This window comes from Actinoalloteichus sp. AHMU CJ021, assembly GCF_002895405.1.
GTDB classification, from domain to species: domain Bacteria; phylum Actinomycetota; class Actinomycetes; order Mycobacteriales; family Pseudonocardiaceae; genus Actinoalloteichus_B; species Actinoalloteichus_B caeruleus.
Map to the genome: position 1 here is coordinate 3,625,023 of NZ_CP025990.1, position 56,203 is coordinate 3,681,225.

Consider the following 56,203-nt stretch of genomic DNA (forward strand, 5'->3'; position numbering starts at 1 on the left):
CGGCGCGTGGGCGCGGCACGTCCGACCGGTCCCCACCGGGCTCCGCGTCCGGCGGAGGGGCGGACCCCCAGCACGGCGAGGCAGCTCCTCCCCCGGACGGCGACGCGGCGAGGCCCGCCCGGAGCACCGGACGGACCTCGTCGACGTGCGTGTGGTGGGTGGGCTGACCGATCCGCGTTCCACGGGAACGGCCGGCCGCCGGATCAGCAGTACAGGTTCCCGCCCGGCGTGGTGCCGAGGATCTGCGTGAAGCGCTGGTAGGTGTCGACCCGGCTCTGCACCTGGCCGGGGTTGGCGCCGTCGCACTCCAGCGCCCCGTTGATGCTGCGGATGGTCTCGCCGAAACCGTGGCCGTTGACGATGGCGTGGTGCGGGGTCATCGTGCCGGGACCGCTCTGGGTGTTCCAGTACCAGAGCGCCGTCCGCCAGGCCACCGACGCGTCGTTCTGCACCAGCCAGGGGTTACCGAGCAGGTCGAGCCCCAGGGCGTCGCCGGCCGCCTTGTAGTTGAAGTTCCAGCTCAGCTGGATCGGACCCCGCCCGTAGTAGGCGGCCTGCCCGGCCGGGCAACCGTAGGGCTGACTCCAGTCGCAGTAGTGCGGGTAGTTCGCCTCGTTCTGCTCGACGATGTGCACGAGCCCACCGGTCTCGTGGCTGGCGTTGGCCAGGAACGCGGCGGCCTCCCGCCGCCGGGTCGTCTCGTCCCCGGTGTTCGTGAAGCCGGGGTAGGAGCTGAGCGCGGCGGTCAGCCCCTGGTACGTGTAGAAGGGGTTCCGGTTGGGGAACATCTGGTTGAACTGGGCCTCGCTCACCACGAAGCCCTGCGGCGCGGCCGGTTCGGCCGTCGCCGTGCTCGTCGTCATCGGTGCGGACACCAGCAGGGCACTCACCGCCGCCACGGTGGCGACTGCCTTCACCAGGCGTGTGATGGACACGTGATCGCTCCTTCGTCCAGCGCGAAGCGCACCGGGGAACTGGGAACGCGCACGAACGCGGGCAGGGGGCGGCCGCTTCGCTTGGGGGATCGGATGGGATCGCCCCTCACTGAACCGGGTTGGTCTGAACCAGTCAATGGAGCGAACGAGTGTCAACCGGACGTCTGAGCGGAGGCGCCCTCCTGGGCCGTCCGGCCCTCGACCGGATGAACCGCGAGTCCGGACCCGCCCCGGACAGGGGGCCACGAACGGCGCACCCGCGCTCGGCGAACCGGCATCGCTCCCCCGGGCCAGCGTGATCCGTCTCCGCGTCCGAGCCGCCGGCGAGCGGCTACCGGGAACGCGGTCCTCGCCTCCGCCGCCCGACATCCTCCCGGCGCCGGAGGGCACGGCCGTAGAGCCACATGGTGTGCCGGGTCCCGCCGGCGCGGGCGTGCGCGCGTCGCACCACGAAGGTGACCAGCCCGGCCCACTCCCCCGTCGTCGTGCGCTCCCAGGCGACCAGCTCCCCGGGCACCTCCGACGCCAGGTCCAGCCCCTCGGGCACGGGCGGACGACCGGAGGTCGGCTGGTTCAGGGCCGCGCCGAGGGACACCCAGACCGGCTGGGCGGGCCGCACGGCACGGTAGGTGTCCCGGGACCACCCGGGAACCGGCGAGCCATCACGTTCGAACACGCGTTCGATACTCTCCCGTGCCGCCGCCCCACCGCAAACCTGGGGAGGAACGTCACCCCGGCAGGAACGAGGCAGCCCGGGAACGGACGCGCCCAGCCCCACCACACTTCCCCGAGCCCCAGGTCACGACCGGACACGGCGCCCGGCCGCCAGCCCCACCCCCAGGGCACGAGGGGCCAAGCCGGGGAACCGAGCGCACCACCCCGGCGCGCGGACACGTCCGACCCGACCGATCCGGTCACCCAGCGCGGTATCCCAGCGGGACGAGCACACCCAACACCCACCCGTCCGGCGGTTCACGGGAAGAACAGGCACCTCCCTCCTGTCGTGGAATACGGGCGGCCCCTGCGCCAATCCCGCCGCGGCGTTCGGGGCCGCACCACGCACCCCCGGAAGAAGTATTCACCAGGAGCCTGTTCGGAGTATGACTCGAATCATGGCGGACGCGGTTGCGGACGACAATCCCGCCCTTATACCTTCCCGAAGCCACGATGGTGGGGAGATTCATGAGGCGGTGGGAACCAGCCGTTCCACCCACCGTCGCCGGAGTTTCCGCGACCTGGACGGAAGGATCCCCCTGAGCGTCACCGCAGGCCACAGCAACCAACCACAGCCCTGTCGCCTTTCGGGGACGTTTGTCGCGAGGGAAGCACCGCTGCCCGATGTTCCCGTGCCCCGACTCGAACAGGAACGGTTGAGATCAGGCACCCCACCTCCCACACCGGGATGCGATGACGGCGACGAACGCCGACAGTGGAACCAGGAAACACCGGAATTCCTCAGCCGGCACCCGCGACTACGCTGATTCGCGGAACGAGCTGCCACGGGCACTTCACCCCGAAGTCGAGGAATCACGCCCCCACCCCCGGAAAACCCGATCCCGTTGAGGATGGCGACCGTGCCGAACGCACCCTTGGTGAAGGCCCTCGGGCTACGACGACAACGCGGCAGGACCACGGTCCTCCACGACATCGACTTCTCGGTCGGTGCCGGGGTGACCTGCCTCCTCGGCCCGAACGGGGCGGGGAAGACCACGTTGCTCGAGACGATCGTGGGCGTGCTCAGCCCCCAGGGCGGCTCGCTCCTGGTATGCGGTCAGGACGTGAGCCGCCCCTCGGGCGTGGAGGCGATCCGGGCCAGCACGGGATACCTGCCCCAGCGGTTCACCGCGCTGCCCTCCTTCTCCACCCTGGAGTTCGTCAGCTACACCGCGTGGAGCAAGGGGCTCTCCGCCCGACGGGCGCGGGAGAACGCGGCGCGGGTGCTCGGCACCGTCGGTCTCGCGGCCAGCTCGGGCACCAGGACCAGGAAACTGTCCGGCGGCATGCTGCAACGGCTGGGCATCGCCTGCGCCCTGGTGAACGAGCCGGCGCTCCTCGTCCTGGACGAGCCGACGGTCGGTCTCGACCCCGCGCAGCGAGCCTCCTTCCGCGCCCTGGTCCGCGCGGTGGGCAAGGAGACCCCGACCGTGCTCAGCACTCATCTCACCGACGACGTCGCGGCGGTGGCCGACTCGGTCCTGCTCCTCTCCGAGGGTCACGTGCGCTTCCAGGGGACGCTGGAGGAGTTCCTCGCGCCCGAGGGAGCCGACGGCTCGCGCTCGGAAGCCGTCGAAGCCGCCTACCTGCGCCGCCTCGCGATCCCCGCTGGGGGGTCGGCACATGCCTGAGGGCACGGAGCACCCGCTGTCCACCGCTGGTTCGTCCCGCGCGCGGCGCACGGCGTTCGCGCACGCCGTCCTGTTGGAGTCCCGGCGGTCCCCGGCCTGGCTGCTGGTGCCCGCCGTGGTCGGGCTCGGGCTGTTCGCGGCGTTCGCCGAGCTGACACCGGGAGTGTCGTACTGGGGCAACGCGATGGCCGCCTCGCAGGCCTCCACCATCGCGAGCGGCCCGGTGGTCAGCGGCGTCGCCGCGCTCGTCGCGAGCCGCGACCACCGGATGGGGCTCGGTTGGCTGGACGAGGTGGCGGTCCGGGGCCCGGGGTTCCGCCACGGTGCGCGACTCCTCGCCACCCTGCTCTGGGCGTGGCTCGGCCAGGGGCTGGTCCTGGCCGCCGTGTCCACCCGCATCCTCGTCGGCAACACGTGGGGCGAGCTGGAACCACTCGCGCTCCTGATCTCCCCGCTGGGTCTGTCGGCCTACGCACTGTTCGGTTATCTCGTCGGTGTCCTCCTCCCCCACGTCCTGACCGTCCCCGTCGTCGCGCTGGCCGCCTTCTCCCTCCACGCGGTCGGCTTCGCCCTCTCCCCGACGGCGGAGGCGCTCCTCCCGGCTCGGCAGCAGCTGGTCAACGTGTGGACGGCGGTGCCGGCCACCCTCCACCTCCGGTTGGTGGTCTGGTTCCTGGGGCTCGTGCTCGCGTTGCTCGCCGTCCTCGTGCTGGTGTGCCGCCTACGCGACCGCCACCGGCGTCGGCGGCCGTGGCGGCTGGCGGTCCTCGGCGCGGCGGCCGTCGTGGCGTCGCTCACCGCCATCCCGGTCCTCGCCCTGGGCGGGCGGACCACCCTCCCGGCCGAACCGCCCTTCACCCCGGTGTGCACCTGGCACGGGGAGCTGGAACTGTGCCTGCACCCGGCCTTCGACCACGCCTCGGCCGATCTCGGCGCCCGGCTCGCGGTGTTCCACGAGATGGCCGGGGACTCGCCGTTGGCCTTCGACCGGGTGGAGCACCGACCACGGGGAATGGGAGAGGCGCCGGTAGGGGAGGGCGTCGCGGTCCACCTCGACGACACCGCCGAGGGCACCCTTGTCGCCGCCGTACAGGAACTCGCGTTCAACCTGTCCGGCCTGGACGAATGCTTCCGCCCCTTCGACGAACGCGTGGAGCAGGGCGTCGAGGACCCCGACGCGGCCGCCGGCTACAACACCCTGGTGTCGACGGCGATCGCCCAACCCGGGGTCCCGGTCGCGGACGCTGGTGGGGTGTACCGGGAGGCCGCCGATTTCCTCGCCGGGTTGTCGGTCCCGGAATGGCGGGAGTGGCTGTCCCGGCACGGCGCGGCCTACCAGGGGTGTGCCCTGACCGAGGAGGCGTTCTCGCGATGAACGGCACCGACGCCTCCCGCGCCCCCGACCGTCTCGCGGAGCCGAACCCCGGCCTCCCCCGCGCGCGCCACCCCCTGCTGTCGTTCCTGATGGCGCGGAACACGGCGTGGATCGTCGGGACCGTCCTGCTCGGAGCGCTGGCCAGCGCCACCATCGGCGCGATGACCTTCGCCGTGGGTGGTTCGGTGCCGGTTCCGCTGCCGTTCGCCGTGGTGATGCCCACCCTGCTCGCCTGCGCGGTGGCCACCTGGGCCACCTCCGGGGTGCCGGCCACCGATCGCGGTGCCGTGCGTCGCCTGGCCTGGTGGACGCTCGCGCACCGACTCGGGTGCTCGGGGTTCGCCGCCCTCGCCCTGTGGTTGTCCACCCCGGAGGTGGTGGCGGACTTCGGGGGCGGGGACGCGGCGGCCGTCCTGCTGGCGTTGACCGGCCTGGCCTGGGTGCTCCAGCTGGTCCTGCCCGCTCCACTCGCGGTGCTGCCCGTGATGCTGGTCGCCGTGCCCGGGTTCGTGGGCCTGTACACACCGGCCACCGGCGGGGACACCGCGCTGGTGAACGGGCTCCTCGGGTGGTTGGTGGGCCAGGACCCCTGGGGCCACGCCTGGCTGACCTCGCTCGTCCTGTTCGGCGCCGGTCTCGCCGCCAGCTTCGCGCGCCGGGGCGTCCCGCGCCCCGCCCGCTGGTAGGGGCGCCAGCCGACCCCGGTGGCCCCGACACCGACGGTGGGTCGGGGCCGGCCCGGCCCTGGGACGACCTACCGGCGCCGTCCCCGGGACTCGCCCGTCCCGGGGACGAGCGGCTTCCCGACTTCCGCGCGGCGGCCGGGGATCCGCGAGGGGAGAGCAGGTGGTGGGTCGGACAGGCTCGCTCCCGGGAAAACGGGTACGCCCGGACTCGGGGGGCGGGGTAGCGTGCGACCGGCCCACGGCCGGGGTCCTCCCGGGCGGAACCTCGGGAAGGACGACCTGATGCGCGAACTGACCTACATCGTCGCCAGCACCCTGGACGGCGTCATCGCACCGCCGGACGGCTCGGACCCGTCGGCCCCGGGCGGGCTCTTCGACATCGACGGCGACCACCTGGGCACGCTCGTCGAGGAGTACCCGGAGTTGGTGCCCGTCCAGGCGCGGCGCGCCCTCGGCATCGACCCGCCGAACCGCACCTTCGACACGGTGCTGGAGGGCAGGGGTTCCTACGACATGGGGCTCCGGGTGGGCGTCACCAACGCGTACCCGCACCTGCGCCACCTCGTGTTCTCGCGGAGCCTGACCGAGAGCCCTGACCCCACGGTCGAGCTGGTGTCCGGCGACCCGGTGACCGTCGTCCGCGAACTCAAGCGCGAACCTGGCGCGGGCATCTGGCTCTGCGGGGGCGGGCGGCTGGCCGGTGCGCTGCTGCCGGAGATCGACCGACTCGTGATCAAGCTGAACCCGGTCGTCGCCGGCGCGGGCATCGCCCTGTTCGGTGGCGCGTTCGACCCCACGGGGTTCCGGCTGGTCGAGACGAAGGCGCACGACAGCGGCGTGCTGTTCCTGACCTACACGCGTTCCTGACCGGGCGGGGCCGCTCGGCGTTCGGCACCACCCCCAGTTGGTCCGACTCCCGGGCGCCCGCCCCGTCAGGTCGTCCTCCCGGTGCCGCTTCCCGCGCCTCGGGAGGATGTCGGCACCATCCCACTCCGCTGACGCCTTCCTCCCGCGCCCGACCCGCTGGACGCCCAGCCGTCGAATCGCGGGAGGCCGCGTCCAGCTCACGGCCCGCCTCCACGATCGATGAACGCTCATGGGAGAAGGAGACCGGCGCGATACCTTTCACCACGGGATGTGGTGCGAGGCCATCGCCTGAACCACCACGTCCACTCCCCTCGACGATGCTGACGGCGGAGGCCGAAGCCGTGTCGAACACGTCCTCGACACATCGCAGGAGCCCTCAGCGTTCCTCAGACGAAGTCGGTTGGGGATTGCCCCGATCTCCTCAGGGGGCGAGCTGCCTCGCTGGCTTCGACCTGCGAACCGCAGGGAGCGCGGTGAAGTCAGCCGTCGTCGCACGGAGTCGCAGCGGCCCTCGTGACCCAGACCAACCGGGCAGTGATGTGGCGCCCCCAGCTGAACCCGCGTAGCGCGCTCTCCGGAGATCGCAAATGCATTCGAGAGCAGCCATCCACGTCGACAACCTCCACGTGGTCGGCGAATGCGATTCCCCACGCCGCGATTCGCCCGTCCACGCGATCGCCGTACTCCTGCACCACCGCGAACACGCGCGGCGCGAACTCGGCAACCATCCCCTCCAACAGGGCGGCGAACTCGCGCTCACCGCACAACGGCGGTCGATCCTCAGGACTAGGCACAGTGCTGTCCAGCGGGTTGCGGTAGTCGGCGTCACATCGCCACTTCCCGCTGGACAGTTCGTCCTCCCTGGTCACTGCGGTCATGTTCGCCCTCCCACCTGTAGCGGATACCCCGGCCGCGCAGGACACCCGGCCGAGCGTGGCTTGAGCCACCCCGCACTCAAACTCACCTTGTAGATCTTAAATTTTGATTCAACAGAACGCGAGTCCTCCGATGGGGTGGTCTGTTGGTGTTGACCGACCGCTCGCGAGCTGGCACCTCGAAAGGCGGTTATGGATGACGGGCACACTGACCTCGACGCTGACGAAGGAGGTTGGGGTGCCCGAAACATCAAGTCCTACGGTATGGCGGCGCTGGCTGGCGCTGGAGCTCACGCGCTTGCGCCAGGAAGCTGGACTTGATCAGAAAGATGTCGCGAAAGCCCTGCGCTGCACGGTCGGCAAGGTCTCGTACTACGAGACCGCCGAACGACCTGTGGTGATCCGCGACCTCGACGAGGTCTTACTGCCGCTGTTCAACGTGCCGATGGAACGTTGGCCGGACTACGTTCAGGCCGCCAAGAACTCACGTCAGAAAGGTTGGTGGGAGAGCCACGGCTCCGACACGCTGCCGAGCTGGTTCTCCCTCTTCATCGGCCTGGAGCAGGGCGCATCGCAGGCCCGGATATACGAGGCACAGTTCATTCCCGGCCTGCTGCAAACCAGGCAGTACGCCAGCGCGCTACTTCGTCGGAGCACGGCGGAACGCGCGGAGGACGAGATCGAACGCGCCGTGCAGTTGCGCCTCAACCGTCAACGCGTGCTCTCCCGCAGCCCCGAACCTCTCCGGTTGTGGACGGTCATCGACGAGGCTGCCCTGCGCCGGGTTGTCGGCAGTCCGCAGGTCATGAGAGACCAGCTCCTCCACCTCGCTGGAGCTGCGGAGCAGCCCAAGATCACCGTGCAGGTCATTCCGTTCACACGAGGTGCCCATCCCGGCATGACCGGACCCTTCGTCGTCATCGGGTTCCCCTGGCTCACAGATCCCGGCGTCGCCTACATCGAGCACCGGTCCGGTGCGCTCTACCTGGAACAACCGCACGAGATCGAGGCGCACAACGTTGCCTTCGAGCACCTGTGCGCGCTGGCTCTCACTCCCGACGAGTCTGCGAGAATGCTTCGGGATATCGCAGAGGAGTTCGATCATGACCAGACCTGACCGGGCGCACCGGGACCGCCTCGACGGCGCGGCGTGGCGCAAGTCCAGCTTCAGCTCCGACCAGGGCGGGGCGTGCGTCGAGGTCGCTCCGCTGCACGACGGCAGGATCGCCGTGCGCAACAGCAACCATCCCGGGGGAAGCGTCGTGTTCTTCACCCCTGCTGAGATGGACGCTTGGATCAAGGGCTGCAAGACAGGCGAGTTCGACGATCTGACGGTAGGCAAGGGGTAGCGGCCGCACGATTCCACCGTGAGGCTCCTGCCGGGTCTCGCGTGCGCCAGGAACCAACGTGCGCCGGGGGGTACGCGCTGCTCTGTGAACACCGCCGGTACGACGGACACTCGGGTGCGTGGTCGGTGAGGCATGCTGACAGCGCTCTGCTTCTGCCCTTCCGGGACAATCGGCGACTGGTGGATTCACCATCGCGAGAGAGCCGGTCCGACTGTCTACGGTTCGACGCGGTCGGCGACGGGCGGCTGGCCGGTGCGCTGCTGCCGGAGATCGACCGACTCGTGATCAAGCTGAACCCCGTCGTCGCCGGCGCGGGCATCGCCCTGTTCGGTGGCGCGTTCGACCCCACGGGGTTCCGGCTGGTCGAGACGAAGGCGCACGACAGCGGCGTGCTGTTCCTGACCTACACGCGTTCCTGACCGGGCGGGGCCCGAGGACGACACGCACGGGCTTCGATGACGTGACGACGGGGCTTGGAGAACCCCAGCCCCATCGTCGCGGACCCACGGCCCGCTGAACGTCCAACGCCACCGCACAGCCGCGCGCCGGCAGGCGCGGGAATCAGCGGGTGGTGGCCCCGGCCGTCCCGGGCCGCCGCCATCCCAGGGCGGGTGCCACCTCGGTGGCGAGGAGCCGCAGGGACTCGATGAGGCGGTCAGGCGCCAGCCTGGCCGGGAACGCCTGGACGAGCAGTTCGTCGGCCAGCCCCACGGTCGGGTCCGCCGCGAGCAGTTCCGCCACCCGCTCGGCATCGCCGTACACCACGCCGTCCTGGACCAGCACCCGTTCCGGGCGGATCTCCTCGGCGGCGGGGTCCTCGGCTCGCCGCTGCCGCAGGTAGGGGCGGAGCCCGTCGAGCAGCTCAGCCCGCGCGGTCGCCGTGTCGGAGGAGACGTGGACCGTCCGGGACACCCCGATCCTCGGCGTGCCCCCGCCGAGCGGTCGCCAGGCCTCCCGGTAGGCGCGGACCAGGTCCAGTTGGCGCTCCCCCGGCGGGCGGTCCGAGTCCGGTGCGTTGCGGGCCAGGAGCAGGCCGGTGCCCTGGGCGCCCGCCCGACGCGCCCCGGACACGCTCATCGCCGCCTGCCACAAGCGCCCGGTCAGCTCGGGGCGAGGTGGGCTCAGGACGGCGCCGCCGGGCAATGGCTCACCGGCCAGCGCCGACCGCAGCTCCCCGAGCCGCTCGGCGAACTCCTCCCGACGAGCAGCGAAGTCCGCGCCCAACGCCTCGAAGGTCTCCGGCTCGGAGCCGGACCCCACACCGAGTTCCACCCGGCCGCCGGTGAGGGCGTCGAGGACGGCGGCGTCCTCAGCCACCCGCACCGGGGACTCGGTCGGCAGGGTGATCACGGCGGTGCCCAGTCGGAGCCGACTGGTCCGCTGGCCGGCCGCGGCCAGGAACACCAGCGGAGCCGGGACGCTCCCCCGGTGGGACCCGAAGTGGTGCTGGGCCACCCAACCGGTGGCGTAGCCGAACTCCTCAGCCGCCTCGAAGATCCGGAGGCCGTCCGCGTAGGCCGCGGCCGCGTCGCCCTCGCCCTCCAGCCTCGCGAAGAACCCCAGGCGGGGCCCCGATTCCGGGGCGGTGGGGGTGGGCGTTCCGGGAGTGGGCACGGGTCCGTCCTCACGCTGTTCCGGGCTGCTGTCCTTCCTCGCCACGGAACCGCCGCGACGGGGGTCCCGTGGATCCCTGACGCTACCGGGAGGAGTCCACCGGGGGCCGTGGCCGGTGACCTGCTGTCCGGAATCGACGGCCGGGCAGCACGCCCGACGACGTGTCTCCTCCCGGCCGATGGGCCCGCGGCCCGCTCGGATTCGGACGCGGTCGAACGGGGTCGGAGACCATGCCGCGCGACGGCGGCGTGCCGTTCCCGACCTCCTCGCGTTCCCGTCCTCCTCGAATCCCGGTCGAGCGCCACGACCGGGATTCGACGGCACCGGGCCGGCGCTCCGAGCACCCGTCCGGCGACTGACCAGCCTGTCGCACGCGCCGGGAGAGCCATCCGAGCTCCGCCGCCGCGCGGCCGGCTCCCGCCGCGCCGGACGTGCCGCCCCACGCGCGTCGACGGCCAGCGGCCATCACTCCGACGCCGTCGTCCGCTCCCGCGCGTCCCCGCCCGCCGCCCATCCGTCGAGTGCGCGGAACACCGCGTCCAGTTCGCGGCCCCGCGCGGTGAGCCGGTAGTCGTTCCTGGGAGCTGAGCCGTCCGCCACCCGCCGCTCCACGAGCCCTTCCTCGGTGAGGAGGACGAGGCGTTCGGACAGCACCCGCCGGGACAGCCCGGGGATGGCGGAGAGCAGGTCGACGAACCTCGCCGCACCCCGGTGGAGCACGTAGAGGATCTCGGGCACCCAGCGGCGGCCCAGGGTCGCGAGCGCGGCGGCAACGGGTCCGTCGAGGGGGTGGCCGCTGTCCTCGGTCGCGGCCGGGTGGTCCTCGGTCGGGTCGGGGCCCGAAGCCGGCTCCGGGGTGCGGGCTCCCGCACCAGCCAACACCGAAGTTACTTTTTGATACTCCCTTGGGATGGTCTGGCCCGCGTCCTCGCCGGGCCGCGCCGCCACCGACCCGCGAGCGCGGTCGGCCACCAACACCCCGATCCCGTCGAGCACCCGGGCCAGCCCGAACTCGAAGCCCTCATCGGACACCAGGGTCTTGTCCGCGGCGGAGGGATCCACCCCGACCACGCTCGCGGCCAGCGTGGGCAGGTCGCCCCCCTCGAACAGCGCCCGCAGGTCCGGCAGTCGCGACTCCCACCACGTCGCGGCGTCCACCCCGCTCGTCTCCCTCGCCCTGGCCTCGACGAGCTCGTAGAGCGCCGCGCCCTGCACGTAGTCGCCGAGGGTGACGTACACCCGGCGCGCCTCGACGGGCGACAGGCCGGCGGCGACCGCCGAAGCGGCGACCCACTCCGCCGCGGCCAGCACCTTCGGCCCCAACGGCGGCCTGGCGGTCATGGCCACGACCCCGAGCACCCACGGGTGCCGCCGGTACATCGACCGCTCCTGCCGCGCGGCGAGCTCAAGCCGGGCGCGCCAGCCCGAAGGGCCCGGCACCGGGTGGCGGATCTCGCCGAAGACCTCCTCGGTCATCAGGGCGGTCAGGGCGGCGCGGCCGGGGACGTGCCGGTAGAGCGACATCGCGCCGGCGTCCAGCTCGACGGCGAGGCGACGCATGGACAGCGCGGGCAGCCCCTCCTCGTCGGCGACCGCGATCGCGGCCCGCACTATGCGCTCCACGGTGAGCCCGGTCCTGCCGGACCGCTCCGCCGCCCGGTCGTCGTCCTCCGCCACCCCGCCATCATGCCCGCCGCGCGGATGTGCGTATCCTCACCCAAGACCATGAGTACACCGTACGCATCTGGGAGGGTTCAGTGTCCGAGACGATCACCGTGTGGCGGGCCGGGCGGGACGACATCGCCGGAGCGGCGGCGGCCTTCGCCGCCGCCAGCGAGGGCGAGGCCGTGATCACCTGGGTCATCCCCGACCAGGACGAGCGGCGGGAACGCATCGTGCGCGACCCCGAGGCGGCCGAGCCGTGGATCGGGGCCGTCGTCGCGACGGGGGAGGTCGTCGTGGCGGGAACCAGACCGGACGAAATCACCGGCGTCTCCCTGTGGGAGGACACCGACCCCACCTCGACGACCGGTGACCGGTCGATGGCCGCCGCGAGCCAGGACGAGGCGGACGCGGCCGTGGCGGCGGCCTTCGAAGCGGTCTACGGCCCCCACGCGCCACGGATGGCGACGGTGCGGCGGATGACCGAGGAGCGGCACCCCGCCGGAGAACCGCACTGGTACCTCCAGCAGATGGGGGTGCGACCGGATCACCGGGGACGGGGCGTGGGCGGAGCGCTGCTGCGCCACCAGCTCGCCAGGATCGACGAGGCGGGTCGGCCCGCCTACCTGGAGGCGAGTTCACCCCGGGCCGCCGCCCTCTACGAGCGGCACGGCTTCCGCGCGCTGGGCGAGCCGATCGTCCTGCCCGAGGAGGGCCCACGACTGCGTCCGATGTGGCCTCCGGTCGGCGGCTAGGGGACCTTTCCGGGCAGAGCGTCCGCTGCCGACGACGGCCGCGACGTCGTCCGCCCGTCGCGGTCTCGAGCTCGACGCGCACCACCGCCACGCTCGCCCGCGAGGGTCGTTGCCCACTGGCCGCCGGGAGACGACCCGTACCGCTCCACCCGGCCCTGACATGGCGAAACCCCGGCCGAGGCCGGGGCTTCTGGTGACGTAGGTTACTCCGCCAGCCCAGCCGAGGCCAGAGGAATTGTGTGGAATTCTGTTGCGAACCGATTCAGACCCCGATCGGCGGCGGACGGGGTAGGCGGTCGGGCCGCTCGCGACGACATCTCGGGCGCGGAACTCTCAGGAACGCGGGCTGGAGCGCCTTCCGGCGAGAGGTGCCCACACCGGACAGCGAGCGCGGGGATCAGCGTCTCGCGCTGGTCCGAGGCCGCGAGCACCACGCCGGAGGAAGTCCACCGATCGCCGCTCACTCCAACCATGCCGCGACCCACGCGCGCGGAAGGCCCACGAGCCGGTGCGCGCGCTGGAACGATCTGGGGAGGAACACCACCATGACAACCACCACCACTCCGTCCGAACGCGGTCCGGTGAAGGCCGGCGAACGCGTCCTCGCGCCTGATCTGGCCCGAGGCTGCATGTTGCTGCTCATCGTGCTCGCCAACACCGTCTTCTACCTGTGGGGATCCGAGCGGAGCCCCGGCAGCGCGCATCCGGTCGACGGCTCCGTCGCCGACAAGATCACCCAGGTGGTGCTCGTCGCCGGGGTCGACATGCGCTCCTACCCGATGTTCGCGTTCCTCTTCGGCTACGGCATCGTGCAGCTGCTGAGCCGCCAACTGGCCACCGGCACGCAGGAACGCGACGCGCGGGCGCTGCTGCGGCGGCGGCACCTGTGGCTGCTGGTCTTCGGCGTGGCGCACGCGGCCCTGCTGTGGATGGGCGACATCCTCGCCGCCTACGGCATGACGGGCCTGATCCTCTGCTGGTTGTTCCTCCGCCGGTCCGACCGGGTGCTGCTGGTCTGGTCGGCCGTGCTCAGCGGGCTGGTCCTCACGCTGTCGTTGGCGCTCGTCGTCCTCGCGGCCCTCGCACCCGAGGGCACGGCCGGGGGAGCCCCCCTGGACTACGTACCGTTCCTGACGAGCAACACTAGTGAGACGAGCTACCTCGCCAGCATCCCGGGCCGGCTGCCGGCGTGGCTGTACCTGGTCGTCATTCAGGGCTTCGTCCTGCTCGTCCTGCCCGTGTCGATGTTGCTCGGCTTCTGGGCCGCCCGCCGCCGGGTGCTGGAGGAGCCGGGCCAGCACCTCCGCCTGCTGCGGGCGACCGCCGTGGTCGGCCTCGGCGGCGGTGTGCTCCTGGGAGGCCTGCCCTACGCGCTCGCGCGGGTCGACGTGCTGTCCGTCTCCACGTTGATGAAGGAGGCGCTGAGCCTGACGCACATGACCAGTGGCCTGTTCGGCGGGGTTGGTTACGTCGCCGTGTTCGCGCTGGTCTCGCACCGCATCTCCCGGCGGGGCGGGGTGGGCCGGATCGGGGGAGCCATCGTCGCCACCGGACGCAGGTCCCTGTCGGCGTACCTGGCGCAGTCCGTGCTCTGCGCCCCACTGCTCGCCGCCTGGGGCCTCGGCTGGGGCGCCTCGTTCGGCAGCGCTCAGATGGCGCTGTTCGCCATCGGTGTCTGGCTGCTGACGGTCGTGGCCAGCGCCCTGCTGGAACGCGCCGGCCGTCGCGGCCCGGCGGAGGTGGTGTTGCGCGGCCTGACCTACCGGTCGCGGGGGAGGGCGGCCGCGCCGGCCGCCAGTCGTTCCCAGGACGGGCCGACGGAACGCGTGACCACCTGAGCCCCGACGTCGGGCCCGGCCTCGCGGTCCGGGCCCGACGAGGCCCGCCGAGGCGCACGCCCCGAGGCGCGGGGAGTTCAGCTCCGCCGGGGAGCGTGCCCCGCCGCGAGGACCGGGTCGAGGTGGGCCGGCCCGGTCGGGAAGTCGGCGACGGCCAGTCCCACCAGCGCCTCGCAGTCCCGCCGCCCGCACTCGCAGTCGAAGCGGGCCACCATCGTGGTGGCGTCGCCGGTGGTCCACGGCCGTGCCAGGTAGGCGAGGTGTTGGCGGACGACGTCCAGGTTGGCCAGTCGGAGCAGGGACACCCGGCCGGCGCGGTCCCGGACGACGGGCCCGGCGGCGAGGGCGGCGGCGAACCGCTCCTCGACTTCGGAGACCACCCGCCGGAGGGGCGCTCCCCGACCGGTGTGGACGACCGGCGCGCCCCGCCCGTGGACCTCGTCCTCGATCCGCTCCGCGAGCAGTTCGTAGAACCTGAGCACCGGTCGGCTCAGGTCCCGGTCCCGGAGGCGCCGGCGCCGTTCCGCCGCGTCGGGCAGCAGCCACACCGCGGTGGCGTCCGGCCCGACCACCCCGGGGGTGATGATGGTGCCCTCGACGACGGTGAGTGGTTCGGGGGGCAGGGACCGCACGTCCTCGACCACCATCGGCCCCCGCTCGTGGTGCAGCGACCGGGCCACCAGCACCTCGGGCGGCGCGGACCACCGGCGCTCGACGGAGAGGCGTTCGAAGTCGAGCGCGGCGGGCACGCCGGCACGCAGGGCGCGGTCGCGGTGCTCCCAGGTGCGGGTGTCGCTCGCGTACACGCGGAGCCCGTGCCGGCGGGCGAGCAGCCGGGCCACCGAGCTCTTCCCGGCTCCGGGCGGACCGCCGATCCACACCACGGGAGGCGTCACGCCAGGCCTCCCACCCGGGTCCGCCCGCCCGTCGCGAGGTCGCCGGGCAGGTGGCCAGCAGCGGGAGACGCGCGTACCCGGTCACCTCGCTGCGACGACGTGCCGCCGGGAGCCGGTGTCCCGCTCCCCCGGGGTGCCGGGCACCCCGTGCCGGCTCGGGCACCCCACCGCTGCCTCCTGGTCTCCGGCGACGACGAGCCCGGGCGGGCGGCCCGGCGGATCAGCCACGCCACAGCCGGGACAACGCGGGGTTCACCAGGTCCGGCCGCTCCTGGTGCGGCCAGTGGCTGGCGCCTGGCACCCGCAGCAGCTCGGCGCCCAGCAGGTCGGCGGTCACCCGCGCGCAGGCCATGATGGGGCGGCCCCCGTGCTCCCGGTAGTCGTCGGCGGCGTTCTCCCAGGTCCCGGTGATCACCAGCGTGGGGCGCGGGGCGTTCGCCACGGCTTCGGAGGTGATCGGCGTGTCCCAGGCCGGTCGTTCGGCGAGCGCGGTCCTGGTCGCCCGGACGTGCCGCTCGGTGATCTCGGGAACGGGGAGACCGGCGGACCGGTAGTTGAGGCGGACCAGTTCCTCGGCGTCGATCGTCGGCGGGACCGCGTCCAGGGCCGCCCGGTTGCGTGCGATGGCAGCCGCGACGACGGGGTCGCGCGGGGCGAGCTGGAAGCACGCGGGTTCGATGAGGGTGAGGCTGCGGACCCTGTCCGGCCTGGCTGCCGTGGCCAGCAGCGCGACGACGGCGCCCGAGGAGTGCCCCACGAGGTGGGCGCCGTCGTCGAGCAGCTCGCCGATGTCGATGGCGTCCTCATGCGGATCGCTGCGGGCCGTGTCGGGGCTCGCGCCGTAGCCACGCCGGTCGGGCACCACCAGCTGGTGGTCGGCGGCCAACGGCCGTTGGGCGGCGAACCCGAACGTGGCCGCGCCCCAGGTCCCCGAGCCGTGCACCAGGACGACGCGCGGACCGGCGGTGCCCCACGACGTGACGGACAGCGGTGCCGGCGCCATCCGTCCAGTGTGGCGGAACGGGGAGGCCGGTGCCAGGGTCAGATCTCCCACACCTCGTAGCCGTCCAGCTGGCGTCCCCTCGCCGGCCCGTGGTGCCGGAAGTGCCCGAGGCCGTGGTGTGCCCGGTGGTGGTGCCGGTGGGCACGTCGACGACCCAGCGCCACCAGCACGAGCAGCGCGGCGGCCGTCCACCCGAGGGTGGCGCCTGGCCGCTTGCGGATCGCCTCCCGGCCCCGGTCGAGCTGCCGGGCCACCTGGGGCGGGGCCTTCTCGGTGAGTCGCGCGGCGGCCTGGTCGAGCGAGTGGAGCTTCTCCTCGGTCAGGTCCGAGACCTTGCCCCGCACGTCGAACTTGTCCACGAGGTCGGCCACGGTGTCGGCGAGTTCGTGCTCGGTGGCCTCGATGTCGCGCCGCAGTTCCTCGTCGGCCCAGCTCCCACGGGTCGCGGTGTGCCGGCCGCCGTGCTGCCTGTCTCCGTTCCGGTGGCTCATGTCCTCACCGCCCCGTCCGCGACTTGATGGTGTCCACCGTGTCCCGCATGTTGGCGACCGTCTGTTCGGGCACGACCGGGGTCACCTTGCGGAACTCGCGACGGCCGACCAGCGACATCACGCCGGCGGCCGCGAGCAGCGCGGCACCCGTCACCAGCGCCGCCAGCCAGCCCGGCCACACCAGCGCCAGCGCGAGGACCACGCACAGCACGAGCGCGCCCCCGCCGTAGAGGGCGAAGACCGCCGCTCCGCCGAACATGCCGCCGCCCATGGTGGCGTGGCGGCGTTTGCCGGAGAACTCCCGCATCGCCAGTCGCATCTCGCCGCGGATCAGGTGCCGGGTCTGTTCGAAGGCGTCGTGCACCAGCTGCGAGGTGTTGCGCTCCCGGTGCCGTTCGTCCTCCATCGACCGGACGTCGAATTGCTCAGCCATCGTCTCGCGCTCCGATTCCTTGGGACCACGTGCCGTCGGGCTACCCGACAGGTCGGCGCCGAAACCGCTCCCCGCTCCGGCCGACGGGATTCACCACCCTCCCCGGGTGGGATCGGCCGGATGCCTCCCCTGGTCATCAGGGGTGCGCAGGGACAGGTGGCGCGGCCTCGTCCCGGCGCGGAGCCAGCGGTGGCGTGGGCGGGGACCCGGTGCGAGGACGTCAGGGCGGGGCCGCCGGTGCTGCCCTCGACCGGTGCCCGGGCCGCAAGGTGCCGTCCCCGCTCGGGGCGGCCCCCCGCACCGGCCGCGGCGGTGGCGGAGACCGGGACTGGTGGTCGCCACCGCCGCGGGGGCGGCGACCACCTCCTCCGGCCGGCGGTCCCGTCGACGGTGGCCTCGCGGGACACTGGGTCGACCCCGCGAACCGCCCGGTCAGGCCGCCGACGACCGGCCACGTGACCGCCCGGGCCGTGACCGCGCCCTGTCACCACCCGTTCACCCGGCAGCACTAGCGTTCGCGGCCACGACGCGACGGTTCTCGGGTGGGAGGCAACAGTGCCGTACGACGCCGCCGCCCGCTCGGACCCGTTCGCCCGGCGGGCTCGGGCCCGGGCCCGAGCCCGGTACCGCTCGGTGTGGGGAACCGGGATCGCACTCGCCGGGGTGTTCGGCAGCGCGGTGTTGATGCGCCTCGCCGTCCTGCCCACCGGTGTGGGGCTTCCGGGCCTGCCCGTGGCGCACGCCGCGTTCCCCGCCACCGGGTTGGCCGTGCTGGGTGCGGTGGTGATCGCCGCCCTGGTCGGGGTCGCCCTCGACCGGGTCCTCTCCCCCGTTGGCAGCCCGTGCTGGTGGGGAGGCGCGACGACGGTGGCCTGGGGCTACTGGGGTGGGCTGGTGTGGCCGGCATCCGCGACCGAGCCAGCCGCGCGGCTGGCTCCCGGTCCGCCGCCCTGGCTCCCCTGGGCCGTGCTGGCGGTCGCGTTGGCGTCCTCGCTGGTCGCGGTCCGGGCACTGAGGGCCGCCGTGGCCGAGGACCGGCGCGTGCTGGCGCTGCTGGAAAGCGGCCGGCGGTCGGTGGGGACCGTCCTCGACCTGGAGGCGATACCGGCGTCGGGCCTGACGGGACCGGCCAGGGAACGCCTGCTGCTCCACATCGGTTTCCGGGACGGCAGCCGGGCGGTCGTCTCCCGGGTCCGGCTCGACCCGCGACCCGGCCTGGCCCCGCGCGTGGGCGACCGGCTGGATCTCTGGTACCGGCCCGCCGCCGTCCTCGTGGCACCCGACCCCCAGGAGCCGGCGCGGCTGGACGACCGGCACCTGGTGGTACGCGCCCGGAAGCCCACCGTCGACTTCTGAACCGGCCGGGCGCGGCCGACCCCGGGGAGGACTGGCCCACGCCGGTGACGGCCGAGTGCCGCCGGCGGAGTGGCACCGGCGGCACTCGGGCACGGGCAGGGGGGTGGGTACTGACGGCCGATCGGCCGGCGGGGCCGACCGGGGTGGCATTCCGGGGTTCGACGCGGGGAACGGGGGCCGAGGTCGCCGCCGTCCGCGAGGGCGCTCAGCGACCAGCCGCGCGCGGCCCCATCACCGCCCGAGGAGGGTGGGGCGGCGGAGGCCGAGGGTGGTGCTCATCCGCCTGGCCATCACCCTGGCGTCGGAACCGACACCCACGATGCTGTCCGACCCCAGGGTCCGCTGGTCCTCCACTCCCAGGTACGCCAGCCGCTGGTGGGTGGTGGACCACCCGTTGACCTGCCGGGGACGGCCCTCGCCGTCCAGGGCGCCGAGGCCGCGCAGGTAGCCGAAGTCCGGCCTGAACCCGGTGGCCAACACGATCACGTCCACGCGTTCCCGCAGCCCGTTGGGCCACACCACCTCGTCACCCTCCACCCGGTCGAACATCCGGCGGTGGTCGGGACGACCGGCTGCCACCGCCTGCTGGTAGCGGCCGACGTCGAGGACGGGCGCTCGGCCTCCCCGTCGGATCACCCGGAACTGGGGCACGGTGTCGATCCCGAGCACGCGCAGCCAGAAGTGCAGGTCACGGCCCGCGACGAACTGGGGTGCCCACTTGATCGTCCCTCGGCTGGCGAGGGTCACGACGGCGTGCTCCGCGAGTTCCACGGCGATCTGCACCGCCGAGTTCCCGCCGCCGACGACCACCACCCGGAGTCCCGCCCAGTCGTCGGGACGCCGGTACTCGGAGCTGTGGCGGAGGACGCCGGTGAAGGTGTCCAACCCGGGCAGGGCCGGCCGGTGGGGGCGGCCGAAGCTGCCGGTGGCGGCCACCACCGAGGGCGCGCGCACCACCTGGCCGTCCGCCAGGTGCGCGGCGAAACCGTCGGGGGTGGCGCTCACGTCGAGCACCCGGTTGCCGGTGCGGATGTCGACGTCGAGGAGGCGGGAGTACCGGCGGAGGTAGGCGACGTGTTCCTCCCGGGTCGGGTACCGGTCGGGGTCGCCGCCGCAGGGGAGACCGGGGAGGGAGCTGTACCGGGCGGGGGTGAACAGGGTGAGGCTGTCGTAGTAGGACGGCCAGGAACCAACCGCTTCGGGGCCGGCCTCGAGCACCACGGGGCGGAGTCCCCTGGCGCGGAGGGCCTGGGCACCGGCCAGGCCGGCCTGTCCACCACCGATGATCAGCGTATGGGCATCGGACATCCACCGATCGTAGGAAGGTCGGTGCCCGCGTCGCGGGCCGGACGGCCGGGAACGCGGCCACGACCAGGCCCGGCATAAGCGCCGCATTGGACGGGTTGCACCGCGCGGTACCCACCACGTCCACCTTCACCCGTACAGGGTAATCCTTTAGGATAGCCTCGCCTAATGTCCCCGTAGGGCGAAGGGAAACCCATGCCTGCCCCGCACCGCACCCACCGCCGCTCCCCTCGCGGGACCGGCGGGGAGGGTCCCGCTCGTCGGTCGTGGCGAGGGCGGCACGGCGACGTTCCCCGCACCGGCACCGGGCACCCGGGCACCGCACCGGCGCACCCCGGCCCGCCGCGCGTCCTGGGTGGCGCGGCTGACCGCGACGCGGCGCGGCACGCCTGACCAGCACCGGCTGGCCGCGCCCATCACCCCCACGTCAGGCGGGCCTCCCGGCCGGCCTCCTCTCCGGAAGGGAACACCCCAGCATGGCGGCAGCAGGAGCCGAGGGCGGACCGGTGGTCCCGGCCGCCAGCGCGGTGGCGTCGCGGGGCGGGACGCCCCGATGAACCCCGCCGACCAGGACCTCGCGCCGGCCGGCCCCGCCGGCTCGCTCCGCACCGCCGACCCGGCCGCGCGAACCACCACCGGGCGGCGCGGCCCGCGCCGACGGCTCGCGGCCGGATTGGTGGTGCTGGCCGTCCTGCTGGTCGCGGCCGCCGTGGCCAGCCTCGTCGTCGGCACCAGGCCCATCCCGTTCGGGATCGTGCTCGACGCCCTCCGCGACGTCGACCCCACCAATCCGGACCACCTGGTCATCTGGGAACTGCGGCTGCCCCGGACCCTGGTGGGGCTCCTGGTCGGCGGCGCGCTCGGCCTCGCCGGCGCCGTCATGCAGGGCGTCGCCAGGAACCCGCTGGCCGACCCCGGGATCCTGGGTGTCAACGCCGGCGCCTCCTTCTTCGTCGTGGTCGCGATCAGCCTGCTCGGCGTGACCACCCTGACGGGGTACGTGTGGTTCGGTTTCCTGGGGGCGGCGCTCGCCACCGCCGTGGTGTACGGGATCGCGGCGGCCGGCCGGGAGGGCGCGACCCCGGTGAAGCTCGCGCTCGCCGGCGCGGCGGTCAGCGCGGCCCTGACCTCGCTGACCACCGCCGTCCTGCTGACCGACGTGGACACCTTCGACCAGTTCCGCTTCTGGCAGGTGGGCTCGCTGGCCGGCCGGGATCTCACGATCTTCTGGCAGGTGCTGCCGTTCCTCCTGGTCGGAGTGGTCCTCGCCCTGTGCTGCGGCCGAGTGCTCAACACGCTCTCCCTCGGCGACGACGTCGCCAGGGCCCTGGGGCAGCGGGTGGCCCTCTCCCGGGGGTTGGCCGGCCTCGCCGTGGTGGTCCTCTGCGGGGCGGCGACGGCCGCCGCCGGCCCCATCGCGTTCATCGGGCTGACCATCCCGCACATCGCCCGCGCGATCACCGGCCCCGACCACCGGTGGGTGCTGCCCTACTCGATGATGTTGGCGCCGGTGCTGTTGCTGGTCGCCGACGTCCTCGGTCGTGTCATCGCCCGGCCCGGCGAAGTCCAGGTCGGCATCGTCACCGCCGTGATCGGAGCGCCGTTCTTCATCGCGCTCGTCCGCCGCAGCCGAGTCGCGGAGCTCTGATCCGAGGATGACGAAGAGCCTCCCGACACCCGCTCTGGACCGCGACGCCCTGGTCGGCACCGGAGACGGCGCGGACCTGCTCCGGGCCCGGCGGGTGGTGTCCGCCGCCCGCCTCCGGCGCGGTGGCCGCGCCACCGCCGTCACCCTGGTCCTCGCCGTCGCCGTCGTCCTCGTCTTCGGGGTGTCGCTGTCCCTCGGCGAGTTCCCGATCCCCCTCCGGGACGTCGCGGCCTCCCTGGTGGGCCTGGCCGATCCCGCGACCGAGTTCGTCGTCCGTGACCTGCGGCTGCCCCGAGCGCTGGTCGGGATCCTGGTCGGGGCGGCGTTCGGGCTGTCGGGCGCGCTGTTCCAGAGCATGGTGCGCAACCCGTTGGCGAGCCCGGACATCATCGGCATCACCTCCGGGGCGTCGGCGGCGGCGGTGTTCGGCATCGTCGTGCTGGGGTTGGGCGGTGTCGCCGTGTCCGTCAGCGCGTTGGCCGGCGCGATGCTCACCGCGCTGGCCATCTACCTGTTGGCCTGGCGGCGCGGTGTCAGCGGCTACCGGCTCGTCCTGGTCGGCATCGGCACCGCCGCGATCCTCAACAGCGCGGTGTCCTACCTGATGACCCGGTCGCGGGTGGACACCGCGCAGCAGGCGCTGGCCTGGATGACCGGCAGCCTCAACGCCCGCACCTGGGACCACGTCGTCCCGCTGACGATCGGCATGGCGGTGCTGCTGCCGCTCGTGGTCGCCCTCTCCCGCCCGCTGCGCGCCCTCCAGCTCGGCGACGCCGCCGCCACCAGCCTCGGGGTGGGGGTCGAACGGTCCCGGCTCGGGCTGGTCCTCGTCGCCGTGGCCCTGGCGGGGGTGGCCACCGCCGCCGCCGGCCCGGTGGCCTTCGTGGCGTTCCTGTCCGCCCCGATCGCCCGCCGGTTGACCCGGGGCGCCGGCCTGGCGCTGCTGCCCGCCGCCCTGGTCGGGGCGCTGGTGGTCGGCCTGGGCGATGTGGTGGGTCAGCACCTGGTCAGCGGGGCGCAGTTCCCCGTGGGCGTGGTGACCGGCGCGGTGGGCGCCCCGTACCTGTTGTGGCTGTTAGCCGTGTCGAACCGTGTCGGGCGCGGTGGATGAGGAGTGCGTGATGACTGACCGCCACAGCCTGCGGGCGGAGGACCTGCGGCTCGGCTACGGCAACCGGGAGGTGGTGCGCGGGCTGTCCGTCGACATCCCCCCGGGACGGGTGACGGTGATCGTCGGCGCCAACGCCTGCGGCAAGTCCACCCTGTTGCGGGGGCTCGCCCGGCTGCTGGCGCCGAGCGGGGGAACGATCCACCTCGACGGCAGGGACATCAACGGCATGCCCACCAAGGCCGTCGCCGCCGTCCTCGGCCTGCTGCCCCAGACGCCGACCGCACCCGAGGGCATCCGGGTCGCCGACCTGGTGGGCCGGGGCCGCTACCCGCACCAGGGCTGGTTCCGGCAGTGGAGCCAGGGCGACGACGAAGCCGTGGCGGAGGCGTTGCTGGCCACCGGGACCCTCGACCTCGCCAACCGGCCGGTCGACGAGCTCTCCGGTGGGCAGCGGCAACGGGTGTGGATCGCGATGGCCCTGGCCCAGCGGACCGACCTGCTGTTGCTCGACGAACCCACCACCTACCTCGACGTCAACCACCAGGTGGAGGTCCTGGACCTGCTCACCGACCTCAACCGGCGGCGGGGCAGCACGGTGGTCCTGGTGCTCCACGACCTGAACCTGGCCTGCCGCTACGCCGACCACCTCATCGCCATGAAGGACGGGCTGATCGTCACCCAAGGGGCCCCGGGCGAGGTGGTCACCGAGGAGGTGGTGGCGGACGTGTTCGGGATGGCCTCCCGCGTCGTCCCCGACCCGGTGTCGGGAACACCGATGATCGTGCCCATCGGCCGGCACCACGTCACCGCCGCGCCCCCGGTCCCGGTGGCCGGCGGCGGGAATCCCGGGCACGGTGGTTGAGGTGGGCCGGGACCACCTCCGCGCCGAGGTCGTCGCGGTGGACCGCGTCGGCCCCCGCGTCGTCCGGGTCACCTTCGGCGGACCGGAGCTGGCCGGGTTCGGCAGCGTCGGAACCCCTGACGAATGGTTCCGACTCGTGGTGCCCTCGACCGCCGCGCACGGCGGGGACCCGGAGCCGGCCGGCGGTGCCCCCGCCTACCGGGCCGAGGAGTTCGGCCGCTGGTACACGGTGCGGCGGTGGGACGCCGAGACCGCGTTGCTGACCGTGGACCTCGTGCTGCACGGACGGGGAGTCGCCGCTGCCTGGGCCGGCTCCGCCGCCGTCGGCGACGTCGCGTGGGTCGGGCAGCCGCGAGGCTCCTACGTCCCGCCACCGCCCGGGGTGCCGGTGGTCCTCGCCGGTGACCTGACCTCGCTGCCCGCCCTCACCCGGATCGTGTCGTCCCTGCCCGAGGCGACCCCGACGCGGGTGGTCGTGGAGGTGGGTGGCGCCGCCGACGAACAGCCCCTCGACGGGCCGGCCGACCTGGAGGTCCGCTGGCTGCGCAACCCCCGTTTCGGACGCGCGGGGAGCCTGCTGCCCGCCGCGCTGCGGGAACACCTCCCGGCGGGATTCGATCCGAGGTCCTGCCGCTACTGGATGGCCGGCGAGGCCACCGCGGCCCGGCTCGTCCGGCACCACCTGCGCCACGAGCTGCGCGTGCCCGACGGGCAGCACCACGCCGTCGGCTACTGGCGGCTGGACGGGGAGGAGTGGAACCGCCGGTTCGCGGCGTCCGGCATCGACATCGGCGCCATCTGGGACGCGGGACAGCGCGCCGGCCGCACCCAGGAGGAGATCGTGGACGACATCCACGCGCGACTCGTCGACGCGGGGCTGTGATCCGGCTCTCGCGGCCCCTTCGGTGGTGCCGCCCCCGTGTCAATCACCCACGAAAGCGTGACACCGTTCCTCACGCCGCGTTCCCGGGCCCGGAGCCCGGCGGGGAGAGGCGGCGCGATCACCCGATCAGGGGACGACCTTCCAAGGAGAAGAGGAACAGCGATGGACAGCAGCGGTGACGGGCCGGGCCCCGTCCCCCCGGCGCCCGAGCCTCGCCGGGGCGGTGGTCGTCCGCTCACCGCGAACCGGGTGTTGTGGCGCGCCCTGGCACGACACCGGTTACGCCTGACCGGCGGCATCCTCGGGCTGTCCGGCCACCAGGCAGCCGAGACGCTGGTCCCCGTCGCGATCGGGATCATCATCGACCGGGCGGTGGCGACCGGGGACCCGGGGGCACTGGGCCTGTCCGTGCTCGGGCTGGCCGCCTTGTTCACCGTGCTCGCCCTGTCCTGGCGGCTGGGCGCCCGGTCGCTGTTCGGCGCGATCCAGCAGGAGAACCACCTGTTGCGCGTGGAGACCGCCGGACGTGCCCTCGACCCCAGGGGGCAGCGCTCCGGGCTGGCCACCGGGGAGCTGCTCAGCGTCGCCACCTCGGACGCCGAACGCACCTCCGACGTCCTGCGTGACGTGCCCAGCTTCTTCTCCGGTCTGGTGGCCCTGGGCATCTCGGCGTTCGTCCTGCTGCGGATCGACGTCCCGCTCGGGCTCGGCGTGCTCGTCGGGGTGCCGGTGCTGGTCGTCCTGCTCCAACTGCTCGGCCCCCTGCTGACCCGCAGGGCCGGGGAGAAGCAGGCGGCCACGGCGCGAACCGCCGCGCTCGCCACCGACCTGGTGCGCGGCGTGCGCGCCCTCCGGGGCATCGGCGGCGAACCGAGCGCCGTGCGCCGGTACCGCGAGTCCAGTGACGACGCGCTCCGCCGCACGCTGCGGGCGGCCACCCCGCTGGGGGCGCACCGGGGCGCGACCACGGCGGCCAGCGGGCTGCTGCTGGCCGTGGTGGCCGGGTTCGCCGGTTGGCTCGCCGTGGACGGCCAGATCACCATCGGCGAGCTGATCACCGTGGTGGGGCTGGCCCAGTTCATCGCCGAACCGGTGCAACTGCTCGGGATCTGCGGGCAGGGCATCGCCGTGTCCAGGGCCTCCGCCGCCCGGCTGGTCACCCTCCTCACCGCGCCGCCCGTGGTGCGGCCGGGCTCCGCCCGGCTCCACGGGTTCCGGGAGCTGCGGTTCGACGGCGTCGCGCACGGCTCGCTGCGGTCACTGGACCTCACCGTGCGGGCCGGCGAGTTCGTCGGGGTCGTCGTGGACGACCCGAGGGACGCCGATGCGCTGCTGGCCCTGCTGTCCGGGCGGGTTCCGGCCGCCGACCACGAGGGGGAGCTGGTGGTCGACGGCGTCGCCGTGTCCGAGGTGGACATCGACGAACTGCGGCGGACGGTGCTGGTGGAGACCCACCACGTCACGCTCTTCGAGGGGACCCTCCGGGACGCGGTCACCTCCGGCCGCGAGGTCTCCGCCACCGGCCTGGAGCGCGCGTTGCGGGCCGCGGCCGCCGACGAGGTGGTGGCCACCCAGGCCGAGGGGCTGGACACCGAGGTCCTGGACCGGGGGGCCTCGCTGTCCGGCGGGCAGCGGCAACGGATCGCCCTGGCCAGGGCACTGCTGGCGGACCCGCCGGTCCTGGTGCTCCACGACCCCACCACTGCGGTGGACGCGGTCACCGAGGAGGTCATCGCCCTCGGCGTGGCCGAGCTGCGCCACCCCGCCACCCACCCTCCCGGTGCCGACGACCCCGACGCGGGCGGTCGGGACGAACGACCGGCGGGCGGTGACGGGGAGGGCCCGCCAGCGGGCGGCCCGAGGACGACGCTGCTCATCACCAGCAGTCCGGCGCTGCTGGCCCGGGCCGACCGGGTGGTGGTCCTCACCGACGGAGTGGTGCGCGCCGAGGGCACCCACGCCGACCTGGCGGCCACCGACGAGACCTACCAGCGGGGAGTACTGCGATGAGCGCGGAGGCGGGGACCGGCGGCCGCCGCCGGCGGAGGCGTTCGGCGGCGGCGGCCGCCGAGTTCGACACGGCGACCTCGGCGGCCGACCGCCTCCCGGTCGCGACACCGCGCCAGGTCTGGCGGGTGCTGCGGGGCGAACTGGCCCGCCAGCCGTGGACGACGAGCGCCGCGTTGGGCGCCTGCCTGCTCGGCAACGCCTTCGGTCTGGTGGCCCCCTGGGTGCTCGGCGACCTGGTCGACACCATCGCGGCTGGCGGTCCGGACGCCGACGGGTCCGCCGTGCTGTGGACGGTCGCGCTCATCGCCGGTGCGGCGCTGCTGGGTGGCCTGCTCACCGGGGTGGCCACCGCGCTGATCGCCCGTGCCGGCGAGACGGTGCTGGCCCGGCTGCGGGAACGTGTCGTGGACCGCGCCCTGCACCTGCCCACCACCACCCTGGAACGGGTGGGCAGCGGGGACCTGCTCTCCCGGGTGGGCGACGACGTGTCGATCGTCGGCCGGATCGTGACCAACCAGGCGGCGGTGCTGATCTCGGCGTTCTTCACGGTCGTCCTGACGGTGGGTGGCCTGCTCACCCTGGACTGGCGGCTCGGGCTGGCCGGCATGGTGACCCTCCCGATGTACGTGTTGTCACTGCGCTGGTACCTGCCGCGTTCCGGCCCCGGTTACGCGGCGGAACGGGTGGCCATCGGGGAGAGGTCACAGGCCCTGGTCAGTTCCCTGCACGGGGTGGACGCGGTGCACGCGCACCGGCTGGGCGAGGCCCGGATGGGGTTGGTCACCGACCGCTCCGCGCGGTCCCGGGACATCTCGGTCCGGGTGTTCCGGCTGTTCACCCGGTTCGCCTCCGGCGCCAACCGCGCGGAGTGCGTGGGACTCGTGGCGATCGTCGTCACCGGGTTCCTCCTCGTCAGGGCCGACATCGTGACGGTCGGCGCGACCACGGCGGCGGCCCTGTACTTCCACCGGCTGTTCTCCCCGCTCGGCGCGTTGCTGTTGTCCTTCGACGAGGTGCAGTCGGCGGGGGCGAGCCTCGCTCGCCTGGTGGGCGTCGCGCGCCTCCCGGCGACCCCCGAACCGGAGGCACCGCCCCGCCCCGCCGACGCGGGCCTGCGGATCGAAGGGGTGAGCCACCGCTACGACGGCGGTCCGCTGGTGGTGGACGACGTGACCCTGGTGGTGGAGCCGGGTGAGCGGGTCGCCCTCGTCGGCGCCAGCGGAGCCGGGAAGACGACCCTGGCCGCGATCGTCGCCGGCCTCCTCGACCCGGCGGAGGGCTCCGTCCGGGTGGGCGGTGTTCCGCTCGCCGAGCTGGGACTCCGCCAGCTGCGCCGCCACGTCATGCTCGTCAGCCAGGACGTGCACGTCTTCTCCGGTCGGCTGGTCGACGACGTGCGCCTGACCGCACCGGACGCGTCGGAGGCCGAGGTGCTCACCGCGTTGGAGGCGGTGGGCGCCCGCCGCTGGGCGGAGGGCCTGCCGGGGGGCATCGAGACCCGGGTGGGCGAGGAGGGCCACCCGCTGACGGCGCCGCGGGCCCAGCAGTTGGCCCTGGCCCGGCTGGTGCTGGCCAACCCCTCGGTGGCGATCCTCGACGAGGCCAGCGCCGAGGCGGGCAGTTCCGGGGCCCGTGACCTGGAACAGGCCGCCCTCGCCGCCACCGAGGGGCGGACGTCGTTGGTCGTCGCGCACCGCCTGCCCCAGGCGGTGGCCGCCGACCGCGTGGTGGTGATGGACCACGGGCGCATCGTGGAGGTCGGTTCGCACGAGGAACTGGTGGCCGCCGGTGGCCGCTACGCGCGGCTGTGGGCGGCGTGGGAGGGCAGGGACCGCGAACCGCTGCCGGGCTGAGCGCGTCCCAGCCGCCCCCGTCCTCCCCTTGGCCGCCCTCGCCGCCTGCTCAGCCGACGGCGGCGGTGATCGGGGCTTCCCAGTCGACCCGGTACTCGTAGAGCCATCGCTGGTCGACGGCCTCGGCCCTGGCCATCCGCCGGAAGACGACGGGCAGCGCGAGATCCCGCACCACGCGCGCCACCGGCCCGGGGGCCTTCTGGTCCCCGTTGCGCTTGCCCTGCGCGACGACCCGCTCCACCCGGTCCCGCCGCGACGCCGTGTAGGTGGCGAGCGCGGCGGGGTGGTCGGGCACGTCCCGCAGGCACTTCGCCAGCACCAACGCGTCCTCGATGGCCAGTGACGCGCCCTGCCCGGAGGAGGGTGAGGTGGCGTGCGCCGAGTCCCCGACCAGCACGCAGCGGTCGGTGTGCCAGGTCGGCACGGACGGCAGGTCGTAGGTGTTCCAGGGCGGCATGATCCGCTCGGTCGCGGCGATGATCCTGGCCGCGGGCGTGCGGTCGCGCGCGACGAGCTCCAGGAGGTGCGCCCGCCACCACGTCGGGTCGATCGCGTCCAACTCCTCCTGGCTGGCCTCCTGGGCGCGGGGCGGGTTCGCGAACCACCACACCTCCCCGTCGGGGTGGCGGTAGTAGGCGAAGAAGCAGCGACGCCCGAAGACCATGTTGGCCACGCCCGGCTCGGCGTCCACCGGCACTCCCGGCGCGAAGCCCCCCGTGTTGAGCAGGCCGACGTACCGGCCCGAGGGCGCGCCAGGGTCGATCGCCCCGCGCACCCGGGACCGCAGCCCGTCCGCGCCGACCAGCAGGTCGCCGGTCGCCTCGCTCCCGTCGGCGAAGCGCGCGGTCACCCCGTCCGGGCGTTCGGTGAGGCCCACCAGGCGGCGGCCGTACTCGACGCGCACCCCCTCGTCGAGGGCCGCGTCCCGCAACGCCCGGTAGAGGTCGGACCGGCGGACCGTCCTGGTCACGGTGCCGTCGGGCAGCGCCCCGCCCTGGGCGAGCTCGGCGAGGAAACGGCCGGAACCGGTGCGGAAGGCCATCCGTGGCGTGTCGAACCCGGCGGCGAGCGCGCGTTCCAACAGGCCCAGTTCGGCCAGGGCCGACTGGCCGTTGGTGGCGACGCCGAGGTAGGCGCCCACGCCGTCGGCGGTCCGGTCGTACCCCTCGTACACGACCGGATCCAGCCCAGCCCGGCGCAGCGCCACCGCCGCGACCGTTCCCGCTATTCCTCCCCCGATCACCAGCACCCTCGTCATCGCCATCCCCTCCCCGGGGTCATAGTATGACTATACATAAAATGACTATACTCGCAAGCTGGCTAGGGTGTGCCCATGTCCGGTCGTCCCTCCCGAAGGTCACCGCTGGCGATGGCCCTGCTCGCCCTGCTCGCCGAGGCCCCGACGCACGCCTACCGCCTGCGGGAACTCATCCGGGAGCGCAGGAAGGACCAGGTGGTCAACGTCGCGCAGCGCAACAGCGTGTACCAGACGCTCGATCGCCTGCTCCGCGACGAGCTGGTCCAGGTGCGCGACACCGAACGGGTCGGGGACCGACCGGAGCGCACCGTCTACGAACTCACCGACGAGGGCGCGGCCACCCTCGACGGATGGCTGCGGGAGATGCTGTCCACCCCGGCACGGGAGTTCCCCGAGTTCCCGGCGGCCCTCGCCTTCCTCCCCCTGCTCACCCCGGACGCGGCACTCACCCTGCTGGCACGGCGGGCGGAGGCGCTCCGACGCACGTTGGCGGACCTGGACGCCGAGGAGGCACGGGTGGCGGGGGCGCTCCCCCGGGTCGTGCTCCTGGAGGGCGAGTACCAGCGCGCCACCGCCCTCGCGGAACTGCGGTGGCTGGAGGCGGTGACCGAGGACCTGCGCACCGGAGCCCTCGACTGGAACCGCGAGGACCTCGACGCCATCGCCGCCCGCTTCGAACCACGGGGGTGAGGCGGTGCTTCCCGAGAGCCCCAGGCCGCAGCCCCTCCGGCGCACAACCACGAAGGGACCACCTCGACCGTGGCACGCATCGGCATCACCGGCCATTCGAACCTGAGCCCGGACTCGGTCTCCCTCGTGGAGACCGCCCTGCGGGACCACCTGCGGGCGGAGGGCGACGGCGAGCTGGTCGGCGTGACCTGCCTGGCCCGGGGCGCCGACCAGATCTTCGCTCGTGCGGTGCTCGCCCTGGGCGGCACCACCACCGTGGTGCTCCCCGCCGAGGACTACCGGGAACGCGAGGTCGGACCCGACAACGCGGCCGAGTTCGACGCGCTGATCGACAGGGCCACCGATGTCGAGGTGATGCCGTTCGAGAGGTCGACTCGTGATGCCTACGTCGCGGCCAGCGAACGGGTGTTGAACCTCGTCGAACGGCTGGTGGCCGTGTGGGACGGCCAGTCGTCCGACGGTCGTAGCCGCACGGCGGACGTCGTGGCCGCCGCCCGCGAACGAGGGATCCCCGTCGTGGTGATCTGGCCGGAGAACGCCCGTCGGGCGTGACCGCCGGCGGGGCGCCGAGCCCGCGCCGATCAGCGGTCGTGGATGACATCCCCGTCCAGAATGTCCCCCAACCGGCACCGCCACGTCCCAGCCGGGGGCGGCACGGCGGACGGCCCACCCCCGGGGCACCCCGCTCACTCCCAGCGGAAGAAGCGGATCGCGATCGGCCAGATCAGCAACACCGTCACCCCCATCACCAGGAAGGGCTGGAGCGACAGCGCCTCCCCCGCCCAACTCGCCCGCAAGGCCTGCGTGACCGCACCCACCGGGGTGAGATCGCCGATCTGGCGCACCAGTTCGGGCAGGTCCTCGCGGGGGACCATCGCTCCACTGAGGAACATCATCGGCACCAGCAGGATCGAGCCGATGCCGTTGGCGATGTTCGCCGTCCTGGAGATCCCGGCGATGAGCATGGTGATCGACAGGGTGGTGACCATCGCGCACAGGTAGACCAGCAGGAACGCCGGCAGCGACCTCGGCGGCGCCAGGCCGTGGACGAGCGCGCCGCCGACCAGGACGGCCACCACCGCGAGGACCGAGATCAACGCGCCGATGGCGAAGTTCGCCACGAGCAGCCCGACCCGGGGAGCCGGGGTGGTGGACAACCTGCGGAGAATCCCCCTCTCCCGCACGGTGACGATCTGCTGCGGCATGAGCTGGAGCGAGATGATCAGCAGCGCGATGCTCAGCGCGATCGGGGCCATCACGACGTCGAAGGCGCGGAGCCCGTCCAGCCCGGGGATCGGGTCCATCATGTCGGGCAGGTTCGCGAACAGCAGCAACAGCACGACGGGGAACCCGATCCCGAAGAACAGCAGCGCCCAGTCCCTGCGGAGCAGCCGCAGTTCCATCCGGGTCATCCGACCCGTCGCCCGCAACACCCTGTTCACGCCGCCTCCTCGGTGAGCTGCCCGGTGATCGCGAGGAAGGCGTCGTCCAGGCTCGCGTGTTCCACGCGGAGGTTGGACGGGGTCACGCCGGCCGCCCCGAGCAGCCGGGAGACGGCGAAGACCAACTCGCCCTCGCCCCGCACCGTCACCGCCGCACCGTCGACCACGACCTCGGTGACCACCGGCAGTGCCCGCAGCTCCTCGACGGGCACCGGTTGGGTGGTGTGGAACCGCATGCGCTGGGTCGAGCCGGCGGCCGAGGCCAGGCCCTCGGGGGTGTCCAGTGCGGCTACCCTGCCCCGGGCGATGACGGCGATCCGGTCGCAGAGGTGCTGCGCCTCGGCCATGAAATGGGTGACGAGCAGGACTGTCACCCCCCGGTCCCGCACCCGCTCGACGACCTCCCAGGTGTCCCGGCGGGACTTCGGGTCCAACCCGGTGGTCAGCTCGTCGAGCACCGCGAGCCTGGGGTTGCCGACGAGCGCGAGGGCGATCGCGACCCGCTGCCGCTGGCCCCCGGAGAGCTTCCCCCAGTAGGCGGAGGCGCGGTCCCGCAGGCCCAGGGTGTCGATCAGCTCGTCGGGGTCGGCCGGATCGGCGTAGAAGGAGGCGTAGAGCCCAAGCGCCTCCCGCACGGTCATCTTCGGCTGGAGTTCGCTGTGTTGCAGCTGGACACCGACGGTCTCGCGCAACGCGTCGCGATCGGTGTCCGGGTCGTGGCCGAACACGCTCACCCGCCCGCCGTCTCGCCTCCGCCGCCCGGTGAGGCATTCGACGGTGGTGGTCTTCCCCGCCCCGTTGGGTCCGAGGATGCCGAAGATCTCCCCGCTCTCCACGCTGAACGAGACGTCGTCGACGGCGACGTGGTCGCGGTAGGTCTTGCGCAGTCCCTCGACTTCGATCACTGGCATGGCGTGCTCCCGCTGTCGGTGGTGGGTGGGACGGCGACCAGCGCTCGGTCGAAGGTGGTCACGAGCTGCTCGCCGGCCTCGGTGAGGTCGGTGTCCGGTTCCTCCAGCCAGCCGGCGATGACGGCGTCGATGGCGCCGCCGATGGCCTGGGCGAGGACCCGGGCGTCGAAGTCGCGGAACTCGCCGGCGGCCTGCCCGGCGCGGAGGAGGTCCGCGAGGGAGCGCCACCGCGCGCCCGCGTCGCCGGGGTCGAAGGAGTCGCCCGCCTCGGCACTGCCGCCGTCGTACGTCGCGGCCTCGGCGATCACCCGCACGTGGGTGGGGTTGTCGCGCATGTACCCGACGAGGGCGCGGATGTAGGCGGCGAGGGTGGACCGGACGTCGGGGTGGTCGGCGAGTTCCTGCTCGAACCGGGCGCCGAGGGCCGCGTAGATCTGGCCGAGCGCGGTCTCGATCACCTCTCCCTTCCCGGTGAAGTGGTAGAGGATCACCCCCTTCGACACGCCGGCGCGTTCGGCGATCCGCACCAGTGACGCCTTCCGGTACCCGAACTCGGAGATCACCTCGATGGCGCAGGTGACGATCTGCGCCCGCCTGGCCTCCTCGATGAAGGTCCGCTCCTTCTGACTCCTGAGACTTTTTTCTGACCCCACGGTCAGAAGTATGCACCAGCTGGTCAGTTCTCGACACCCAGGGCCAGGACACGGCCCACCCACCACAGCCGAGGCCGCTCCTGCGGGTCGGTGGTCGGAGGTCGGGCCAGCGGGCGGGAGCGGACAGCGTGGTCCCCATGCCGGTCACCTCCGCACGACTGGAACACCTCACCTGATCACCGACGGACCTCTCCCCGCTGCCGTCCCAGGAGCGGGCGTCACTCCGACGTCTGGCCGGCGGGCGCACTGCGGCCTCGGCCAAGGACCTCCTCAGCGCGGGCACGTGCCACCCGCACGGCCAGGGGGCACAGCGGCGACCGGCACGAACTCGCGCTCACCCCCGTGGGCGCAGCGGCGGCGGGGGTCGCCACCTGCGGCCGGTGATCAGGCGAGGCGCGGCCGGGTCGTCAGGAGGCGGCAGCGCGCCGAGTTCCTCGGCCACCGGCCCCACCCGGCCGTCCCGGCACCAGACCACCCACTCGCCGTAGCAGACCCGCACCGCCTCGACCTCGCTCGCGCCCCGGATGACGCACCAGTCCACCGTGGAACAGCCGGGCCACTCGAAGTACCCCACCAGCGCCCCCGGCCCCCGGGTCAGGGACACCCAACGCCAGCCCCGGCGGGTCAGGGCGTACACCGCCGCCAGCTCCGGTACCACCGCGATCGCCTGCCGTGCCGTGTTATCCACTCCGGTTCTCCTCGCACACGTGGGGGCGGACCCGGCTCCCGGGATGCGGCACCGGCTCGGGGCGGGATGCCCCCGCCCCGGCCAGTCGCGATCACTCGGACGAGTCCGTACTTCGCGAATCCGCCCCTGGCGTCGGCCGGGTCGACGGTGTCGACAGCCGATCGACAGGGGATGGGCGTTTCCGCCGGCGGTCGAGCGCCCAGCGGCGATCGCCGACCGAGGGCGGTGTCGACGACGGCGAGGGGTAAGGCGGTAGGGACGGAGCGGACGCGGAACCGGGCGAGGGCGGGCACGATCACGGCGGCCTCCGGGAGGGCGTTCGGGGATTCGGGGAAGGGCCGCCCGGGCGGGAGCTCACGACCGGGGAGGAGGGTGTCGGAGCTCGACCGCCCGGACGACCGGGTCGGGATGTGGACGTGGTCGGGATGTGGACGTGCGGAGGTGCTGATCAGGACGGGACGAGAGGCCTGACCACCCCGACGGGCACGACGTCCCGACCTCCGCAGCGGGCCGTCCGTTCGTGGTCACGGCATCGGCGCGCTTCTCGTTGGGAATGCTCCCGGGCCGCGCCACTGGTCACCGCCCAGCTCCGGGCCTCCCGGGTGGTTCGCCGGGCCCGCCGAACTCGGCAGACCATCGCCAGGCGGGGAACGATGGCGCGATCGACCCACTCGACGAGCCCGAGGGCGGCCAGGGCGATCGCGGCACCCACCGTCATGCTCAACACCGTCATGAGGCACGACCGTTCGACAGGGGTGGCAACGGGAGGACTCCGCTGAGCACGGTTTCCCACCCCGTCCGCGATGCCGGGACGTCCGGGGCCTCCCGGCATCGCCAGTGATGCCGCCCCTCCCGCTCGGGCAGCCGAGAACGCGCGGGCTGCCGCTCCCCGTGGCCGGTGGCGGCGTGACTCACCGAGTAGCCGAGCACCGCCCGACGCGCCGGCTCCCCCACCCCCACCGGCGACGCCCCCCTGGGCGCCGTGCGCACCGGCGCGGGCCGACGGGCGCACGACGCACGCGCCTCGAAGACCCGGGCGGAACGGTCGGGCGGGCTTGCCTCGATGCCGGCTATCTCGACGACGAACCGGACTCCGCCGCTCGTCACCAGGGCGCGGACGAAGCGCGATCGGCGGCGTCGCGACTGCCTGCACACGGCTACGAGTACGGCGATTACGGCCAGTAGCATGGCTACCGGGATGGGATCGACGGGCATTGCGTCGGTTCCTCTCGTCACGAGGGGCCGGGCGGCCTGCCAGTTAGCCCGGCCCCTTCTTCTGCGCACCCCTACCCAGGGTTGCGATACGCTGTTACGCAACCACCCTAGGTAATGCAACTTCTCGCCAACAAGCTTCGGTACCCATGAGAAGTTGCATTCCACTCGAAGTGGTGATCGATCGTCCAATTCGGAGCGTCACTACGCTGACACGCGAAGCGATGGAGGTACCCGTTGAGCGATCCGACCGTTCGGCAACGCCTCGTGGCCCGCACACTCCGACAGTGGCGGGCGGACGCGGGCATGGTGCTCGACGACGTCACCAGCCGCCTGGGATGGTCCCGATCCAAGCTGTCCCGCCTGGAACGAGCCGAGACGATCCCTGGCCCGGCGGAAGTGATCGTCCTGGCGACGATCTACGACATCCCCACACCCGAACGGGACGAGTACGCGGCCCTGGCCTCACACCACCGTCGCGATGACTGGGCGCGGGCCTATCCCGAGGACACCATCACCGGGGAACTCCAGGACTTCATCGAGCTCGAGTCAGAGGCGAGCAAACTCGAGAACTTCGAGGCGGTCCTCATCCCTGGATTACTCCAAACCGCCGAATACGCCGCTGCCGTAGCCGCCGGTTGGGACTGTGGCGTTCCCGATGACGACATCGCCGTCGCACACCGAACGGAGGTTCGTGTACGGAGACAAGCCCGACTTCACTCCGACAAGCCCCTCCTCCTGCACGCCGTGGTGCACGAACTAGCTCTGCGCAGTGTGATCGGCGGAAGTCAGGTGATGCGCAGGCAGCTACACCACCTTGCCGCCTCCGCCGAACGCCCCAACATCACCCTGCAGGTGCTACCCGCCTCAGCCGGAGCGCACCCGTCCTTCGGGTCAACCTTCGCGATCTTGCACCACGGCGAACACACGACGCCCACGGTCTTCCTCGATACCTTGATTCGCGGGATCTTCATCCAGGAACCAGAGGACGTTGAGCGGTGTAAGATCACGTTCGAGCGTCTACGAGACTTCGCGCTGAACAGCACGGAGTCCGTACGTTTGATTCGAGCCGTAGCAGCGGAGATCACAACTGACGAGGTTGGGGGAGCACGATGGTAACCGCCGAGGCAGGATGGTCTTGGCGCACATCCTCCCGTAGCAACGACAACGGGCAGTGCGTTGAGATCGGGCGCTCACGCGAGGCGTCCGGCACCGAAGTGGCCGGCATCCGCGACACCAAGAACCGCGACGGCGGAACCCTACGCCTCGACAACGCCACCCTCACCACCTTCCTCAACGCGGTCAAAGTTGGCCGCTTCTGAGCTCGGCTGAACCTTCACGAAACCGTGCTCGAGGTGAGACACCAGGATTCTCCGAGCCTACCCGCTGAACGCGATGAGGCCATCCTGGAAGTTCAGAGCTGACGTTCCGGGAAGTGACCGTGGATTCCTCGCTCTGGTCGGCGGCCGTTCGCGCGTCTCAGGGCGTCCGAGCCTTCGAGTCATCCGCCAGGAGCTGGTCGGGATCCGGGATCCGGTAGGTGGGAAGTGGCGTGGTGAACCAGCTCCGGTCGACCGCGAGCCCGGTGCGCAGCTCGACGGCCGCGAAGCTTGAGGCGTTGGGCCACTCGTCATCGAACACGGTGTCCTCGGCCCATGCGGGAACGAGGTCGCCAGCGCCACCCGGCTCCGCGATGAGGAACGGGTTGAACCAGGACACGACGGCGCCGCCCCGGGCCTCCACCACCCGCCGCGTGCCGGACATGCTCCAGTGCACGCTGAGGAAGAAACCCCTCGACGACGCGCGGCGCGCGATCCCGGGCAGACTGCCCGCCCACCCGTTCGGCTCGATCATGACGGTGCGCGACCCTTCGGTGAGCACCTGGACATGGAAGTAGGAGCCGAAATCCTCCTGCGGAACCCACGCGTCGTCATGTGTCAGAAGAACAGGCCCCCTTCCGCTGCCACCGTAGGCCGACACCACCTCGTCCACTGAACCGCAGGTGGTTACGGCGAGCGTGAGCACCAGGTCTTCGTCCTGGTCGGCCCAGCGGTACTTCTCGATCAGCTCCCGCATGTCGACTGGTCCTCCGCGATGTCCCGTCCCCGGTACGGCTCAACCGCGACCCGATGGGGGTTGCTGATGACGACGAGGAAATCGTCTCCAGCCCTTATTCCCTGCCACCGGTACGCGGCCGCAGGGGTTCCCCCTTGGCAGTCCTGTTCCCGCGCCGGAACCTCCTCGGTACGGGCACCGATGCCCCCCTGAACCGTCGAGGCGAAGGCGTACTCGTCACACGAGCCGTCTACATGCTTTTTGACGAAGCCACCACAGGCGGCCTTGTAGTTCGCGTGCCGTGACACGCCGCTGCGGGTGAGGACGTGCTCTTTGCCCTCGCTCCAGGCGGGCGAGATATTCCGAGTAATGTGCGGCATCCTCGCCGCATCCATGATGACAACCTTGACCTCCCCACAACGCTTCTGCCTGAGCACCCGCGTTGTCGTGCACTTCCGCACCATGGATGCCGCGTCGTCGGCAACCATCACCGCCTCGTCGCCCACCCCGATGACAACTGGTTCGCCGATCAGCGCACCTCGTACGGCGTCCTCCACCTCGTCCACCCCGAAGTAGGCCACCGCGCCTCCGACAAGCAACAGCGGAAGGAGGAAGCCGCCTTTGGCTTTCGTGGCCACCCGGCTCCCCCCCTATCGCGCACACCGAGTGCACCTCATAGGCAATCCACGTTGTACAGTCAAGTACGACAGTAGCCGCCAGTCTCCGGGATTCCGTTTCCTACGACGCGCGGCCACCGGGGAGATCACCAGTCCCCACAAGCCGTACGCGCGGCGGGCTCATCGCGGCGGCACCGCACCGCGATCGAATTTCTCCGGAATCGGATCACGACCAGCGCCGACAGTGGGAGCGAGCGGTTCGGCAGGAGCGCTGCCCGAGCGAGCCCCAGGTAACCCGCCGACCGCCCTCCCGGCACCGGCTGCCCGTGCTGGCTTGAGTCTCATGCCGCTTGAGACCCGATAGTGGGCACCGTGAACGAGAACGAGCTGTACTCCATCGGCGACGTGGCGCGCCGCACCGGGCTGAGCGTCAGCGCCGTCCGCTACTACTCCGACGCGGGAATCGTCACCCCGACCGAGCAGACCCCCGCCGGCTACCGGCACTACGACGTCCAGGCCATCGCGCGCCTGGAGTTCGTGCGCACCCTCCGCGAGCTCGACGCGGGCCTGGACGACATCCGCCGGGTGCTCGCCGGTGAGACGACGCTCCACGACCTCGCCGCCGCGCACCTGGCCGTGGTCGAGGAGCAGACGCGCCGCTTCCAGGCCAGGCGGGCCGTGCTGCGCAGCATCCTGCGGCAGGACACCCCGGACGGCCAGGTGGTGCTGATGCACCGGCTCGTCTCGATGTCCGACGAGGACCGGGAACGGCTGCTCGACGAGTTCTGGGCCGAGGTGTCCGAAGGCCTCGACGTCAACCCCGCGATGATCGACCGCCTCAGCCAGACGCGGGCGGTCCTGCCGGACGACCCCACCCCCGAGCAGCTGGAAGCGTGGATCGAACTGGCCGACCTGGTGCGGGACGAGGACTTCCGCGCGGCCGTCCGCAGCCACCTCCGCGAGGAGTACTCGACGGAGGCGGGGCGGATCATGTCCTCCTCGTCGATGCTCGACTCCATCGACGAGGGAACCCCGATCATGGCGGAGGCGATGGAGGCCCGCCGGGCCGGGATACCGGTGGACTCGTCCCGGGCCCGGGACATCGCCGACCGGTACTCGGCCTGGCTCTCCGGGGTGTGCGGCAAGCCGGACTGCCCGGAGTTCCGCCAGGAGTCGGCGGGGCAGCTGCGGACCGCCCTGGAGCTGCACGGCACCAGGAACACCGAGGCCGATCCCCACTGGGATTCGCCGTCCACCGGCCCCCACGACCGGTACCTGGACCTGGTGGCCACCATCAACGGGCACCCCACGAACGACGAACTCGTCGACATGATGGCCGACCAGGTGCCCTACGCCTGGCTCGCCGACGCCCTCACGGCCTCCGCCAGCTCCTCCGAGCCGGGGACGGCTGCCTGAACCAGCCCGCCGGTGGACGGGACGGGCCGAGGACGCGGCGGGCCGGCGGCGCGGCGCCGCCCCGCAGCGGGGTTCAGGCGCTGCGCCGGGCGAGGAACACGTACTCCCGGTCAGGGCGGTCGGGGGCGTCCCGGACGTCCCGCACCTCGAACCCGGTCGCCACCAGGCTCTCCTCGACCTCGTCCCGGGTGCGGAACCGCAGCGTCGAGTCGGAGGCGAGGACGGTGTCCTCGGCCAGGAACCGGTAGACGTGCCGGAAGGACACGAACGGCAGGGCCACCTCGGTCACCTCAACGCGCGCCTCCACCGGCCCCTCCCCGGGCACCTCGCGGACGACGGGGGTGGCGACGGCCCACTTCTCCCAGGCCCGGCGCTCGGGCCGTCGGGTCTCGAACACCAGGTGACCGCCGGGGCGGAGGGCGGCGCGCGCCGCGCGCAGGGCGCCGAGCCAGTCGTCGTCTCCGAGGAAGACCTGTGCGACGTTCCCGGTCATCACCGCGAGGTCGGCGTCGACGGCCGGGGCCGCCGTGGCGTCGCCGTGGACCCAGGTGATCCGTCCCGCCGGGTCCTTCGCGCGGGCGGCCCGCAGCGACTCCGCCGCCGGGTCGACGCCCACGACCTCGTACCCGCGCTCGGCGAGCAGGACGGCCAGGGAACCGGTGCCGCAGCCGAGGTCGAGCACCCGGCGGGCACCCAGTTCGTCGACGATGGCGAGGTAGTGGGTCAGGTCGTCCCGCTCACCGTCGAAGGTGTCGTAGAGGGCGACGAGCCTGGGGTGGGTGAAGATCGCGTCCGGCATCGGGCGACGCTATCCGCGTGGCCCCGGTTCGGCCACGGCTTTTCCGGTGCGCTGGGGCCCTCCCGCTCCCGACCCGGCACCGAGCGGGTCCTCCTCGCCGGGAGGACGGACCGGAACGGCGTCCCCGGACGCGGGCGGCTGGTCCGCCGGGGCGCGCCAGGCCCGGCCGGCCGCTCCTCCGAGCCTCAGAGCAGTGCCCGGCCGCTCACCCGTCGTTCGAGGTCGAGGAGGGTGCGTTTCCGTTCCACGCCCCCGGCGTAGCCGGTGAGGCCGCCGGCGGAACCCACCACCCGGTGGCAGGGCACGATGACGCTGATCGGGTTGCGGCCGTTGGCCAGGCCGACGGCCCGGGACGCGGAGGGGCGACCCATCCTCGCGGCAAGCTCGCCGTAGGAGACCGTCTCCCCGTAGGGGATGGCGCGGAGCTGGGCCCAGACCTGCTGTTGGAAGGGTGTTCCGTGCGGCGCCAGCGGCAGGTCGAAATCGGTGCGCCGCCCGGCGAAGTACTCCGCCAGCTGCTGGGCGACCATGTCGAACCCGGTGTCGTCCCGCGTGCCGAAGGTGTCGCCGTCCGGGCGGTGGCGGTGCTCCTCCATGTAGACGCCGGCCAGCACGCCGTCGGTCGCGACCAGGGTCAGCGCCCCGATCGGGCTGTCGACGACGGTGTGGGTTCGACGCCCGTCGGGCGTCGCTGCGGTGCTCATGTCGAAATCTCCCTGCGAACGTCGTTCTCTCACATGGTCCGCCCCGCCGGAGGGGCGCTGCTCAGGCGGGTAAGCGGTTCATGAGGTGGCTGGTGGTGGACCACAGGTACTGCACGGCGTAGGCGCGCCAGGGCCGCCACGCCTCGGCACGGCGGGTCAGCGCCCCGGGCGTGTGCGGCAGCCCCAGTGCCCTGGTCGCGTGCCGGATCCCCAGGTCGGTGGCGACGAAGGCATCCGGGTCGCCGAGTGCCCGCATCGCGATCGTCTCCACCGTCCAGTCCCCCAGGCCGGGCAGCGGCCGGAGTTCGGCGCGGGCCCGGTCCCAGTCCGCCCCTGGGCCGAGGTCGAGGTCTCCCGCCGCCAGCCGGGCGACCAGGGTGGTCAGGGTGGCCCGCCGGGTGCGGGGCAGGGCGAGGCTGTCCGGGTCGAGACCGGCCAGGGTCCCCGGTTCGGGGAAGAGGTGGGTGAGGCCACCGTCCGGTGCGGCCAGCGGTTCCCCGTGGGCGGCGACCAGCCGGCCGGCGTGGGTGCGGGCGGCCGCCGTGGAGACCTGCTGGCCGAGGACGGCGCGGACGGCGAACTCCGGCCCGTCCGCCGCGCGGGGAACGCGCCGGCCCGGGCCGGCGTGGACCAGCGGCGCCAAGGCGGGATCGCCGGTGAGCAGCTCGTCGACCGCGACCGGGTCGGCGTCGAGGTCCAGCAGCCACCGGCACCGGTTGATCGCGGCGGACAGGTCGCGCAGGTCGGAGAGGGTGAGCCGGCACCCGATGTGGTCGGTCTCCGGTCGCAGGGCCACCACGGCCGGTCCGTGGGGGAGTCGCAGCGCGCGGCGGAACGCGCCGTCGCGCCACTCCTCGACACCGGGGACCGCGGTGACCGCGAGGTGGCCGAACAGGCTGTCCGGGGTGAACGGCCGGCGGAACGGCAACCGCACGGCCAGGGTCCCCGGGGTTCGGGGCGGCGCTCCACCGCGCACCCTCGACCGCAGATCGGTCGGGGTGAGGCCGAAGACCGCCTGGACGGTGTCGTTGAACGAGCGGACGCTGGCGAAGCCGGCGGCGAAGGCGACGTCGGCCATCCGCAGGCTGGACGTCTCGATCAGCAGACGCGCGGTCTGCGCCCGCTGGGCCCTGGCCAGCGCCAGCGGCCCCGCGCCGAGCTCGGCCACCAGTTGCCGCTCCACCTGGCGGGGGCCGTAGCCGAGGCGGGCGGCCAGGCCGGGAACGCCGTCCCGGTCCACCACCCCGTCAGCGATGAGCCGCATCGCCCTGGCCACCAGGTCCGCCCGTTCGTTCCACTCGGGTGAGCCGGGGCTGGCGTCCGGGCGGCATCGCTTGCACGCCCGGAACCCCGCCTGCTGCGCCGAGGCGGCGCTGGGGTGGAAGCTCATGTTCTCCGGTTTGGGTGGCACCACGGGGCAGCTGGGTCGGCAGTAGATGCCGGTGGTGAGCACCGCCGTGTAGAACCACCCGTCGAAGCGGGCGTCCCTGGACCGCACCGCTCGCACGCACCGGTCCCGGTCGAGAAGCATGCGACCAGCATGCCCCAGTTCAGGGGGCTGCTCTGGCAGGAATCCGACATCACCCTCCGGTGGCCCGCCCCGGTCCCTCCTGGCGCTGGGGCGGGTGTCCGACCCGGTCCGGGGCCAGTCGCACCGGCATCCGGCGGGCCCGCACCGCCCGCCGCAGCTCGTGGGCGATCGTGGTGAACTCGGCCTCGCGGCCGGCGCTGTCCCGGTACACCACCCCGATCCGACGTCCCGGCTTCGGGGAGGCGAACCGGCTGACCCGCAGCTGGTTGCGGCGGGTCTCCAGGCTCACGGCGCTCGCCGGCAGCAGCGTCACCCCCATGCCCGCCGCCACCAGCTGCACCAGGGTGGTGAGGCTGGTCGCCCTGGCCGCGGTCTCCACGCCGGTGCCCACCTCGCGGCAGACGTCGAGGGCCTGGTCCCGCAGGCAGTGCCCCTCCTCCAGGAGCAGCACGTCCAGGTCCCGCAGCGCCTGCCGCGAGATCACCTGCCGCTCCGCCAGCGGGTGGTCCTTCGGGGTGACCAACACGAAGTCCTCCGCGTAGAGGAGGAGCGCGGCCAGGTTGCGGTCGACCACCGGCAGGGCGAGCACGGCGAGGTCCAGTCGCCCGGTGGTGGCGCCGTCGAGCAGCGGCGCGGTCCGCTCCTCGTGGACCTCGATCTCCAGTTCGGGGAAGGCACGGCGGAGGGCCGGCAACGCGACGGGCAGCAGGTAGGGGGCGACGGTGGGGATGATGCCCAGCCGCAGCCGGCCGGTGAAGGGACGACCGAAGACCGCGACCTCGGTCACGAGGGCGTCCATCGCATCCAGCACGGCCCGGGCACGTGGCACGAGTCGCTCACCGGTCGCGGTGAGCATCACCCGGCGTGTGGTGCGTTCCACAAGGCGCGCGCCCAGCGCGTCCTCGCAGGCGGCGATCGCCGCCGACAGGGTGGGCTGGGTCACGCCCAACGAGGAGGCGGCGGCTCTGAAGTGCAGGAACTCCGCGACGGCGAGGAACGCCCTGAGCTGTGCCAGGCTCGGCGCGCGCTCACTGATCGGCATGGCCGATCAGTGTAGGTGGCGGAGTCGATTTCCCCTATCAATGCTGGCGGAGCAAGGTTGGTGGCGCATTCGGAGCAACACGACAGGAGAGAACGTGCTCACCGTTGGCCAGCAGTTTCCCGAGTACGCGCTGACCGCGTGCGTGTCCCTCGACGCCGACAAGGCGTTCGAGACGATCGACAACAAGTCGTACCAGGGCAAGTGGCGCGTCGTCTTCTTCTGGCCGAAGGACTTCACCTTCGTCTGCCCGACCGAGATCGCCACCTTCGGCCGGCTGAACGAGGAGTTCGCCGACCGCGACGCCCAGGTGCTCGGCGTCTCCGTCGACTCGGAGTACGTGCACCACGCGTGGCGGAAGAACCACGACGACCTGCGGGACCTGCCCTTCCCGATGCTAAGCGACATCAAGCGGGAACTCTCCGAGGCCTGCGGCGTGCTCGGTGGCGACGGTGTCGCCCAGCGGGCCACCTTCATCGTCGACCCCGACAACGAGATCCAGTTCGTCATGGTGACGGCCGGTTCCGTTGGCCGGAACGTGGAGGAGGTGCTGCGGGTGCTCGACGCCCTCCAGACCGACGAGCTGTGCCCCTGCAACTGGAACAAGGGTGAGGGCACCCTCGACGCCGCGAAGCTGTTGGACGCCTGATGTCACTGGACGCGTTGAGGAGCGCGCTGCCCGCCTACGCCAAGGACACCAAGCTGAACCTCGGTTCGGTGATCGGCACCTCCACGCTGCCCAAGCAGCGGCTGTGGGGCACGGTGCTGGCGGTGGCGATCGCCTGCCGCAACGAGCAGGTGCTGCGGGAGCTGGAGTCCGAGGCCAGGGAACACCTGTCCGAGGAGGCGCTGAACGCCGCGAAGGCGGCCGCCTCGATCATGGCGATGAACAACATCTACTACCGGTCGAAGCACCTGATCGGCGACGCCGAGTACGACAACCTGCCGGCGCGGCTGCGCATGCAGGTCATCGGCAACCCCGGTGTGGACAAGGTGGACTTCGAGCTGTGGTCGTTGGCGGTCAGCGCCATCACCGGTTGCGGTGTCTGCCTGGAGTCGCACGAGAAGACGCTGCGGAAGTCGGACCTGCCCCGGGAGACGATCCACGAGGCACTGCGCGTGGCGGCCGTGGTGCACGCCGCCGCCGTGACGCTGGACGCGGAGCGGGTGCTGTCCGGGGTGTGACCCCCGACCCGCGCCCCGCTCGACCAGGGCCCGGCCCCGCTCCCCCACCGATGGGAAGTGGAGGCCGGGCCGTCCGCCGCCTGGGCCGGACCAGCTCCCGGCCACCCGCACCCGTCAGGCCCCGGCCGCGGCGGCGGCGACCGGCGTCCGCCGCGCCAGGGCGGTGTCGACCATCGCCGTCAGCAACTCCGAGTAGGACAGGCCGGCGGCCCGCCACATCAGCGGGTACTGGGACGCCGAGGTGAACCCGGGGAAGGTGTTGACCTCGTTGACCACCAGTTCCCCGTCGGCGCGCAGGAAGACGTCCACCCGGAGCAACCCGGCGCAGTCCAGGGCCTCGAACACCGCCACCGCGAGCCGGTCCAGGCGCTCGGCCGTCGAGGCGTCCAGGTTGGCCGGCACGTCGAAGACCGTGCCAACGGACCCGTCGTACTTGGCCTCGTAGTCGAAGAACCGCTGGTCCTCGGCGACCCTGATCTCCAGCGGCGGACTGACCTCCAGGGTGCCGTCGGCGCGCTGGAGCACGCCCACGTCGATCTCCCGACCGGGAACCGCGCCCTCGACCAGCACCTTCCCGTCGCTCTCCCGGGCGGTGGCCAGGGCCGCCGGCAACTGGGCGAGGTCGTCCACCCTGGACACCCCGAGACTGGAGCCGGCGCGGGCCGGTTTGACGAACAGCGGCAACCCGAGCGGGGCCAGGTCCTCCGGGCGGGGCCGCTGCCCCGGTCGCAGCACCAGGCCCGGCGCGACCGGGATCCCCGCCGAGGCCAGCATGGTCTTGGTGTGTTCCTTGTCCATGCCGACCGCGCTGGCCAGCACCCCGTTGCCGACGAAGGGGATGCCGTAGAGCGCCAGCATCGACTGGATCGTCCCGTCCTCCCCGAACGGGCCGTGCAACGCGGGGAACACGACGTCGACGTCCCGCAGCCGGCGCAGCGCCTCCGTCATGCCCAACGCGGGAGCCGGTCCGGGTGCGCGCCACACGTCCTCGGTCGCGGCCCGGGCACCGGTGGCCGCCGGGTCTGGCCCGTCCTCCTCGATCCACCACCCCCCGTCCCGGTCGATCAACACCGGGACCACCTGGTGGCGGTCGCGGTCGAGGTGGGTGAGGATGCTCGCCGCGGACTGGCGGGACACCGCGTGTTCCCCGCTGCGGCCGCCGTAGACCACGGCGACCCTGGTTCTCGGCTCAGACAAGGGACAACTCCTCCAGTTCGCGGGTTGCTCGTGCCCCACCGAGGTAGCGGCGGGGTATCCGCGCGCCGATGCCGGTGAGGACCTCGTGCGGGTTGGTCTCCGCCCAGGCCGCCCACTCGGCCGCCGTGGGTTCGCCGTCGTCCCCGGGGCCGAGCACCAGGACCTCGTCGCCGAGGTTCGCCTCGTCCCGGCCGAGGTCGAGGACCAGTTGGTCCATCGCGACGAGACCGGCGACGGGACGCCGACGGCCCGCCAGCAGGGCCGCGCCCCGGTTGCTGGCCAGCCGGGGCACACCGTCGGCGAAGCCGACCGGCACCAGGGCGAGCGTGCTCTCCCCGGACGTCCGGTAGCGGTGCTCGTAGGAGACGCCCTCCCCGGCGGGAACCTTCTTCACCAGCACCGTCCTGGACCGCAAGGTCATCGCTGGCCGGAGGCCGCCGCTGCGCCCGGCGACCGGTTCCACCCCGTACAGGGCGATGCCGACCCGCACGAGGTCGTAGTGGGTGGCGGGCTCGGTCAGGGTGGCGGCCGAGTTCGCGAGGTGGCGCAGTTCCGGGTCGAGCCCGGCGTCCCGCGCCTCCCGCAGGGCCAGCTCGAAGGCCCGCACCTGCGTGCCGACCGGCGGCGACGCGGCGGGTGCCCCGGCCGCGCCCAGGTGGGACCAGACACCGCGCACCAGCAGCCGCCCCCGGCGTTGCAGCCACGCCGCCCGGTCCAGGAGGCCGCGCCACGCCGTGTGGTCCGCTCCGCCTCGGCGGAGCCCGGTGTCGACCTTCAGGTGGACGGCCGCGCGGGTGCCGACCCGGGTGGCGCACTCCGCGATCCGCTCCAGGTGCTCGGCGGAGGAGACGCCCAGATCGACACCGGCCAGGATCGCCGCGTCGAAGTCCTCGTCGTGCGCGTGCAGCCAGCTGAGCACCGGGGCCGTCACGCCGGCCTCCCGCAGCCGCAGCGCCTCGGCGTTGGTGGCGACCCCCAACCAGGTCGCGCCCGCGTCGAGCACGGTCCGGGTCACCGGCAACATCCCGTGCCCGAACGCGTCCGCCTTCACCACGGCCAGCACCGGGGCCGTCGCCCTGGCGGCGAGCAGCGCCGTGTTGTGGGCGATCGCGTCGAGGTCCACCGTGGCCTCGGCCAGGCCACCCCGTGCGGTCCAACTCGTCATCGTTCCGTCCTCGGGTCGCGTCCCACCCACGCTAGGAACGGCGTGTGCCAGGACTGTGACCGTTTCTCGACCGTTCCCCACCGGTGCCAGCGGCACTCGGCCCGCTCGGGGATCGCCGGCGCCTCCGGTCGTCACCGCTGGTCAACGGCGGGTCACGGTCCGGAGGGGCGCGTCCGGGTCGTATACCGTGGCGGCCACGTCCGAGGTGGTGCGGACATCGGCGGAAGACGACGGGGAGCGACGAGCGGTGGCCCGGCTGTTACTGGTGGAGGACGACGACGCGCTGGCCGAGGCCCTCACCCTGGCCCTGCGGGGGCTGGGGCACGAGGTGGTGGCGGCTGGCGGCGGCGAGGGCGGGCTGGAACTGCTGGCCCTCGGGGAGTCGGTCGACCTGCTGCTGGTGGACGTGATGCTGCCCGGCATCGACGGCTTCGAGGTGTGCCGACGGGTGCGGGCGCGCAGCACGCTGCCGATCATCCTGCTCACCGCGCGGGGCGACCCGATCGACGTCGTCGCCGGCCTGGAGTGCGGTGCGGACGACTACGTCGTCAAACCGGTCGAGCCCCGCGTGCTCGACGCCAGGATCAAGGCGGTGCTGCGGCGGAGCGCCAGCGCTCCCGGGCAGGAGGTCGTCCGCATCGGCGAGGTGGCCATCGACCGCACCGCGATGGTGGTGACCCGCGAGGGGCACGAGGTGAACCTGACCTCGACGGAGCTGCGGCTGCTGCTGGAGTTCGCAGACCACTCCGGCCAGGTGCTCACCCGGCAGGTGCTGCTCCGCCGGGTGTGGGACTACGGGTACGTGGGCGACTCGCGGATCGTGGACGCGGCCGTGTCCCGGCTCCGGTCGAAGATCGAACGTGACCCGGCCAACCCGGAACTCGTGTTGACCGTCCGCGGCCTCGGGTACCGGCTGGCGAAACCGTGACCCCCCCTCGCGGCTGGTCGCTCGGGCTGCGCACGAGGATCGCGGCGAGCATCGTGCTCCTCACCGTCGCCGCGAGCGCCGGCGTCGGTTTCGCCTCCTACCGGGTGCAGGCCGACGACAGCACCGAACGCTTCGTGCTCGCGGCCGACGCCTCCTTCCAGTCCACGATCAACCACCTGCGCACCGAGGAGGAGCTCCACGGGGAGGGGCGGGTGGCGGTGCTCGCCGAGGAGATGGACCGCTGGGCGGGGGTGGGTTGGAGCGCGGTCGACCTCGGCGGCGCGCCGGTGTCCTGGCCACCGGCGGAGGGCGAACCGTCCGGTGCCGCCTTCCCGGCGACCGCCGGCGACCCACAGCACCAGAATGCTCCGGTTCCGGCGGAGCTCGTCCGCGAGGCCGTCGTCGGCCACCTCCCGGCTGTCCAGCGCGACCCGTACCGGTCGGGCTGGCTGCTCGTCGCCGGCGAGGTCACCCCCGGGCTCGTCCTCGTGCAGCACTACGGCATGCACCGGCTGGACGACGAGCTGTCCCGGCTCCGCCACCAACTCGCCGCGATCTCCGCCGTCGTCGCGTTCCTCGCCACGGTCGCCGCGATCCTGGCGGCCAACCAGGTGTCCCGACCGCTGCGGACGGCGGCGGACGCGGCCAGGAGGTTCGGGGACGGCGACCTGGGCACCAGGCTCCCGGTCGCCGGGCGGGACGACCTCGCCGACCTCGCCACCGCGTTCAACGCGATGGCCGAACGCCTGAGCCACTCGATCACGGACCTGCGGGCCAAGGACCGGCAGCAGCGGCGGTTCGTCTCGGACGTCACCCACGACCTGCGCACTCCCCTGGCCTCGATGGTGGCGGCGGCGGACAGCCTGAACAGCCTGGACGGCGAGTCGCGGGCGCGGGCGGCGGACCTGCTGACGGTGCAGAGCCGGCGGCTGGCGCGGTTGGTGGAGGACCTGCTGGAGATCTCCCGGTTCGACGCCGGTGTGGTCGAGGTGCTCCAGGAGCCGGTGGACCTGGCGGAGCTGGTGGCCGACGCCGTCGACCTCGCCGCCCCCGACGCCGACATCTCGATCCGGGTGGTGGGTGACGTGCTCGTCACCGGAGACGCCCGCCGGCTGCACACGATCGTGCGGAACCTGCTGACCAACGCCGTGACGCACGGAGCCGAACCGGTGGTGGTCACCGTCGACGGCACCGACTCCGCCACGGTGCTGGTGCGCGTCGCCGACGGCGGCCCCGGTGTCCCCGAGGAACTGGTGCCCATCGTGTTCGACCGCTTCGTCCGGGGTGACGCCTCACGACGGGTCACCGAGGGCAGCGGGCTCGGCCTGTCCATCGCCGCCGAGAACGCGACGGCCCACGGCGGGCACCTCGGCGTGCGCAACGCGGACGGCGCCGTGTTCACCGTCACCCTCCCGAGAGGAGAACCCCCGACGACGGCCCCCTGAGGAGGAGGCGTTCGACCAGGCGAGCCGACCAGCGAGGGATTCCTGGTCACCGGGGGTACGCGTCGCACCCGCCCTCGGCGCCCGCCTGCCCCCGGCCCAACGTCTCGGACCGGGCTCTGGACCATCTCGGTTCAGTGTCGAGCACGCGGAGGGCAAAACGGACAGCGCGTCGGTTCCGATACTTCCAGTGACAGCACTACGACATCGTGAGGACAACCGAGACCGTGCGTACCCGACTGACTCCCGTCATCTCCGCCGTCGCCGCGCTGGCCCTGCTCGCGGGCTGCGGCAGCTCGGACGAGGACACCACGCCCGAGACCACCGCCGAGCAGACCGCCGAGGAGGGGGCGGACCAGGCCCAGGAGGCCGCCGCCGAGGAGCCGGCCGGCAACCCGACCTGGGGCGACACCCACGACTTCGACGGCCTGCTGGTCACCTTCTCGGAGCCGAGGGAGCACGAGCCGAGCGAGTACCTCATCCAGGAGATCGACGGCGGCCGCGTCGTGGCCTTCGACATCTCCGTCGAGAACGGCAAGGACGAGGTCTACGACGGAGCGTTGTTCCACACCCAGGCGACCTCCGGGGGCCGGCCGACCGAGGAGCTCTTCGACAGCGGCGGCGGTCTTGACGGCACGGCGATGGGCTTCAGCAGCATCCCCTCCGGCGAGACCGTCACCGTGAGCGCGGGCTGGATCATCCCCGAGGGCAGCAGCGACCTGCGGCTCGAGGTCGCGCCCGAGCTGTTCAACGACGGCGACCCGGTCTTCTTCGAGGGCGAGGTCTGAGCCTCCCCTCGCCGCGCGGAGGCGGGCACCACCCCGTCTCCGCGCGCCGCCTCCCGCCGGAGGTGGCGCCGCTCGGCGGTGCGCGCATCACGGCAGTCCCACCGGTCGCGGGGAACCACGACGGCAGCCCCCGGCGCCGCCCGAGTGACCACGCCTCGGGCCCTGGCTTCCGCGTCCCGGCGACCCGGCCTCCCTCCACGTCCCCCGCCAGGGCACGGGCGGTCGTCCCGCCGTCCCGAGGCATCTCAGGCCACGCGAGCGGACGCCCGCCTGGCCGCCCCGGTGCCGGCGCTCAGGGGCTGACGCGTCACGCGACAGGCCCTCCACCAACGCCCGGCTGCCGCCCGCCGGCCCGCCCGCCCCGGGTCGAGACCGGTGCCCCGCACATCAAAGGTGATCCAGCCGCTGCCCGTCCGGTGTGGAGTGATCCCCGGCGAGCTCGGCCCCGGAGCCTCCCACTCGCCCCGCTCGTCGTGTCGGTGCCGGCTCCTACCCTCGCCGACGGCACCGAGGGTGCCGGTCGACGCCCCACCCCCGCCCGGGCCCCGAGGCGTCCGACCGGGGTGGTGAGGACACCTCGGAGCGCACCGCGCGGCCCCGGGTGGCGGTCGGGACCCGACCGACGAGGACGCGGACCACCTTTCCCTGGAGGACGGTTTGGGCCACTACGCGCGGATCGGCGACGTGCTCACCTGGTACGACGACCACGGAGCCGGGGAACCGCTGCTGCTGCTCCACGGCGGGCTCGGTGACTCCCGGGACTTCGACGGCCTGCTCGACGATCTCACCCCGCACTTCCGGGTCCTGCGCCCCGAACGGCGTGGTCACGGCCGGAGCCCCGACGCGCCCGGTCCGACGGGTTACGCGTCGATGGCCGAGGACACCATCCGGTTCCTGGAGGACGTGGTCGGTGGCCCCGCCCACCTCCTGGGCCACGGCGACGGCGGCACGGTGGCGTTGCTGACGGCGATCCGGCGGCCGGACCTGGTGCGGCGCGCGGTCCTGGTCGGGGCGGTGTTCCACCACGAGGGGCTGGTGCCCGAACTCCGCGCGGCGCTCGCCGAGCACGGCGTGGGACAGGTCCCGGCACCGCTCGCCCTGGCGCACGAGGAGGTCTCACCGCACGGCGCGGGGCACGCGCAGGACCTGTGGGAGCGCCTGATGACGATGATGTCGAACGAGCCGGCGCTGCGCCGGGAGGACCTGGCCGGGGCGGACGTGCCCGTGCTGGTGATGAGCGGGGACCGCGACGTCGTGTCCCTGGAGCACTCGGTGGCGCTCTACCGAGGACTGCCCACGGCGTCGTTGGCGATCCTGCCCGAGGCCACCCGATCGCTGATCGCCGAGCACCCGGGGCTGTGCGGGCGGATCGCCGGTGACTTCCTCCGGGGTGCGACCGCGCCCGGGTGACGGAACCGGTCGCCGGTTCGAGGGCCGCCGGTGTCCGGCTCGAGTGCGGCTCGGTCGTCTCGACCGACCCGCACTCCCCACCACCGGATGCCGGTCCTCGGCCCGGGTCTCACAGGGCGGCGGAGACCACCAGCGCACCCAGCAGGACGGACAGCGCGACCATCAGCCCCCGTGTCCGGCTGACGACGTCGCTGAGCAGCCGTCCGACGAAACCGGACACCCCGCCCAGCAGGGCGACGACCACCCCGCCCAGCACGTCGGTGTCGACCGCGTCGAGGACGAACAGCAGGACGACCCCGACGACCGCGCCCAGCGCCGCGAACGCGAGGGACGCGGCGAGGGGACCCCACCGCGCCGTGAGCACCCCCAGCGGCCAGCCGAGCAGCAGGGCCGATGGCAGCAGGAGCGCCGCGAGGACCAGTGCGAACACCGACCAGGCAGCCCAGAAGGCGCCCACGGTCGTCGCCGCCGAGGCCTCGTGCGGTACCACGCCGACGAGCGTGGTGACCAGCAGCGAGGACAGCAGCACCGAGGACAGCACTCCCGCGAACAACCGCACCGGTCCTGGAGCGACCGGCGGCGGTTCGAACGTGCGCGTCTCCGGTAACCGTCCCCCAGCGTCGTCCGTCATGACGTCCCCCGGTACCCCGTGTCGGTCGGCCCCCGAGCTGATGGTCCACCTCCGGGGCCGCACCGAACCAGCGCGGATCGATAACGGTTGCGCCCCACCTGGTCGCCGCCCGGCCGACCGCCGTGCGGGGGCTCGCGGTCGTCCGCGGCGACCGGCCGCCGCGTTGGTGAACGGGCTCGGGACGCCGTTCCTTCTCCTGTCCATGCCGCTCAGCCAACCACCCGGAGATCACTACTCCAAGCAGTTGGTCGGACACCGTTAGTAGACGGAGGCGGCGGGCGAAGAGCGCGCGCGGCGATCCCCGACGGGTGCTGGCTGGTCAGCGGGACGCCGACGCGGATCGTGGCGGGCCGTGTGCCGGTCGGGCACCGACCACGGCGCTGCTACGCCCTCAGCGAACACCCCGGGTGCCGGTGCCGACGCGGCGACGGGGGCCACGTCCCACCGGAGGTCACGAGGCCGCGCGGTGCCGCCTGAGCGGGAACGGTCCCCCGCTCAGGCGCCCGACACCCGTTCCATCCGGTCGGTCGCGAAGACCAGGCCGTGCCCGGGGGCGGTGGCAGCCGTGACCGACGGCGCGCTGATCGTCACCCCACTCGGCTCCGCCAGGGCGCCGAGCGCCCCGAAGGACGCCCGGTCGATGTCCTCGACCATGGAGACGAGGGGCACGCAGAGCGCGAGCTGCGCCGACAGTTCCGGCAGCAGGTGGGGAGCCGTGGGAACACCGAAGACCCTGGCCAGCTCCGCGATCCGCAGGAAGGGGGTGATCCCGCCGACGCGCACGGCGTTGGGTTGGGCGAAGTCGACCGCGCCCGCGACGAGCGCGTCCCGGAACTGGTGGACCGTGCGCAGGTTCTCCCCCACCGCGATCCTGGCTCCCGTGTCGGCGCGCAGCCGGCCCAGGCCCGGCAGCTCGTCAGCCAGCAACGGCTCCTCGATCCAGTAGGGGTCGAAACGGGACAGCGCCCGGATCGCCCGCACCGCCGTCGGGTGGTCCCACCGCTGGTTGGCGTCCAGCATCAGCAGGCCACGCTCACCCAGGACGTCCCGGACGGCGGCGACCCGGTCGAGGTCCCGGTCCAACTCGGGCGACCCGACCTTGATCTTCACCGCGTGGTGGCCGGCCTCGACGAACCGGCGGACCTGGGCGACGAGGTCGTCCCGACCGTAGTGGAGGTTCACCCCGCTGCCGTAGCAGGTCACGGTGTCCCTGCGCCGGCCAACCAGGTCCACCAGGGGCAGACCGGCGCGGCGGCCGACCAGGTCCCAGGCGGCGATGTCGACGGCGGCCAGGGCCATCGTGGTGATCCCTCCGGAACCGCCCTCGTGCAGGTGGTGCCAGAGCCGGTCCCACAGCACCTCCGGGCGGACCAGGTCCGTGCCGACGAGGGCGTCGCGGATGTCGGTGCGCAGCAAGGCGTCGACGGCCGCCGGGCCGATCCTCGGTGTCCACGCGAAGCCCGTGCCGGTGGACCCGTCCTCGGTGGTCAGGGTCGTCACCACGAGGTACTGGTGGTCGACTCCCGGCCCCCAGGGCCGGTCGAGCGGAACCCGGTAGGTGCGGGTGCCCAGGTCGGTGACACGCATGGTGGGGTCTCCTCCGGAACGTGGTCGGTGGGACGGTCGGCTCGGGCCTCGGGTCAGGACCGGGCGGGCGAGGCCGCTCCGACGATCCCCAGTCCGGTGTCGATCAGCTCGGACAGGGTTCGCAGGTCCTCCTCGGTCGGGGGGACCAACGGCGGGCGGACCGGACCGACGTCGAGGCCCCGCAGCGTCTGACCGGCCTTCACCAGGGCGACCGCGTAGCCGGGCGTGGTGTCCCGCAGCGCGGCGAGCGGCTGGTAGAAGCCGGTCAGCAGTCGGGACACCAGGTCCTCATCCCCGCCCAGGGCGGCGTGGAAGGCCGCCGACACCTCGGGGACGAAGGCGAACGCCGCCGAGGAGTACAGGTCGACGCCGATGCCCCGGTAGGCGCCCGCGGTCAGCTCGGCGGTCGGGAGGCCGTTGAAGAAGAGGAAGTCCTCCCCCACCGCGTCCCGCACGGCCAGCACGATGGCGTGCAGCCGGTCGAGGTCGCCGACGCCGTCCTTGATGCCCACCACGTTCGGTATCCGCGCCACCTCGACCGCCGAGTCGACGGTGAGCACCGCGTTGCCCCGCTGGTAGAAGACGATGGGCAGCGGGCTGGACTCCGCGACGGTCCGGACGTAGTCGACCAGGCCGCGCTGGGGGGCGTTGACCAGGTAGGGCGGCAGGAGCAGGATCGCCTGGGCCCCGGCGTCGGCCGCGCCGCGCACCTGCTCCCGCGCGGTGGGCAGCGGGCCACCGGCTCCGGCGAACACCGGGATGTCCTCCGGGGTGACCGCCGCCGCCGTCGCCACCACGGTCGCCTGCTCGGCGACCGACAGGGCGTGCACCTCGCCGGTGCCGCAGGCGGCGAACACCGCGCCCGGCCGGTGGGCGAGGCTGCGCCGCAGGTGTTCCGCCAGGACCTCCGTGTCCACCGCGCCCCGCGCGTCGAAGGGGGTGACCGGGAAGAACAGAACCCTGTCGAGCTTCACGACTCTCTCCTGTGCTCGCTCACGTTGTGCGGATCGGTGTTGCCGGCTTCCGGCCGGGACTCAGCGCAGCTCGGTGCGCCAGCTCCTGGCGGCGGTCCAGCCCAGCAGTCGGGCCGCCTTCGCCACGCGGAACGCCGGGGTGTCCCCCGTCAGCGGGGCGGCCACCTCCTCGGGCACGCTGGTGTGCGCGGGGAGCAGGTCGGCCAGCGGTTGCCTGGCGAGCGCGTCGCGGGCCCCCACGAAGAAGGTCTGGCCGGGGGGCAGGTCGTGCGCCCGTTCGAGCAGGACCGCGGTGAACTCCCCGGCGTCCCGGGCGTCGACGTAGTTGAACAGGGACACCGCGCCGAGTTCCGGGCGGTCCAGCCGGTCGTGGATGCGGTGTCCGGTCTGGGTGGGCGCGCCCTCCCACTCCTCCGGCGAGACGACGAAGCAGGGCCGGAAGCAGTGGAAGGCGGCGCGCTCCGGCCACCGGCGGGCGAAGGAACGGGTGATCTCCTCCGCGACGACCTTGGACAGGGCGTAGGAGTTCCACGGGCGCACCGGGGTGTCCTCGTCCAGCGGGAGCCGGTCGGGCTGCCACCCGGCCGGGTTGCCGTAGCCGAGGACCGTCGGGCTGCTGGCGGTCAGCACCGTGCGCACCCCCAGGTCGGTGGCGGCCTGGCACACGTTGAACGCCAGCTGGGTGTTGGTGCGGAAGGTGTCGGGGTCGGTGGCGACGAACGGCACCGGGATGGCCGCCAGGTGCACCACGGCGTCCGGCCGGTACCGACCGAGGGTGGCGTAGCACTCCCCCGTGTCGGTCAGGTCCGCCGTGAACGTCTCCACTCCCACCGGTTGGTCGGGAGCGCGGACCAGGTCGACGCACACCGGCTCGTGGCCCGCGTCCGCCATCGCCCGCACCACGCTGCGGCCCAGCCGGCCACTGCCGCCCGTCACCAGAACCCGCATCCTCGCGCACCTCTCCGTTCGCTGTTGCCCAGGTGTGGTGCCGCCGTTCCGCCGGCGGCCGGCGTCGTCCGACCGACCGTCAGATCCTGATCTCGGTGATCGGCACCCGGCGGCCCTCGGCGGAGGACAGCAGGCCCGCCTCGGCGAGCTGCACACCCCGGGCCCCCGAGAGGAAGTCGTGCGGGAAGGGGGCGTCCTCGACGACGTGCCGGATGAACTGCTCCCACTGCACCTTGAAGCCGTTGTCCAGCTCGGCGTTGTCCGGCACGGTCTGCCACTGCTCCCGGAAGGGCTCGGGCACGGCGATGTCGGGGTTCCACACCGGCTTGGGCGTGATCGCCCGGTGCTGGACGCGGCACTCCCGGAGTCCGGCGACGGCGCTGCCCTCGGTGCCGTCGACCTGGAACTCCACCAGCTCGTCCCGGTTGACCCGCACGCACCAGGAGGAGTTGATCTGGGCGATGACCCCGCCGGCGAGTTCGAAGATGCCGTAGGCGGCGTCGTCCGCGGTGGCCTCGTACGCCTTGCCCTGCTCGTCCCAGCGGCGGTCGACGTGGGTGACGGCCTTCGCGGTGACCGCCTCGACGGAGCCGAACAGCGCCTCCAGCACGTAGTGCCAGTGCGGGAACATGTCGACGATGATCCCGCCGCCGTCCTCGGCGCGGTAGTTCCAGCTCGGCCGCTGGGCGGGCTGCCAGTCACCCTCGTACACCCAGTACCCGAACTCGCCCCGGACCGACAGGATGCGACCGAAGAAGCCGCCGTCGATCAGCCGCTTGAG

At 73.0% G+C, this 56,203-nt stretch carries 56 protein-coding genes (1 of these 56 running past the window's edge); 27 read left to right on the top strand and 29 right to left on the bottom strand.

What is annotated here, in order from left to right; genetic code table 11:
* Positions 1-203: 203 nt before the first annotated feature.
* Together C1701_RS15685 and C1701_RS15690 are read right to left on the bottom strand one after the other, a co-directional pair.
* The gene (locus tag C1701_RS15685) at positions 204-935 is read right to left on the bottom strand and encodes a chitinase (RefSeq protein WP_103056112.1); all 732 of its coding nucleotides are present in this window, start codon (positions 933-935) and stop codon (positions 204-206) included.
* A gap of 331 nt (positions 936-1,266) precedes the next feature.
* Positions 1,267-1,611: a hypothetical protein gene (locus C1701_RS15690; RefSeq protein WP_103056113.1), complete on the bottom strand. Its 345-nt coding sequence runs from the start codon at positions 1,609-1,611 to the stop codon at positions 1,267-1,269.
* A gap of 898 nt (positions 1,612-2,509) precedes the next feature.
* On the opposite strand from C1701_RS15690, the gene C1701_RS15695 reads away from it, so the two are divergent.
* From C1701_RS15695 to C1701_RS15710, 4 genes are all read left to right on the top strand, one after another.
* Positions 2,510-3,280, top strand: coding sequence for an ABC transporter ATP-binding protein (locus C1701_RS15695; RefSeq protein WP_337661725.1), 771 nt, complete (start codon positions 2,510-2,512; stop codon positions 3,278-3,280).
* Positions 3,273-4,655: a hypothetical protein gene (locus C1701_RS15700; protein ID WP_026418995.1), complete on the top strand. Its 1,383-nt coding sequence runs from the start codon at positions 3,273-3,275 to the stop codon at positions 4,653-4,655. Before C1701_RS15695 ends, C1701_RS15700 begins: the two co-directional genes overlap by 8 nt.
* On the top strand, positions 4,652-5,341 hold the full coding sequence (locus C1701_RS15705; protein WP_026418996.1) for a hypothetical protein: 690 nt from the start codon (positions 4,652-4,654) through the stop codon (positions 5,339-5,341). The genes C1701_RS15700 and C1701_RS15705 overlap by 4 nt, the downstream gene beginning before the upstream one ends.
* Positions 5,342-5,623: 282 nt before the next feature.
* Complete coding sequence (locus tag C1701_RS15710; RefSeq protein ID WP_016700400.1) at positions 5,624-6,208, top strand: dihydrofolate reductase family protein; 585 nt, start codon at positions 5,624-5,626, stop codon at positions 6,206-6,208.
* 479 nt (positions 6,209-6,687) lie between these two features.
* On the opposite strand, the gene C1701_RS15715 is transcribed toward C1701_RS15710, so the two are convergent.
* Entirely contained in the window at positions 6,688-7,086 is a 399-nt protein-coding gene (locus tag C1701_RS15715; RefSeq protein WP_245588820.1) for a hypothetical protein, read from the bottom strand.
* A gap of 193 nt (positions 7,087-7,279) precedes the next feature.
* On the opposite strand from C1701_RS15715, the gene C1701_RS15720 reads away from it, so the two are divergent.
* From C1701_RS15720 to C1701_RS15730, 3 genes are all read left to right on the top strand, one after another.
* Entirely contained in the window at positions 7,280-8,200 is a 921-nt protein-coding gene (locus tag C1701_RS15720; protein ID WP_337661726.1) for a helix-turn-helix domain-containing protein, read from the top strand.
* Positions 8,187-8,432, top strand: a complete 246-nt coding sequence (locus tag C1701_RS15725; RefSeq protein WP_026418999.1) for a DUF397 domain-containing protein — start codon at positions 8,187-8,189, stop codon at positions 8,430-8,432. The genes C1701_RS15720 and C1701_RS15725 overlap by 14 nt, the downstream gene beginning before the upstream one ends.
* 179 nt (positions 8,433-8,611) lie before the next feature.
* Positions 8,612-8,851 carry a hypothetical protein gene (locus tag C1701_RS15730; protein WP_026419000.1) on the top strand — a complete coding sequence of 80 codons (240 nt, stop codon included), beginning with the start codon at positions 8,612-8,614 and terminating at the stop codon, positions 8,849-8,851.
* Positions 8,852-8,993: 142 nt separating this feature from the next.
* Here the strand turns inward: C1701_RS15730 and C1701_RS15735 are convergent, their stop codons facing one another.
* The gene (locus tag C1701_RS15735) at positions 8,994-10,046 is read right to left on the bottom strand and encodes an LLM class flavin-dependent oxidoreductase (protein ID WP_051313986.1); all 1,053 of its coding nucleotides are present in this window, start codon (positions 10,044-10,046) and stop codon (positions 8,994-8,996) included.
* Positions 10,047-10,511: 465 nt separating this feature from the next.
* The gene (locus tag C1701_RS15740) at positions 10,512-11,723 is read right to left on the bottom strand and encodes a winged helix-turn-helix transcriptional regulator (protein ID WP_103056117.1); all 1,212 of its coding nucleotides are present in this window, start codon (positions 11,721-11,723) and stop codon (positions 10,512-10,514) included.
* Positions 11,724-11,803: 80 nt separating this feature from the next.
* Between C1701_RS15740 and C1701_RS15745 the strand changes: the two genes are divergently transcribed.
* Both C1701_RS15745 and C1701_RS15750 read left to right on the top strand, forming a co-directional pair.
* Positions 11,804-12,463 carry a GNAT family N-acetyltransferase gene (locus tag C1701_RS15745; RefSeq protein ID WP_103056118.1) on the top strand — a complete coding sequence of 220 codons (660 nt, stop codon included), beginning with the start codon at positions 11,804-11,806 and terminating at the stop codon, positions 12,461-12,463.
* 545 nt (positions 12,464-13,008) lie between these two features.
* The gene (locus C1701_RS15750; protein WP_103056119.1) at positions 13,009-14,301 is read left to right on the top strand and encodes a DUF418 domain-containing protein; all 1,293 of its coding nucleotides are present in this window, start codon (positions 13,009-13,011) and stop codon (positions 14,299-14,301) included.
* Positions 14,302-14,378: 77 nt separating this feature from the next.
* Here C1701_RS15750 and C1701_RS15755 read toward each other — a convergent pair whose 3' ends face one another.
* The 4 genes from C1701_RS15755 to C1701_RS15770 all read right to left on the bottom strand — a co-directional run bounded on the left by C1701_RS15755 (position 14,379) and on the right by C1701_RS15770 (position 17,124).
* Entirely contained in the window at positions 14,379-15,197 is an 819-nt protein-coding gene (locus tag C1701_RS15755; protein ID WP_337661727.1) for an AAA family ATPase, read from the bottom strand.
* 220 nt (positions 15,198-15,417) lie between these two features.
* Positions 15,418-16,200, bottom strand: a complete 783-nt coding sequence (locus C1701_RS15760; protein ID WP_103056121.1) for an alpha/beta fold hydrolase — start codon at positions 16,198-16,200, stop codon at positions 15,418-15,420.
* Between the two features lie 38 nt (positions 16,201-16,238).
* Positions 16,239-16,691 carry a DUF3618 domain-containing protein gene (locus C1701_RS15765; protein ID WP_026419003.1) on the bottom strand — a complete coding sequence of 151 codons (453 nt, stop codon included), beginning with the start codon at positions 16,689-16,691 and terminating at the stop codon, positions 16,239-16,241.
* Positions 16,692-16,695: 4 nt separating this feature from the next.
* Positions 16,696-17,124: a phage holin family protein gene (locus C1701_RS15770; RefSeq protein ID WP_051313991.1), complete on the bottom strand. Its 429-nt coding sequence runs from the start codon at positions 17,122-17,124 to the stop codon at positions 16,696-16,698.
* 555 nt (positions 17,125-17,679) lie between these two features.
* Between C1701_RS15770 and C1701_RS15780 the strand changes: the two genes are divergently transcribed.
* Positions 17,680-18,480 carry a hypothetical protein gene (locus tag C1701_RS15780; protein ID WP_030105710.1) on the top strand — a complete coding sequence of 267 codons (801 nt, stop codon included), beginning with the start codon at positions 17,680-17,682 and terminating at the stop codon, positions 18,478-18,480.
* Between the two features lie 231 nt (positions 18,481-18,711).
* Here C1701_RS15780 and C1701_RS15785 read toward each other — a convergent pair whose 3' ends face one another.
* Positions 18,712-19,788, bottom strand: a complete 1,077-nt coding sequence (locus C1701_RS15785; protein ID WP_026419006.1) for a flavin-containing monooxygenase — start codon at positions 19,786-19,788, stop codon at positions 18,712-18,714.
* A 550-nt stretch (positions 19,789-20,338) separates the two neighbouring features.
* On the opposite strand from C1701_RS15785, the gene C1701_RS15790 reads away from it, so the two are divergent.
* The 6 genes from C1701_RS15790 to C1701_RS15815 all read left to right on the top strand — a co-directional run bounded on the left by C1701_RS15790 (position 20,339) and on the right by C1701_RS15815 (position 28,152).
* A complete protein-coding gene (locus tag C1701_RS15790) occupies positions 20,339-21,433 on the top strand; it encodes a FecCD family ABC transporter permease (RefSeq protein WP_030228188.1) in 1,095 nt (364 codons plus the stop codon).
* Between the two features lie 7 nt (positions 21,434-21,440).
* Complete coding sequence (locus C1701_RS15795) at positions 21,441-22,544, top strand: FecCD family ABC transporter permease (protein ID WP_103056123.1); 1,104 nt, start codon at positions 21,441-21,443, stop codon at positions 22,542-22,544.
* Positions 22,545-22,554: 10 nt separating this feature from the next.
* Entirely contained in the window at positions 22,555-23,406 is an 852-nt protein-coding gene (locus C1701_RS15800) for an ABC transporter ATP-binding protein (RefSeq protein WP_030105716.1), read from the top strand.
* Position 23,407: 1 nt separating this feature from the next.
* Positions 23,408-24,289, top strand: a complete 882-nt coding sequence (locus tag C1701_RS15805; protein WP_051313992.1) for a siderophore-interacting protein — start codon at positions 23,408-23,410, stop codon at positions 24,287-24,289.
* 162 nt (positions 24,290-24,451) lie between these two features.
* Positions 24,452-26,299: an ABC transporter ATP-binding protein gene (locus C1701_RS15810; protein WP_103056124.1), complete on the top strand. Its 1,848-nt coding sequence runs from the start codon at positions 24,452-24,454 to the stop codon at positions 26,297-26,299.
* On the top strand, positions 26,296-28,152 hold the full coding sequence (locus C1701_RS15815) for an ABC transporter ATP-binding protein (protein ID WP_026419011.1): 1,857 nt from the start codon (positions 26,296-26,298) through the stop codon (positions 28,150-28,152). The genes C1701_RS15810 and C1701_RS15815 overlap by 4 nt, the downstream gene beginning before the upstream one ends.
* A gap of 49 nt (positions 28,153-28,201) precedes the next feature.
* On the opposite strand, the gene C1701_RS15820 is transcribed toward C1701_RS15815, so the two are convergent.
* A complete protein-coding gene (locus C1701_RS15820; RefSeq protein WP_026419012.1) occupies positions 28,202-29,410 on the bottom strand; it encodes an FAD-dependent oxidoreductase in 1,209 nt (402 codons plus the stop codon).
* Between the two features lie 75 nt (positions 29,411-29,485).
* Here C1701_RS15820 and C1701_RS15825 point away from each other — a divergent pair, with 75 nt between their 5' ends.
* Positions 29,486-30,100, top strand: a complete 615-nt coding sequence (locus tag C1701_RS15825) for a PadR family transcriptional regulator (RefSeq protein WP_337661728.1) — start codon at positions 29,486-29,488, stop codon at positions 30,098-30,100.
* Positions 30,101-30,169: 69 nt separating this feature from the next.
* Complete coding sequence (locus C1701_RS15830; protein ID WP_103056126.1) at positions 30,170-30,652, top strand: hypothetical protein; 483 nt, start codon at positions 30,170-30,172, stop codon at positions 30,650-30,652.
* Between the two features lie 134 nt (positions 30,653-30,786).
* On the opposite strand, the gene C1701_RS15835 is transcribed toward C1701_RS15830, so the two are convergent.
* The 5 genes from C1701_RS15835 to C1701_RS15855 form a co-directional block, all read right to left on the bottom strand.
* Positions 30,787-31,542, bottom strand: coding sequence for an ABC transporter permease (locus C1701_RS15835; protein WP_051313993.1), 756 nt, complete (start codon positions 31,540-31,542; stop codon positions 30,787-30,789).
* Positions 31,539-32,453 carry an ABC transporter ATP-binding protein gene (locus tag C1701_RS15840; protein ID WP_103056127.1) on the bottom strand — a complete coding sequence of 305 codons (915 nt, stop codon included), beginning with the start codon at positions 32,451-32,453 and terminating at the stop codon, positions 31,539-31,541. Before C1701_RS15840 ends, C1701_RS15835 begins: the two co-directional genes overlap by 4 nt.
* Positions 32,444-33,106: a TetR/AcrR family transcriptional regulator gene (locus C1701_RS15845; RefSeq protein ID WP_051713428.1), complete on the bottom strand. Its 663-nt coding sequence runs from the start codon at positions 33,104-33,106 to the stop codon at positions 32,444-32,446. The genes C1701_RS15840 and C1701_RS15845 overlap by 10 nt, the downstream gene beginning before the upstream one ends.
* 334 nt (positions 33,107-33,440) lie before the next feature.
* On the bottom strand, positions 33,441-33,794 hold the full coding sequence (locus C1701_RS15850) for a hypothetical protein (protein ID WP_337661729.1): 354 nt from the start codon (positions 33,792-33,794) through the stop codon (positions 33,441-33,443).
* Between the two features lie 448 nt (positions 33,795-34,242).
* The gene (locus C1701_RS15855) at positions 34,243-34,527 is read right to left on the bottom strand and encodes a hypothetical protein (protein WP_030105726.1); all 285 of its coding nucleotides are present in this window, start codon (positions 34,525-34,527) and stop codon (positions 34,243-34,245) included.
* Positions 34,528-35,243: 716 nt separating this feature from the next.
* On the opposite strand from C1701_RS15855, the gene C1701_RS15860 reads away from it, so the two are divergent.
* Positions 35,244-36,125 (top strand): helix-turn-helix domain-containing protein, encoded by an 882-nt coding sequence (locus C1701_RS15860; RefSeq protein ID WP_337661730.1) that lies wholly within the window; start codon positions 35,244-35,246, stop codon positions 36,123-36,125.
* Entirely contained in the window at positions 36,119-36,328 is a 210-nt protein-coding gene (locus C1701_RS15865; protein WP_103056130.1) for a DUF397 domain-containing protein, read from the top strand. Before C1701_RS15860 ends, C1701_RS15865 begins: the two co-directional genes overlap by 7 nt.
* A 157-nt stretch (positions 36,329-36,485) precedes the next feature.
* Here C1701_RS15865 and C1701_RS27510 read toward each other — a convergent pair whose 3' ends face one another.
* Positions 36,486-37,082 carry a hypothetical protein gene (locus C1701_RS27510; RefSeq protein WP_337661731.1) on the bottom strand — a complete coding sequence of 199 codons (597 nt, stop codon included), beginning with the start codon at positions 37,080-37,082 and terminating at the stop codon, positions 36,486-36,488.
* Positions 37,070-37,699, bottom strand: a complete 630-nt coding sequence (locus C1701_RS15875; RefSeq protein WP_103056132.1) for a NucA/NucB deoxyribonuclease domain-containing protein — start codon at positions 37,697-37,699, stop codon at positions 37,070-37,072. Before C1701_RS15875 ends, C1701_RS27510 begins: the two co-directional genes overlap by 13 nt.
* A 351-nt stretch (positions 37,700-38,050) precedes the next feature.
* On the opposite strand from C1701_RS15875, the gene C1701_RS15880 reads away from it, so the two are divergent.
* The gene (locus tag C1701_RS15880) at positions 38,051-39,094 is read left to right on the top strand and encodes a MerR family transcriptional regulator (protein WP_103057065.1); all 1,044 of its coding nucleotides are present in this window, start codon (positions 38,051-38,053) and stop codon (positions 39,092-39,094) included.
* A gap of 73 nt (positions 39,095-39,167) precedes the next feature.
* Here the strand turns inward: C1701_RS15880 and C1701_RS15885 are convergent, their stop codons facing one another.
* From C1701_RS15885 to C1701_RS15900, 4 genes are all read right to left on the bottom strand, one after another.
* The gene (locus C1701_RS15885; protein WP_103056133.1) at positions 39,168-39,893 is read right to left on the bottom strand and encodes a class I SAM-dependent methyltransferase; all 726 of its coding nucleotides are present in this window, start codon (positions 39,891-39,893) and stop codon (positions 39,168-39,170) included.
* 185 nt (positions 39,894-40,078) lie between these two features.
* Positions 40,079-40,597 (bottom strand): methylated-DNA--[protein]-cysteine S-methyltransferase, encoded by a 519-nt coding sequence (locus C1701_RS15890; protein ID WP_103056134.1) that lies wholly within the window; start codon positions 40,595-40,597, stop codon positions 40,079-40,081.
* 61 nt (positions 40,598-40,658) lie between these two features.
* Complete coding sequence (locus tag C1701_RS15895) at positions 40,659-42,128, bottom strand: AlkA N-terminal domain-containing protein (RefSeq protein ID WP_103056135.1); 1,470 nt, start codon at positions 42,126-42,128, stop codon at positions 40,659-40,661.
* Positions 42,129-42,177: 49 nt separating this feature from the next.
* Positions 42,178-43,170 (bottom strand): hydrogen peroxide-inducible genes activator, encoded by a 993-nt coding sequence (locus C1701_RS15900; protein WP_103056136.1) that lies wholly within the window; start codon positions 43,168-43,170, stop codon positions 42,178-42,180.
* A gap of 94 nt (positions 43,171-43,264) precedes the next feature.
* Here C1701_RS15900 and C1701_RS15905 point away from each other — a divergent pair, with 94 nt between their 5' ends.
* Positions 43,265-43,816, top strand: a complete 552-nt coding sequence (locus C1701_RS15905; protein WP_026419027.1) for a peroxiredoxin — start codon at positions 43,265-43,267, stop codon at positions 43,814-43,816.
* Positions 43,816-44,352, top strand: coding sequence for a carboxymuconolactone decarboxylase family protein (locus tag C1701_RS15910; RefSeq protein ID WP_026419028.1), 537 nt, complete (start codon positions 43,816-43,818; stop codon positions 44,350-44,352). The genes C1701_RS15905 and C1701_RS15910 overlap by 1 nt, the downstream gene beginning before the upstream one ends.
* A 114-nt stretch (positions 44,353-44,466) precedes the next feature.
* Here C1701_RS15910 and C1701_RS15915 read toward each other — a convergent pair whose 3' ends face one another.
* Together C1701_RS15915 and alr are read right to left on the bottom strand one after the other, a co-directional pair.
* Complete coding sequence (locus tag C1701_RS15915; protein ID WP_103056137.1) at positions 44,467-45,549, bottom strand: D-alanine--D-alanine ligase family protein; 1,083 nt, start codon at positions 45,547-45,549, stop codon at positions 44,467-44,469.
* Positions 45,542-46,714, bottom strand: a complete 1,173-nt coding sequence (gene alr / locus C1701_RS15920; protein WP_026419030.1) for an alanine racemase — start codon at positions 46,712-46,714, stop codon at positions 45,542-45,544. The genes C1701_RS15915 and alr overlap by 8 nt, the downstream gene beginning before the upstream one ends.
* Positions 46,715-46,961: 247 nt before the next feature.
* On the opposite strand from alr, the gene C1701_RS15925 reads away from it, so the two are divergent.
* From C1701_RS15925 to C1701_RS15940, 4 genes are all read left to right on the top strand, one after another.
* A complete protein-coding gene (locus C1701_RS15925; protein ID WP_026419031.1) occupies positions 46,962-47,642 on the top strand; it encodes a response regulator transcription factor in 681 nt (226 codons plus the stop codon).
* A complete protein-coding gene (locus tag C1701_RS15930) occupies positions 47,639-49,087 on the top strand; it encodes a sensor histidine kinase (protein WP_103056138.1) in 1,449 nt (482 codons plus the stop codon). The genes C1701_RS15925 and C1701_RS15930 overlap by 4 nt, the downstream gene beginning before the upstream one ends.
* A gap of 224 nt (positions 49,088-49,311) precedes the next feature.
* Positions 49,312-49,872, top strand: a complete 561-nt coding sequence (locus tag C1701_RS15935) for a hypothetical protein (RefSeq protein ID WP_103056139.1) — start codon at positions 49,312-49,314, stop codon at positions 49,870-49,872.
* 657 nt (positions 49,873-50,529) lie between these two features.
* Positions 50,530-51,282: an alpha/beta fold hydrolase gene (locus tag C1701_RS15940; protein WP_051313996.1), complete on the top strand. Its 753-nt coding sequence runs from the start codon at positions 50,530-50,532 to the stop codon at positions 51,280-51,282.
* Positions 51,283-51,391: 109 nt separating this feature from the next.
* On the opposite strand, the gene C1701_RS15945 is transcribed toward C1701_RS15940, so the two are convergent.
* From C1701_RS15945 to C1701_RS15965, 5 genes are all read right to left on the bottom strand, one after another.
* Entirely contained in the window at positions 51,392-51,913 is a 522-nt protein-coding gene (locus tag C1701_RS15945) for a hypothetical protein (protein ID WP_030105744.1), read from the bottom strand.
* Between the two features lie 495 nt (positions 51,914-52,408).
* Positions 52,409-53,500: a mandelate racemase/muconate lactonizing enzyme family protein gene (locus tag C1701_RS15950; protein WP_103056140.1), complete on the bottom strand. Its 1,092-nt coding sequence runs from the start codon at positions 53,498-53,500 to the stop codon at positions 52,409-52,411.
* A 53-nt stretch (positions 53,501-53,553) separates the two neighbouring features.
* Entirely contained in the window at positions 53,554-54,474 is a 921-nt protein-coding gene (locus tag C1701_RS15955) for a 5-dehydro-4-deoxyglucarate dehydratase (protein WP_026419035.1), read from the bottom strand.
* Between the two features lie 60 nt (positions 54,475-54,534).
* Positions 54,535-55,422 (bottom strand): NAD-dependent epimerase/dehydratase family protein, encoded by an 888-nt coding sequence (locus C1701_RS15960; RefSeq protein WP_026419036.1) that lies wholly within the window; start codon positions 55,420-55,422, stop codon positions 54,535-54,537.
* A gap of 79 nt (positions 55,423-55,501) precedes the next feature.
* Positions 55,502-56,203 carry the 3' portion of a Gfo/Idh/MocA family protein gene (locus tag C1701_RS15965; RefSeq protein WP_372492995.1) on the bottom strand. 459 nt of this gene lie beyond the right edge of the window, so the window shows 702 of its 1,161 coding nt (coding positions 460-1,161); its start codon lies beyond the right edge, outside the window; it ends in the stop codon at positions 55,502-55,504.

Excerpts from the sequence above, each read along its gene's own strand:
- C1701_RS15700 (WP_026418995.1), top strand. The coding sequence starts at position 3,273 with ATGCCTGAGGGCACGGAGCACCCGCTGTCCACCGCTGGTTCGTCCCGC.
- C1701_RS15705 (WP_026418996.1), top strand. The coding sequence starts at position 4,652 with ATGAACGGCACCGACGCCTCCCGCGCCCCCGACCGTCTCGCGGAGCCG.
- C1701_RS15710 (WP_016700400.1), top strand. The coding sequence starts at position 5,624 with ATGCGCGAACTGACCTACATCGTCGCCAGCACCCTGGACGGCGTCATC.
- C1701_RS15715 (WP_245588820.1), bottom strand. The coding sequence starts at position 7,086 with ATGACCGCAGTGACCAGGGAGGACGAACTGTCCAGCGGGAAGTGGCGA.
- C1701_RS15720 (WP_337661726.1), top strand. The coding sequence starts at position 7,280 with ATGACGGGCACACTGACCTCGACGCTGACGAAGGAGGTTGGGGTGCCC.
- C1701_RS15725 (WP_026418999.1), top strand. The coding sequence starts at position 8,187 with ATGACCAGACCTGACCGGGCGCACCGGGACCGCCTCGACGGCGCGGCG.
- C1701_RS15750 (WP_103056119.1), top strand. The coding sequence starts at position 13,009 with ATGACAACCACCACCACTCCGTCCGAACGCGGTCCGGTGAAGGCCGGC.
- C1701_RS15760 (WP_103056121.1), bottom strand. The coding sequence starts at position 16,200 with ATGGCGCCGGCACCGCTGTCCGTCACGTCGTGGGGCACCGCCGGTCCG.
- C1701_RS15765 (WP_026419003.1), bottom strand. The coding sequence starts at position 16,691 with ATGAGCCACCGGAACGGAGACAGGCAGCACGGCGGCCGGCACACCGCG.
- C1701_RS15770 (WP_051313991.1), bottom strand. The coding sequence starts at position 17,124 with ATGGCTGAGCAATTCGACGTCCGGTCGATGGAGGACGAACGGCACCGG.
- C1701_RS15785 (WP_026419006.1), bottom strand. The coding sequence starts at position 19,788 with ATGTCCGATGCCCATACGCTGATCATCGGTGGTGGACAGGCCGGCCTG.
- C1701_RS15790 (WP_030228188.1), top strand. The coding sequence starts at position 20,339 with ATGAACCCCGCCGACCAGGACCTCGCGCCGGCCGGCCCCGCCGGCTCG.
- C1701_RS15795 (WP_103056123.1), top strand. The coding sequence starts at position 21,441 with ATGACGAAGAGCCTCCCGACACCCGCTCTGGACCGCGACGCCCTGGTC.
- C1701_RS15800 (WP_030105716.1), top strand. The coding sequence starts at position 22,555 with ATGACTGACCGCCACAGCCTGCGGGCGGAGGACCTGCGGCTCGGCTAC.
- C1701_RS15810 (WP_103056124.1), top strand. The coding sequence starts at position 24,452 with ATGGACAGCAGCGGTGACGGGCCGGGCCCCGTCCCCCCGGCGCCCGAG.
- C1701_RS15815 (WP_026419011.1), top strand. The coding sequence starts at position 26,296 with ATGAGCGCGGAGGCGGGGACCGGCGGCCGCCGCCGGCGGAGGCGTTCG.
- C1701_RS15820 (WP_026419012.1), bottom strand. The coding sequence starts at position 29,410 with ATGACGAGGGTGCTGGTGATCGGGGGAGGAATAGCGGGAACGGTCGCG.
- C1701_RS15825 (WP_337661728.1), top strand. The coding sequence starts at position 29,486 with ATGTCCGGTCGTCCCTCCCGAAGGTCACCGCTGGCGATGGCCCTGCTC.
- C1701_RS15840 (WP_103056127.1), bottom strand. The coding sequence starts at position 32,453 with ATGCCAGTGATCGAAGTCGAGGGACTGCGCAAGACCTACCGCGACCAC.
- C1701_RS15855 (WP_030105726.1), bottom strand. The coding sequence starts at position 34,527 with ATGACGGTGTTGAGCATGACGGTGGGTGCCGCGATCGCCCTGGCCGCC.
- C1701_RS15865 (WP_103056130.1), top strand. The coding sequence starts at position 36,119 with ATGGTAACCGCCGAGGCAGGATGGTCTTGGCGCACATCCTCCCGTAGC.
- C1701_RS27510 (WP_337661731.1), bottom strand. The coding sequence starts at position 37,082 with ATGCGGGAGCTGATCGAGAAGTACCGCTGGGCCGACCAGGACGAAGAC.
- C1701_RS15885 (WP_103056133.1), bottom strand. The coding sequence starts at position 39,893 with ATGCCGGACGCGATCTTCACCCACCCCAGGCTCGTCGCCCTCTACGAC.
- C1701_RS15890 (WP_103056134.1), bottom strand. The coding sequence starts at position 40,597 with ATGAGCACCGCAGCGACGCCCGACGGGCGTCGAACCCACACCGTCGTC.
- C1701_RS15895 (WP_103056135.1), bottom strand. The coding sequence starts at position 42,128 with ATGCTTCTCGACCGGGACCGGTGCGTGCGAGCGGTGCGGTCCAGGGAC.
- C1701_RS15900 (WP_103056136.1), bottom strand. The coding sequence starts at position 43,170 with ATGCCGATCAGTGAGCGCGCGCCGAGCCTGGCACAGCTCAGGGCGTTC.
- C1701_RS15910 (WP_026419028.1), top strand. The coding sequence starts at position 43,816 with ATGTCACTGGACGCGTTGAGGAGCGCGCTGCCCGCCTACGCCAAGGAC.
- alr (WP_026419030.1), bottom strand. The coding sequence starts at position 46,714 with ATGACGAGTTGGACCGCACGGGGTGGCCTGGCCGAGGCCACGGTGGAC.
- C1701_RS15945 (WP_030105744.1), bottom strand. The coding sequence starts at position 51,913 with ATGACGGACGACGCTGGGGGACGGTTACCGGAGACGCGCACGTTCGAA.
- C1701_RS15950 (WP_103056140.1), bottom strand. The coding sequence starts at position 53,500 with ATGCGTGTCACCGACCTGGGCACCCGCACCTACCGGGTTCCGCTCGAC.
- C1701_RS15960 (WP_026419036.1), bottom strand. The coding sequence starts at position 55,422 with ATGCGGGTTCTGGTGACGGGCGGCAGTGGCCGGCTGGGCCGCAGCGTG.